This is a genomic window from Centipeda noxia ATCC 43541, assembly GCF_000160555.1.
Classification (GTDB): Bacteria; Bacillota; Negativicutes; order Selenomonadales; family Selenomonadaceae; genus Centipeda; species Centipeda noxia.
Window position 1 is genome coordinate 1 of record NZ_GG749279.1, and the last position, 57,671, is coordinate 57,671.

A 57,671-nucleotide genomic window follows, 5' to 3' on the forward strand; every position below is an offset into this window, starting at 1 on the left:
ACAAGCACTCATAATGCGGTGATGATGCCTGAACGGAACCACCTGTTCCCATTCCGAACACAGCAGTTAAGCGTTCAGAGGCCGAGGGTACTTCGCTGGAGACGGCGCGGGAGACTAGGTAGTTGCCGCTCAAGGGACTCGTGAATCGCGTGGTTCACGAGTTTCTTTATAAAATTTTATAATGGCGGCTTTGGTGAAGTGGTTAACACACTGGATTGTGGCTCCAGCATGCATGGGTTCGATCCCCATAAGTCGCCCCATTAGGGGTATAGCTCAATTGGTAGAGCAACGGTCTCCAAAACCGTAGGTTGTGAGTTCAAGTCTTACTGCCCCTGCCATTGAGATCAACCGTATCGAAAACGATACGGTCTTTTTGTGCCTGCTTATCTTCTTTTGCTTGTCAAATACGGTATAATGGTGTAGAATGACAAAAACATGATGAGCAATGTTTTGCTAAGGTTTTAAGGAGGAGATATATCCATGAAGAGATTCGTCCAGATGGCGCTTGTTCTATGCCTTACATTATTTGCTGTGCAGGCAGGTGCGTCCGCCTACTCTGATAAGGTGACGCTGCCGGAAGGTGCTGTCATCACGAATGTCAATCGTCTTGCCGTTGGGGCTCCTCTCTATGTTCAGGTCGAAGATACCGCGCCCTCACTTGAGATTCTGACACAGGTCGTTTCAGATGCGAGCCGTGTGACCCGAGCTAATATTGTGACCTATGATGCGGTTGCAAGCGGTATTCAGGCGAGCAAGGGGATCGATATCAAAGCTCTTCCGCGCCGTGAGGCAGCAAAGGAATTCAAGGATAATGTCGCATCGTTCGCAGATGCCTACATTATCTTGACGGTTGCAAACAACAGCCGTACGACGTTCTTTTTCGATGTTTATCGCGCGGGCTCAAATGAACTTCTTTATACCTACGAGATTCGTGCAAATAAGTCGGACGGAAATACGGTGGCAACGTTCTCAGCGCTCTCGGAGCAATTCTATAAGAGTTGGCAGCGTTCGGTGGAAGCTCAGAATAAGAGCAAATAATCAGCAAAACGGAGCTCTCACTATGTGGGGGCTCTTTTTGTATGCATGGAAGTGGAATTTATAGCATCTGCTCATAATAATTGTTGACAAAGACGGCGTGCTATAATAAGATAGACACGCTATCTTTTTGGAACGGGTATTTAGGGAGGCACATTTAATATATGACGACGAATGAAAAGCTGCGTAATATCGCAATTATTGCCCATGTTGATCACGGTAAGACCACATTGGTGGATGCGATGCTGCGTCAGAGCCATGTGTTCCGCTCGAATGAACAGGTCGGTGAGCGCGTGATGGACTCGGGTGATATCGAGCGTGAGCGCGGTATTACGATACTCTCGAAAAATACGGCAATTCTCTACGACGGGATCAAGATTAATATTGTGGATACGCCTGGGCATGCAGATTTTGGCGGTGAGGTGGAGCGTGTTCTCAATATGGTAGACGGCGTCCTCCTGCTCGTCGACGCATTTGAGGGGCCGATGCCCCAGACTAAGTACGTCCTGCGTAAGGCCCTTGAGCAGAAACTCAAGCCGATTGTGGTCATCAATAAAATCGACCGCCCCGATCAGCGCGTGGACGATGTCTATGATGAAGTCCTTGAACTCTTCATGGAGCTCGATGCAGACGACGATCAGCTCGATTTCCCTGTGATCTATGCAACAGCACGCGACGGTATTGCAAAGTTTGAGATGGAGGACCAGAACGACAATCTTGAGCCTCTGATGCAGACGATTGTCAAGGAAATTCCGGCGCCGCAGGGGGATCTGGATGGTCCTCTGCAGATGATGGTGACAACGCTGGAGGCAGACGACTATGTGGGGCGCGTGGCGATTGGCCGTATTATCCGCGGCTCTGTCCGCCCAAATCAGAATGTGGTCGTTATCAGCGGTGATCATGAGACAAAGGCAAAAGTCGGCAAGGTTTATGTCTATCAAGGTCTCAAGCGTGTCGATGCAGATGTGGCAGGCATGGGCGAGATTGTCGCTTTGACAGGCCTTGGCGATGTGAGTATCGGCTATACGGTAGCGGATGCGGAAAATCCGGAGGCGCTGCCGACGATTAATATCGATGAGCCGACGCTTTCCATGACATTCGGCGTCAATACGAGTCCCTTTGCAGGACGCGAGGGCCAGTTTGTGACATCGCGGCATCTGCGCGATCGCCTCTTCAAGGAGATTGAGACGAATGTGGCAATGCATGTCGAGGAGACGGACTCTGCGGATGTGTTCAAGGTTTCGGGACGCGGTGAGCTGCATCTCTCGATTTTGATTGAGCAGATGCGCCGCGAAGGATATGAGCTGCAGGTCGGAAAGCCGGAGGTTGTCTATAAGACGATCAATGGACAGAAGTGCGAGCCGATGGAGAATCTGACGGTCGAGGTGCCGCAGGAATACATGGGGGCTGTCATGGAGGCGCTCGGCACGCGTAAGGCGGAACTGTCGAATATGACGGAGCTCTCGGGTTATATTCGCATGGAGTTCTTCATTCCGGCCCGCGGGCTGATCGGGTTTCGCTCGGAGCTCCTCACGAGCACGAAGGGAAACGGCATCATGAATCATATCTTTCACGGATATGTGCCGTACAAGGGGGATATGAGCGGCCGTTCACACGGATCTCTGGTTGCGTTTGAGCAGGGCGAGACGACAGGCTACGGCATTTTCTCTCTGCAGGATCGCGGGACGATGTTTATCTCACCGGGGCAGCAGGTTTATGAGGGGATGATCGTAGGCGAAAACGCACGCGACATCGATATGGATATCAATCCGTGCAAGAAGAAGAACGTCACGAATATGCGTACGTCTGCTTCGGATGAAGCGATTCGCCTTACCCCGCCGCGCATTCTGAGCTTGGAGCAGGCGCTCGAGTACATCAATGACGATGAGTTGGTTGAAGTAACCCCGGAAAACATCCGCCTGCGCAAAGCGATTCTCGATCGTACGGCACGCGGGCGCGCGGCAAAAAATGCTCGAAAATAAGTCGAATTTCGAAGAAAATGCAGATATTTCTTGGAAAATAATAAGTTTAGCCGTGAAGCGCTTGCATTTCTGAAAGAAATATGATAGTATGTCTGCATTAGTAAAAATGAGGACCTGTCACTAATTTTTGATGACGGTAAATTTATGGAGGAAGGAAGAGGTAAATGGGTGCGAATTCATTCTTTTCACGCGTGAAGGATATGGTCTCACACGTGGTGGACTCATTTATACCGATTGCCGAGGAAGAGGAGTATGAAGCAGATCTGCACGAAGAACAGAATGCGCAGCAGGTAGCTGCGCGCACAGAACGTGCAGCAGTCTCCGAGCGCCGTGTCGCCAATGGCGGGACAGTAGCGTTCTCTGCACTTGGCTATGGCAGTTCTTTCTCGACGGTGCGTACGTCTTTAACCGGAGACGGCGGGACGCCGCTGACAGTTCATACGACAAAGGTCGCTGAACTCAAGGTTCGTATTCACCGCCCGCGCCGTTATGATGATGCGGCTCCAGCTGTTGTTCAGCTCAAGCGGGGGATTGCTGTCGCGGTCAACTTCGACTGCCTGAACGATGCAGAGCGGCGTCGTGTCTGTGATTTTCTGAACGGCGCCTGTTATGTGCTCCATGGAACGGCACGCGTGGTATCGAGTACGATCATCTTCTACGCACCGAAAGGTGTGGATGTGACTGAGACGATGGCTGCGGCAATTTAACTCTGTTCATTTCGACGTAAATCAGGAAATGGAGAGCCGATGTGCTCTCTATTTTTGTGCAATTTTTTTTGCGGGCATTGTTTTGTGTGTGTTCTTATGCTATAATATCCCGCAGTGTGAAAAAGCACGCGCTTCCGATAGCCGTTCTGTGCCGTGTTCTGCGGTGGTACGGCGGATGAGGAACGCGGAAGAACAACAGGAGGTATTTTCAATGGCAGTGATTTCTATGAAGCAGCTTCTGGAGGCAGGCGTCCATTTCGGACATCAGACGCGCCGCTGGAACCCGAAGATGGCGCGTTACATCTTCACGGAGCGCAACGGTATCTATATCATCGATCTGCAGAAGACGGTGCGCAAGGTGGACGAGGCGTATAACTTTCTCCGCAGCGTTGCGCAGGAAGGCAAGTCTGTTCTCTTCATCGGAACGAAGAAACAGGCGCAGGAGGCGATCCGCGAGGAGGCTCTGCGTGCAAATATGTTCTATGTCAATGAGCGCTGGCTCGGCGGCATGATGACGAACTTCCAGACGATTCAGCGCCGCATTCATCGCCTCAAGACGCTCGAGGAGATGGAGGAGAACGGGACATTCGACCTGCTGACGAAGAAAGAGGTGCAGGGGCTGCGCCACGAGAAGGAGAAACTCGAGCGCTATCTGGGCGGAATTAAGGATATGAACCGTCTGCCGGGCGCGCTCTTCGTCGTTGATCCGCGCAAGGAGCGCATTGCAGTTGCTGAGGCACGCAAACTGAACATCCCAATTGTTGCGATCGTCGATACGAACTGCGATCCGGATGAGATCGACTATGTGATTCCCGGAAATGACGATGCCATCCGTGCGGTAAAACTTCTTACAGGCTGCATGGCGGATGCTGTGCTCGAAGGCAGTCAGGGGGGAGCTTCGGAAGAAGCTGCCGCTGAGTAAAAGAATTTTTGAGGGGTAAGGGACTGTTATCCCTTGCCCTTTTTTCGTGAAAATATATCTTTGGGAGGAATGATCATGGCAATTACAGCTGCAATGGTAAAGGAACTGCGTGAGCGCACAGGCGCGGGGATGATGGACTGCAAGAAAGCACTTGCAGAAACCAACGGTGATATGAAGGCGGCAATCGACTATCTGCGTGAGAAGGGCATCGCAAAGGCGGAAAAAAAGGCAGGCCGCATCGCGGCTGAGGGTGCTGTGACGGCATATCTTTCTGCAGATGCAAAGGCTGGCGCTATCGTCGAGATCAACTGCGAGACGGATTTTGCTGCAGGAAACGAGCAGTTCCGCGCGCTGAGCGCAAAGATCGCAAAGCACATCGCTGAGACGAATCCTGTGGATCTGGATGCGCTGAATGCGAGCACGCTTGACGGCAAGGAGGTTGCCGCTCTCATTACAGAGGCGACTGCGACGATCGGCGAGAAGATTTCACTGCGCCGTTTTGCGCGCTATGAGGGGGCAGGGCGCGTTGCGACCTATATCCATATGGGCGGAAAGATCGGCGTCCTCGTGGAGCTCTCGGGCGGAGATGAACAGCTTGGCAAGGATATCGCGATGCAGATCGCGGCGGCAGCACCGATTGCGGTTGACCGCTCGGGCGTGACGGCAGATGATATCGAGCATGAGAAGGAAGTACTGCGCAAGCAGGCACTTGAAGAAGGTAAGCCCGAGAAGATCGTGGAGAAGATGGTCGAAGGGCGCATCAATAAGTTTTACGAAGAGGTCTGTCTGCTTGAGCAGAAGTTTGTAAAGGATCCTGAGCAGAAAGTTTCCGCCGTGCTCGGTTCGGTTGGGGTGAAGAGGTTTACGCGTTTCCAGCTGGGCGAGGGCATTGAGAAGAAGCAGGAAGATTTCGCTGCTGAGGTTGCCGCACAGATGCAGTAAGAACAGAAGAAGAAGGGGCTGTTATGCGGGGCATATTTTTGCCTCGCATAGCGCCCCTTTTTTGCAGACAGACAGCGTAAAGTATGCTATAATGGCGCAAAGAACAAACAGGAGGAGTCATCGTGGAAGCGAAATATCGCCGTGTCGTTTTGAAGCTCAGCGGAGAAGCTCTGGCGGGAGATCAGGGCTTTGGCATCAATCCCGCTGTTGTTGAGGATATTGCCACACAGATCAAGAGAGTGCGGGATCACGGGATTGATGTCGCGATCGTGGTCGGAGGCGGCAATATATGGCGCGGTCTTGCAGGAAGCGCCAAAGGAATGGATCGAACGACTGCGGATTATATGGGCATGATGGCAACGGTGATGAATGCGCTTGCACTGCAGGATGCACTGGAAAATCAGGATGTCGATACGCGCGTGCAGAGCGCGATCGAGATGCGTCAGGTTGCCGAACCTTATATTCGCCGCCGTGCAATCCGTCACATGGAGAAGGGGCGCGTTGTGATCTTTGGTGCGGGGACGGGCAATCCGTATTTCTCAACGGATACAACGGCAGCGCTCCGCGCGGCAGAGATTGAGGCGGATGTGATCCTCATGGCAAAGAAGGGAACAGACGGCATCTATGATGCCGATCCGAACAAGAACCCCGATGCAAAGCGTTTTGAAACGCTGAGTTATATTGATATCCTTCAGAAAGGACTTGCCGTTATGGACGCTACGGCGACAAGTCTCTGCATGGAAAACAAGATCCCAATTGTGGTGTTTAATATTGACGATCATGCGAATATTGCGCGTGCATCGTTCGGCGAACCGATTGGAACAACCGTAGGAGGCGAAGCAGTATGATCAAGGAGATTTTATCGAAACACGAAGAAAGCATGAACAAGGCGATTGACGTGCTTCGCCGGGAGTTCTCATCCCTGCGGGCGGGGCGTGCGACGCCGAACCTGCTGGATAAGGTGATGGTGCCGTACTATGGGACGCCGACGTCGGTGAACCAGCTGGCCAAGGTAACGGTGCCGGAACCTCATATGATCGTCATTACGCCATGGGAGAAAGAGATTCTGCACGATATTGAGATTGCAATCTCCAAGTCAGATCTCGGGCTCTCACCGAATTCGGACGGTACGGTGATTCGTCTGGCTGTTCCGCAGCCGACGCAGGAGCGCCGCAAGGAGCTCATTAAAACGGTCGGCAAGAAGACGGAGGAGGCAAAGGTTGCCCTGCGCAATATCCGCCGCGATGCAAATGAGGCAATCAAGAAGCTCGAAAAGGATAAGGAGATCAACGAGGATGAGTCCAAGCGCGGTCAGGACTCCGTGCAGAAGCTTGTTGATAAATTTGTGAAGCAGATGGAAGAAATGCGCGCATCAAAAGAAAAAGAGGTCATGGAGATTTGACGCCGGAACTCTTTTTAGCATATCCGTGGGATACTGCCAGGAATGCGCTTGAAGCGGAAGGGATCTCTTATGCGGCGGAGAAGACGCATTCTCCGCGCAATTTCTTTCCCGTTGACGAAGCAGAACTCTATGTTATCCGAATGCACCAGCACAGCGGAGAATGCACGGTTACGCTCGTATCCTCTCCGATGCGGAGTGCGTCGGTCGCCGCGTATGAAGAGGACTTTCCCGCTGAGCGGGCGTGACCCCTTTCGGTAAACGCCGGAGGGGTGTTTTGGTCGAATATCGGAGCGATGCCGGTGCAGAGGAGGACGGAAGGGATAACGATGTGGAGAAAGATATTTGGCGGCGGGAAGAACGCGTCTGTACTCTCTGAGAGGACGGATCCGTCTGACTTCATGCTTGACCGCACAAGTATGCCGCGCCATGTCGCTATCGTCATGGACGGGAATGGACGCTGGGCAAAGGCGCAGGGACGTTCGCGCTCGGCAGGCCATGAAGCCGGGGCACATACGCTCAAGCGTATTGTGCGCGCGGCTTCGGATATGGGGATTGAGGTCCTTACGGTCTATGCGTTTTCCACTGAAAATTGGAAGCGGCCGAAGATTGAGGTCGATTTCCTTCTGAACCTGTTTGATTCCTTCCTTACGAAGGAGATTGCGGAGATGCACGCGGAAAACGTGCGTATCAGCTTCATCGGGCGCCGTGATCGATTTACGGATCGTTTTCTGCGCCGCATGCAGGAAGCGGAAGAGCGTACGGCGGACAATACCGGCATTCATTTTAACTTGGCTGCGAATTACGGCAGTCAGGATGAGATCCTGCGCGCTGCGCGTACGCTTGCTGAACGCGCAGCGGCGGGGGAGATCACCGCTGAGGAAATCGACGAGGAGATTTTTTCCCATGCGCTTGATACGGCGGGAGATCCTCCTGTCGATCTCTTCATTCGTACGAGCGGCGATCTCAGGCTCAGCAATTTCCTTCTCTGGCAGTCTGCCTACGCGGAACTTTACTTTACCGATACGTATTGGCCGGACTTTACGCCGGAAGAATTTGCACGCGCCATTGAGGATTTTGCAGGACGGAGCCGCCGGTTCGGCGGGCTGTCTGCAGAAGGATAAATGGGAGGCTGTTTTTGATTACACGTATGATTTCCGGAATCGTCGGCATTGGCATCTCTGCATATGTCATTCAGCGGGGAGGAACGACGTTTTCCATTGCTGCGGCAGTGCTTGCTGTGCTTGCATGGTTTGAATTTACACGCGCCTTTTCGCGCCGCGGGGGAAATCCTGCACTTTTTTCAGGTTTGCTCGGCATCGGAGGAATGCTCTACGGTGCCTATACGGGGCAGCTGGATATGATCCTGCTGGCCGTTACGGCTTCTTCTCTGCTTGCGCTGCTGACGTCGGTTTTGCTTCGCGGCGACGTATCAGTGCCGGACGCGTGTATTTCCGTCGCCGGAATCTGTTACATCGGACTCCCGTTTGCCCACCTCATCATGCTGCGCTATCTTTCGGGCGGTACGTATGTGACGCCGATTGAGACGTTCGATCTTGGAACGGCAATGGTCTGGGTTATGTTTATTGGAACATGGGCAAGCGACAGCTTTGCATATTTTACAGGAAATACGGTCGGATCGCATAAGCTCGCGCCAGCGATCAGTCCGAACAAGACCATTGAGGGATTTTTCGGAGGGCTTATTGGTACGACAGTGACTGTTGCAGGTATTGGATACCTCCTGCATATGCCGCTGCCTCAGATGGCGGGCCTCGGAGCGGCAATCGCCGTGCTCGGTACGCTTGGCGATCTCGTGGAGTCCATGATGAAGCGCCATACGGGAATCAAGGATTCGGGGGCGATTATTCCAGGACACGGCGGCATCTGGGATCGCTTTGACAGCGTGCTTTTTACTGCGCCGCTTGTCTATTACTATACGATATATTTTGTACTTCGATAAAAAGGAGTTCGGATGCTAGAAAAAATTGTCGCGACAATATTTGTCTTTGGGCTGCTTGTCTTTGTACATGAGCTCGGGCATTTTATTACAGCAAAGCTGACCGGCATGCGCGTAGATGAATTCGCGATCGGCTTCGGACCGCGCCTCGTACGCTTTCGCTATGGGGAGACGGTCTATTCGATCCGTGTTGTTCCGCTTGGCGGGTTCAACGATATTGCGGGAATGACGCCGGATGACAACGATGCAGGCGAGCGCGGCTACTGCCGCAAACCGATTCTCTCGCGCATGATTGTGATCCTTGCGGGTTCAGCGATGAACTTTATCCTGCCGATTGTTCTCTTCTTCGGCATCTTTTTCTTTGCCGGCGTGCAGACGCCGAATCCGCAGCCGATTATCGGCACAGTGCTCGTGGGGAATCCTGCGGCAGAGGCAGGTCTCATGGCAAATGACCGTGTTATCGCCATCGATGGTCAGCCCGTTGAAACGTGGCAGGAAATGGTAGATGCCATCCGCTTAAACCACGGCAATGTCCCGATGACGATGCAGGTGGATCGTGCGGGAAAAGAACTCACGGTGAGCGTGATGCCGCACTACGATGCGGCGCAGCAGCGCGGCTATATCGGCATCGTGAATGCCTATGAGAGCAGTTATCCCGGCCTTTTCCAGTCGATCTCCATGGCACTTGAGCGGACGGGAATGATCATCATGATGATGTTCGACGCACTCTATCGTATCATTCTCGAACTCTCGGGATCGGAGCTCGCGGGACCAATCGGCGTTGCACAGATGGCAGGCGAGGTTGCAGAGATGGGGATTGTGCCGCTGCTGAACTTTGCAGCTCTCCTCAGTCTCAACCTTGCGATTATCAATCTGCTGCCCGTGCCGGCACTTGACGGAGGGCATTTCCTGACGCTCTGCGTCGAGGCCGTGCGCGGCAAGCCGCTGAGCCCCAAAGTCATGCATTATATCCAAAACGCGGGGGTTGGGCTGATCATTCTGCTCATGCTGCTCGCGATGAAGAATGACGTTGTCCGTATCTTTGCAGGAGGCTGACCCTCTCTATGCCAATTTATGAACGCCGCAAAACGCGGCAAATTCATATCGGAGCAATTCCCATCGGAGGCGGCGCGCCCATTTCCGTGCAGTCCATGTGCAATACAAAGACAACGGATACGGAGGCGACCGTACAGCAGATTCGTGAGCTCGCAGCGGCGGGATGCGATATCGTGCGTCTTGCGGTCCCCGATATGGAGGCGGCAAAGAATCTCGGCAATATCATTCGGCAGGTGAAAACACCCCTCGTTGCCGATATTCATTTTGATTATAAGCTCGCGCTTGAGGCAATGGCACAGGGGATTTCCGCTCTGCGCATCAACCCCGGGAACATCGGAGGAACGGAGCGTGTCAAAAAGGTCGTGGCGGCGGCACGCGAGGGCGGGATTCCCATCCGCATTGGCGTTAATGCAGGGTCGCTCGATCATAAGATCCTCACGAAATACGGCGGCATTACGGCGGAGGCGCTCGTCGCTTCCGCGATGGAGCACGTACGTGTGCTCGAAGAGCTGGATTTCTACGATATGAAAATCTCCCTCAAGGCGCACGACGTTCCGCTGACCCTTGCGGCATACCGTTTGATGAGCGAGCGGGTGGACTATCCGCTGCATCTCGGCATCACGGAGGCCGGCACAGCAGGAACTGGCATCATCAAGTCCTCGGTCGGCGTGGGTGCTCTGCTGGCCGAGGGCATCGGCGATACAATCCGGATCTCGCTGACGGGGGATCCTGTGGTCGAGGTACGTACGGCGAATGAGATTCTAAAGGCACTTGGCCTAAAGGAATACGGACCGACCCTCGTGGCATGTCCAACCTGCGGGCGTACGAGCATCAATCTCGTAGAGATTGCCGAGAAGGTTGAAGAGCGCCTGCGCAGCATGGAGGAGCCGATTGAAGTCGCTGTCATGGGCTGTGTCGTTAACGGCCCAGGCGAGGCACGCGGTGCGGATGTCGGCATTGCTGGCGGAAACGGCGAGGGGCTCATCTTCCGTAAGGGCGAGGTTGTCCGCAAGGTAAAGGAAGAAGATTTGCTTTCCGAACTGTTTCGGGAAATTGATGCGATATTGGAGGAACGCAAAACGTCATGAGAGCTACGAATCTGTATGCGCCCACACTCAGAAACACGCCCGCGGAGGCGGAGATCGCAAGCCATAGGCTCATGTATCGCGCGGGACTGATCCGCAAGTCTGCCGGCGGGATGTATACCTATCTCCCGCTCGCATGGCGTACGATCCGAAAGATCGAGGAGATCATCCGCGCGGAGATGGAGGCGGTCGGCGGACAGGAGATTATGATGCCGATTCTCCAGCCGTCCGAGCTTTGGGAGGAGAGCGGCCGCTGGGGCGCATACGGCGCCGAGATGATCCGCATCAAGGACCGCCATGACCGCGAGTTCTGCATGGGGCCGACTCATGAGGAGATGATTACGGCACTCGTGCGTGATGAACTGCGCTCGTATAAGCAGCTGCCGGTTTTGCTCTATCAGATTCAGGATAAATTCCGCGACGAGCGGCGTCCGCGTTTCGGCATCATGCGCAGCCGTGAGTTTATTATGCAGGATCTTTATTCCTTTGACGAAGATATTGAAGGAATGAACGAGTCCTACCGTAAGATGTATGCGGCGTATTCGAACATTTTTACGCGCTGCGGCCTCGATTTCCGTGTCGTGGAGGCAGACAGCGGCGCGATCGGCGGAGGGCGCTCCGAGGAGTTTACGGTGCTTGCGCCCGAGGGTGAGTCGCGCATCGCTTGCTGTGATGCATGCAGCTATGCGGCAAGTGATGAAAAAGCAGCGCTGCGCCCGATCAATGCGCCTGCAGAGACAGAGCTTCCGCTCGAGAAAGTGGCGACTCCCGGTACGCATACGATTGCGTTGCTTGCGGAATATCTGAAGATTCCCGTGGAAAAGACGATTAAGGCGGTCGCCTATCAGACAGAGGACGATTCGCTCATCCTCGCGTTCCTGCGCGGCGATCATGAGGTCAATGAGACCAAGCTTGCGAATGCCGTCCCGGGGGCGCGTGACCTGCGTATGGCGGACGAAGCTGCCATACGAGCGGCGGGCGGCTCTCCGGGCTTCATGAGCCCAATCGGCATACGGAAGGGGACACATATCGTGGTCGATGAGACGGCAATGCGCATGCACAATGCCGTCTCGGGGGCGAACGAAGCAGATTTCCACTTCCTAAATGTCAATCCGAAGCGTGACTTCGGCGAGGTGACGGTTGCAGATATCCGTCTCGTAGCGGAGGGCGATGAGTGCCCTGTCTGCGGAGGCGGGCATCTTCATATCAGCCGCGGCATCGAGGCGGGACAGATCTTTGCACTCGGTACGAAGTACAGCGAGGCGATGGATGCGACCTTTCTCGACGCTGCGGGCAAGGCGCAGCCGCTGCAGATGGGCTGCTATGGAATCGGTGTCGGACGCACAATGGCTGCGGCGATCGAGCAGAACCATGATGACAGCGGGATTATCTGGCCGCGCGCAATTGCGCCGTATGAGGTTGTGGTCGTTGCCGTCAATGCGAAGGTTCCTGAGCAGCTTGCCTATGCTGAGGAGGTCTATGAGGAACTCCGCGCGGCCGGGGTCGATGCGCTGCTCGATGATCGCCGCGAGCGCGCAGGCGTGAAGTTCAACGACTGCGATCTGATCGGTTACCCTGTGCGCATTGCAGTCGGGCCCAAGACGATCGAGAGCGGGAGCATTGAGGTCAAATTGCGCCGAACAGGTGAGCTTGTGAACTTTGCACGTGATACGTATCTGAAGGGCGTGCAGGATATGCTCGCGGCACTTTGACCGGATCGCGCATATTGAAAAGAATGCATGTTATTGCTATAATAAGACCGTAGATATAATCTGTATCAGCGTTGGAGGTGGTCACTATGTTTCGCCCATTGCCGTTTAATTTGAAAGAGAATGCCGAGAAAGGGCAGGAGATACTGGGGAAGGCGCTCGAATCCGTAATGGAGCATTCCTTCAATCCGCTCGACAAGGTCGGCGGCATGTTCTTCCCGTTCCGTGTCGATGTGGTCGACTGTGAGAACTGCTACGAGCTCTTTGCCGAACTTCCAGGGTTCTCGAAGGATGCCATCGAGGTTTCCTATAACGAGGACGGCCGCCTCAAGATCAAGGCAGAACGCGCGGCATCGGATTTTGCCGAGGCGAAGTTCCTCTGCCGCGAGCGCAAAGCGGGAACATTCGAGCGCTCATTTCTCATCGACGATGTGGATGAGTCGGGCGTATCTGTCTCCTATGATGCGGGGATTCTCCATGTGATTCTGCCGAAGCTTGCGGTGAAAAAATCTTGTCGGGTTTTTACGATTCAGTGAGAGAGATGTAGGGATATGTATGACGGGGAGGGCAATTTATGACGGAAGACCGTGATTGGGAGCTTTTTAAGCAGAAGCTCAAGGCGAAGACGGAGATTGATCTCGACCTTTACAAAGAGCCGCAGATGAAGCGCCGCATCAACAATCTGATCACGCGCGCGGGCTATAAGGGCTGCGTAGAATATTTCGATCATGTCTGCGAGGATAAGGATGATTTCGCGGCGTTCATTGAGTATCTGACGATCAATGTGTCGGAGTTCTTTCGTACGCCGGAGAAGTTCAGCAAACTTGAGACAGATGTTATCCCCGATCTTTTAAAGCGATCTTCCAAACTCAATATTTGGAGTGCGGGCTGTTCCATCGGGGCAGAGCCGTATTCCCTCGCCATTATCATGAAGGAGATGACGCCCGGAACGCGCCATCGTATTTTGGCATCCGATCTCGATGTTGAGATTCTGGCAAAGGCAAAGCGCGGCGTCTATACAGCGGATGAGATCAAAAGCATGGCGCCGGATCGCCGCCGCAAGTATTTCGAAGAAGACGGGGATCACTTCGCTGTAAAACCAGAGATCAAGAGTATGATCGAGTTCAAGCGGCACAATCTCCTGCAGGATAAGTTCGAGACGGGATTTGACTTGATCCTCTGCCGCAACGTTGTTATCTATTTCACAGACGAGGCAAAGGATCAGCTCTATCGACATTTCTTTGAGGCGCTGAAGCCCGGCGGTATCCTCTTTGTCGGCGCGACGGAGTCCATTCTGAACTTCCGCAAGATGGGGTATACGAGCTTTCAGCCGTTTTTCTATCAGCGGCCGCTTGAACCATGAGCGGAGCAGCGCTGCTCGCGCAGGAAGAGCGCTTGGCACTCCTCCTGCGCGAAATCAAGTGGGCGGAGGAAAAGACCGCCCTTTACCGCACGGCATTCGCGCGTGCAGGCGTCAGCCATGCATCTGTAACGTGCTTTTCCGATATGACGCGGCTGCCGTTTTTGGAGTACTCAGAGGAAGAGGGGGCAGATGCCCCTTTTTTCATGCTTACGCTTCCTCTGTCCGGTATCCTTCGCCTGAGTATTCTGCGGGATACGGCCCAATGCAGCGGGAGGATTCACTGTTATACGCAGGGAGATGTCGCACGGCAGGTGCGGACGGCGGCAGATATGCTCGCCGCGTGTGGGGTGAATCGTGCGAGTACCGCACTTCTCACAGGTGATTTTGATGACAGCCGGGTACTCGATCTGCAGTATGCACTCGAGACGATCGGGGCGACTGTCTTGCCGTGCGAGAGCGCAAACTGCACCGCCGCTGCGCAGTTGCTGCGGGCCGCAGTGCCCGATACCGTCATCGCATGGGAACATGATTTGCCCGCGCTTGCGGACGTTATGGGCGATCTTTGCACAAACCGCATCATTACGATCAGCACTCGTATCGCTGCAGGTAATTCTGCAAAAAAAATGGCAGAGAGAATGGGCAGACGGCACGCACATATCTTTACGCTGGCGCAAATGGGAGCATTGATCGGATACCGCTGTGCAGAGAATGAAGGGATTCATCTCGAGGAGCGCCTCTTTTTTGCCGAAGTTATTGATGCGGTGGGGGGCAGCTCGACAGCGGACGGCGCAGCAGGGGAGCTTGTGCTCACCACGATTGCAGCAGAGGCGATGCCTGTCCTTCGGTATCGTACCGGGCTGCATGTACGTCTTGCGCGTGGCGAATGCGCCTGCGGCAGCACGCAGCTGCGCATAGTAGAGGAGTGAAAACGTGGCAGATGATCAATTGATTGCAGCACTCGACGTGCATACGAGATCGGAGGCAGAGGTGCTCGTGCAGCGCCTTGGCGAGAGCGTCGGGTATTATAAAGTCGGTATGGAACTCTTCTATGCGCTCGGCGGAGATATGGTTTTATGGCTGAAGAATGAGGGGAAGAGAGTATTCCTCGATCTGAAGCTCCATGATATTCCCAATACGGTGGGAAACGGGCTCTGTTCGCTCCTGCGGCTCCGACCGGATATCCTAAATGTGCATACGGCAGGCGGACTGCGCATGATGAAGGCAGGTGCAGAAGCGCTGCATCGTGAGGCAGAGGCACAGGGCATCCCCTGCCCAAAGCTGATTGGCGTGACGGTGCTCACGAGCATGGATGCAGAGGATTGGCGCGGGCTCGGTCATACGGGGACAATTGCAGATGCGGTTCTCAGACGTGCGCAGCTCGCACAGGAGGCAGGCCTCGACGGTGTGGTCGCATCGCCCGCTGAGACACTGGAGATTCGGCGTACTTGCGGCGATGATTTTCTGATTGTGACGCCCGGAATCCGTCCCGCAGGTGTGGGCAATGATGATCAGCGGCGGGTGATGACGCCGGCCGGAGCAATTCGTGCGGGGGCTTCGCAGATTGTTGTCGGGCGTGCCATTTCAGGTGCGCCGGATCCGCGCGCGGCGGCAGAACTGATTTTGAAGGAGATGGAGGAAGCGTTATGACACAGGAGGAAGTGCGCGCACTGCTCGTTGAGACGGGTGCCATTATGGACGGGCATTTTTTGCTGACCTCTGGTCTGCACAGCCCGCATTACGTAGAGAAATTCAATGTGCTGCAGCATCCGCAGTATACGCAGCAGCTTTGTGAGGCGACGGCTGAGCGCTACAGGGATGCGGGCATTGAGACGGTAGTCGGCCCCGTGACGGGCGGCATTCTGCTTGCGCATGAGACGGGCAAGGCGCTTGGGACACGCGCGATTTTCACGGAGCGCGTGGACGGAAATATGACGTTTCGGCGCGGCTTTTCCCTGCGCCCGGGCGAGCGTGTGCTGATTGTCGAGGACATCGTGACGACGGGCGGCTCGATCAAGGAGGTCATCGAGGTCGTGAAGGAGGCGGGCGCGATTCCCGTTGCGGTCGCGATGCTCGTTGACCGCAGCGGCGGCAAGGCACAGTTCGGCGACGTTCCCGCATCGGCGCTCCTCACGATGGATGTCGAGACCTATACGCCCGAGGCATGTCCGCTCTGCGCCGCGGGCATTCCCATGACGAAGCGCGGACGCACGGGAAAGTAAGAGGCACGCTCGATGGCACAGGCTTTTACAGAGAAAATTGACGCAGTGCTTGCGGAGTCTTCTGTGCTCGATGAACTCCCTGCTGAAATCGAAGGCTTTGTCCTCTCAAAGGAGCGGCAGGTGAGCGAGGGACAGTACGATTTCTTTTGCTACGATCACGCGGCAAAGCACCGTGCCGTTGTCGGCTTTTATGACGCATCGACAGCCTCGTACAAGCTGCGCGTCGAGATCGGCGTTGTGAGCTTTGCCCTGGCGTCCTTTATCTATGGAGATTTTGTGACATTCGGACGCGAGCTGACACGCAATCTGCCGCGCGTGATGGCGGGGCTTCACGCGGATACACTCACGACACAGGAACTTCTGCCCGTGCGCGAAAGTCTCGAAAAATGGGCGTACGGGAAGGAGCTGCCGGAGGAAATTGAGGGCTATACGCTCTTTGTTCGTCCGTCTGCGCCTGCAGAGCTCACGAACGGTTCCTTCCTCATCATTGACTATGTGGATTTTTCGCGGAGAAATGACGTCGGCATCTATTACAACTGTTATCGCAATGAGTTCTTCGGCGAGTATCATGCGGCGGGGATGCCGTATGTGAGCTATTCGTTTGATGCAGAAAGTCTTGAGGAATTGGAGCAGCGGCTGAAGCTGCACCTCGTACGTTATCTGCGTGAGGCAAGCGCGCAGTCGGAGTTGGAAACGAACGGAAAGTGAGGGCGTTTTGCAGAGGGGCGAACTAGGCGCGCTGCGCGCTGATGTAATCAATCGAGCGTGTGGGGCGTTCGCGCATATAGACGAAGTTGCGGAGATCAATACAAAGAAGGTGCTGGACGCCATGCGTGCATGCCGTATCTCAGACGCCCATTTCAGCGTGAGCTTCGGCTATGCATACAGCGATCTCGGACGCGAGAAGCTCGATGAGCTTTATGCCCGCGTCTTTGGTGCGGAACGTGCACTCGTGCGGACACAGTTCGTCTCGGGGACACACGCACTCGCAGCGGTGCTGTTCGGCATCCTGCGCCCCGGCGATCAGCTCGTCTCGATCACGGGGGCGCCCTACGATACGATGCAGACGGTCATCGGCTGGGCACATGAAAGCGTCGGCTCGCTCAAAGAGTTTGGCGTGGGCTATGACGAACTGCCCATGCGGGACGGGCGTGTTGATCTGGATGGGATCGACCGCATTGTGACGGCACAGACAAAAATGGCTCTCGTTCAGCGTTCGCGTGGCTACAGCGAGCGCGAGCCGCTCAGTATCGAAGATATCCGCACGGTCAGCGCGCGCATCAAGGCGGCAAATCCGAACTGCATCGTATTCGTCGATAACTGCTACGGCGAATTCGTGGATCGGATGGAGCCGACGGAAGTCCCCACGGTTGATATCATCGCGGGTTCGCTGATCAAGAATCCGGGCGGCGGCCTTGCACCGACGGGCGGCTATATTGCGGGGCGCAGCGATCTTGTGGAGGCGGCCTCTTATCGTCTGACGGCTCCCGGCATGGGGGATGAACTTGGTGCGAGTCTCGTCTCGAACCGTCTCCTCTATCAGGGACTATTCCTTGCGCCTCATGTGGTGGCGCAGGCGCTCAAGGGAGTGGTGTTTGCTGCCGGGATCTTCGAGGGGATCGGGTGTCGTACGTTCCCGCGCTTTACGGATGTGCGCAGCGACATCATTCAGGCGATCGTGCTCGGAGATGCAGATCGTATGAAAGCATTTGCGCGTGCGATTCAGGCAATGTCGCCTGTGGATTCGTTTGCCGCGCCGGAGCCGTGGGATATGCCGGGCTATGCCGATCAGATCATCATGGCGGCGGGGACATTCGTGCAGGGGGCGTCGATCGAGCTGAGCGCGGACGGGCCGATGCGTGAGCCGTACTGCATCTATCTGCAGGGCGGGCTGACGTTCGAGCATGCGGCACTCGGTGTGATGGCTGCTGCGGAAGCAGTTCGATGATGGTTGCTTCGTGTGTTTGGTGCGTGTCCCTCGCGAACACTTAGCTGTACAAGTGATCCGTGCTTGTACGCTTATGCCGATGAATTTTAAACGCGCTTCACTTGAACGATAAAAATTGTCGGGGCGTGCCGCGCGCTACACTCATTTGCTTCACTAGAGGGCACTTAGGGACGATACATCTCTCATCATAGGATTGCTTCCTATTGGTGGGGGATTTTTATTTTACAAGCAAGTTCAGTTTTTCGGATATTTTTACAGATTTGTGGATATTCTTTTGCTGTTTCTTTTTGTATACTATAAATAATCAGACGAATAGAGGGCGAAAGGATTCGATGCTGTCCGAAATAAGATGTCATTTTGGAGGGGATTATATGAGCGTAGCGATTCACATCGAGAATGCCGTAAAAAAATACGGTGATCTCACGATCATTCCAGGGCTCACAGAACATATCCACAACGGTGAGTTCTTCACACTACTTGGCCCTTCGGGATGTGGAAAGACAACGCTCCTGCGCATGATTGCGGGGTTTAACAGCATTGAGGGCGGCGATATCCTATTCAACGACCGGCGTATCAACGACATCCCTGCACATAAGCGCAATATCGGCATGGTGTTCCAGAGCTACGCGATCTTCCCGCATCTGACGGTGCGTCAGAATGTGGAGTATGGACTCAAGCTGCGCGATGTGCCGAAATCGGAGATGAAGGAGAAAGTCGACCGCATTCTCGATGTCGTGCAGATTACGGACTATCAGGACCGGCTGCCCGAGCGCCTTTCGGGCGGACAGCAGCAGCGCGTTGCGCTCGCACGTGCAATTGTCATTCATCCGAGTGTGCTGCTGATGGATGAGCCTCTGTCAAATCTTGACGCAAAGCTGCGCGTCGAGATGCGCTCGGCTATCCGCGCCGTGCAGAAGAAGGTCGGCATTACGACGGTCTACGTTACGCATGATCAGGAGGAGGCACTTTCCATCTCTGATCGTATTGCGGTTATGAACAAAGGGGAGATTCAGCAGACTGCACGTCCTCAGACGATCTATGAGCGCCCTTGGAATATTTTCGTCTCGACGTTTATCGGACATTCGAACCTCTTCTTCGGGCGTGTGAAGAAATCCGACGATCAGGCGGGCGTTGTCTTTCGCGACGGTTTCGAGATGCCGATGGAGAACCTCAGTCCAGAGGCGGAGGACGGGATGGAGGTTGTGATCTCCGTGCGTCCGGAGGAGCTGTCTATACAGGAAGACGGCCTCCCGTGCAAAGTGCAGACAAAGGTGTTCCTCGGAAAATATATCAACTATAGTTTGGGGTTCTCTGACGATATGATTCTGCCGCATCAGGCGTCAATTGAGTTCTCACAGGACCTCGGCCACGCGACCCGGCAGCTCGAGGTCGGAGATACGGTTCGCCTGCGGCCCAATGCACGCAAGGTCAACATCTTCACTGCAGACGGCGCACGCAATATCCTGAAGGACGTGGTGCGTTATGAATAAAGTAAATTTACGCTGGGATTTTTGGACGGGCGTTACCATACTCTCCATCGTGGTATTCGGACTCTTCCTGATCTATCCACTCTTTTCGCTTTTTATTTCGGCATTTCAGGATGCCGTGACAGGGGCGTTCACCCTCGAGCATTTTACGCATTTCTTTGAGCGAAAATACTATTACCAGTCGATGATCAACAGCTTCAGCGTTACAGCGTGCGTAACGGTGCTCGCCATCGTGATCGGCACGGCGCTTGCTTACTTCATGACGCTGTACCGCGTGCGCTTTAAGAGCGCGCTTGAGATCTGCATCATCATTTCGCTGCTTTCGCCGCCCTTTATCGGTGCATATTCGTGGATCCTCATCGGCGGACGAAGCGGCATTCTCACCCAATGGCTGCAGGAGACATTTCAGTATGAGTTCCCGTCCATCTATGGTTTTACAGGCATCCTGCTCGTCCTGACGCTCAAGCTCTATCCGTTCATCTACCTCTATGCGGCGGGCGCGATGAAGAATATCGACGCGGCGCTGATTGAGGCGGCGGAGAGCCTCGGCTGCAGCGGAGTCCGCAAGGTAGTGACAGTCATCGTGCCGCTTATCACACCAACGATCCTTGCGGGCGCACTCATGGTGTTTATGAACGCGATGGCGGATTTTGGAACGCCGATGCTGATTGGCGAGGGGTTCAACGTCATGCCGGTCATGATCTACTCGGAGTTCATCAACGAGGTCGGCGATCAGGCGAATTTTGCGGCGGCAATGGCAGCGATTATGGTTGTCATCACCTCGACGATCTTTCTCCTGCAAAAGTATGTCGTGAGCCGCAAGTCGTTCACAATGAGTTCGCTTCGTCCTATTGAGGTGAAAGAGATGAAGGGCGCGGGAAATGTCCTTATGCACGCTCTCATCTATCTCCTTGTCGCCGTTTCTATGATCCCGCAGCTCGTCGTTATCTATACCTCGTTTCTGGAGACGCGGGGTGCGGTCTTTACCGGCGGTTATTCCTTCGATAGCTATACGACGATCTTCAGCAGTCTCGGTACGGCGATCTCGAATACCTATCTCTTCAGTACGACGGCGATTCTCGCCATTGTCTTCCTCGGAATGACGGTTGCCTACCTTACAACGCGGCGCAAAAGCATACTCACAGACATCATCGACACGCTGACGATGTTCCCGTATATCATCCCAGGCTCGGTGCTGGGCATCACGCTTCTCCTCGCGTTCAATGAGGAGCCGCTGCTCCTCTCGGGAACGGCGCTCATCATCATCATCTCGCTCATCATACGACGCCTGCCCTATACGCTGCGATCGAGCTCGGCGATTCTCTATCAGATCAGCCCGAGCATTGAGGAGGCGTCGATCAGTCTCGGTGCATCGCCGCTCAAGACCTTCTTCAAGGTGACGGCGATCATGATGCTCCCCGGCGTCATGAGCGGCGCGATCCTCTCGTGGATCACGGCGATCAATGAGCTCAGTTCCTCAGTCATCCTGTTTACGGGAGCAACGAAGACGATGTCGGTCGCGATCTATACGGAGGTTATCCGCGCCAGCTACGGTACAGCGGCCGCCCTTTCGACGATCCTCACACTCACGACAATCGCTGCGATGGTGATCTTCTTCAGGGTCTCGGGCAGCAAGGATGTAACGCTCTGATATTTCCCTCGGGTCCTCAGGCGAAAGCCTTTGTTATAGATAGCAATTCTGTCAAAGGAGGTTTTCTCATGAAGTTCAAGAAAACATTTGCCGTCCTTGCGGCATCTCTGCTGCTCGGCGGCGCGCTCGCCGGCTGCGGCGGAGGAGAGAAGAAGGCGGCGGAGGCGGATGACAATCAACTCGTCATCTACTGTCCGCATCCGCTGAGCTTTATCAATCCGCTCGTCGAGGAGTTTGAGAAACAGAGCGGTGTGAAGGTTGAGGTTATCGCGGCAGGCACGGGTGAGCTCCTCAAGCGCGTCGAGTCCGAAAAGGCGAATCCGCTCGGCGATATCTTCTGGGGCGGTTCGCTTAACACGATGAAGCCGAAGGCAGATCTCTTTGAGAACTACACTTCGGTGAACGAGGATCATATCCAGGCCGCGTTCAAGAATGTCGAGGGACCGATGACGCGCTTTACGGATATCCCGAGTGTCATCATGGTCAACACGAATCTCCTCGGCGATGTAAAAGTCGAGGGCTATGAGGACTTGCTGAACCCTGCGCTCAAAGGAAAGATCGCGTTTGCTGATCCGTCGAAATCCTCCTCGTCCTATGAGCATCTTATCAACATGCTCTATGCAATGGGGAACGGGGATCCTGACAAGGGCTGGGACTATGTGGAAAAATTCTGCCGCAATCTCGACGGCAAGCTGCTTTCCGGATCGTCTGCGGTCTATAAAGGCGTTGCAGACGGTGAGTATGCGGTTGGCCTGACCTTTGAGGAGGGCGGCGCAAAGTACGTTGCAGACGGTGCCCCAGTGAGACTTGTCTACATGAAGGAGGGCGTCATCTCCAAGCCGGACGGCATCTATATCATCAAGAACGCAAAGCATATGGCGAATGCGAAGAAGTTCATCGACTTCATCACGAGTAAGGAAGCACAGAGCATTATCACCTCCTCGCTCCATCGCCGCTCGGTGCGTGACGATGTAGATCCGCCGGTTGGTCTCCTGCCGAAGGATCAGATCAAGATCATCGACGATGAGGAGCAGGTAGTCGAGAAGAACAAGAAGGCATGGCTCGATAAGTTCAAGGATATCTTTACGAGTGTGCAGTAATATTTGTGCCGCGTAATGCAGGATACCGGAAGGAGAGAATCCTTCTGGTATTTTGTATGAATTGATATTCTGTTATAATAGAGTCGAAAGTCATCGAATTTCACGAAAAGGAGGCGCGTATGCGGCGGTTCCAAGACGAAGTGCGAAGCGCACTTATGAAGTATGCGCTTGTTCCGGGCTTTCTCATAACGTTGATCTGTATTCTGCTTGCGGGAATCTACTGGGATCGAAATGTGGCAGCACGCACAGAGGAGGAGGCACGGACCGCAGGCGACATCTTTACGGAGCTGACGCGGGACTATGAGGCGCGTGCAGCAGCGATTGCCAAGAACGGCATCGGAGGACTGCACGGGGGCGGAGAAGAACGCCGCATGTCCTTTGAGCGCATCTATGCGGAGCTGAATCTGCATGGTGCACTTCCGGACTTCTATCTGCTTGATGCAGAGCGCCGCATCCTCTTTCAGACGAAATCCGATGTTCCGGCATATCTCTCGCTGCCGCCGCTGCAATGGGGCGTGTTCTCGCGCATGAATGCGCGGACGGGCTGTATTGAGGAATTTGTTCCGCACAGTGATCGGGAGTGGGACTATATTGTCGGTCAGGCGATCCGCGCATCTTCGTCCGGCGCAGAGACCAGAACCACCCGGGAACAGACGGCGGAGGGCTACGCGGTCTTTGTAGTATCAATGCGTGAGCTCGAGAAACGCCTCCAGACGGGCGAGAAGATTCACTTTGTCATTGCTGACAGCGAGGGCCGTGCTCCGTTTTCTACAATGACGACCTTCCGCGACTCCGTATTTCATAAACTCGCGCCGGAGCTGACGGATGCGCATGGGCTCGTTGAGGTAGACGGGCAGCGCTTTTATGCAGCGCAGGAGCCCGTGCTTGACGGGAAATTCACAGTTTATGCACTCCTTCCTGTCGGCAGCCGTATCGCGCAGTTTGCAACCGGGGCGGTGATCCTCCTCGCTGTATTTCTGCTCATGATTCCTTTGATCTTCCTCAGTGTGCGGCGTGAGACGGCGGAGAAAACAAGGGCGATGGATGAACTCGTCGACGCCTTCCGTGCAGTTCGGCACGGGAACCTTGACCGCACGCTCACGATTCGTACAGGGAATGAGTTCGAGGAGATTGCGGGCGAATACAACCGTATGGTGCAGAGCCTCGTCCGTCTCATAAAGGAGAATGAAGCAGAGGCGCGCGCAGGGGTGATTTCCGAACTGCGGCAGCTTGAGTCGCAGTTCAATCCGCATTTTCTCTTCAACACGCTTGAGAATATTAAGTTCATGACGAAGCTTGAACCTGACGCAGCAGTGCGCATGATTACGGCGCTTTCGGCGCTCCTGCGCTACAGTATTGACAACCGCGTACAGCGCGTTCCGCTGGCGGAGGATATTCGCCATCTCGAAAATTACATTGAGATTCAGCGCCAGCGTTTCGGTGCGCGCTTGGATTACCGGCAGTGCATCGACGAGGAGGCAAAGAACTGCCTCGTTCCCAAGCTTTTGCTGCAGCCCGTCGTGGAGAATGCCGTTCACTATGGCGCGGATGCGGAGGGAAATATCCGCATTTGTACGCATGTTTCCATTGCGGACGATCAGCTGTGTATTGTCATCAAAGATGCAGGGCCCGGCATGGGGGCGGAGACGCTTTGCCATCTGCGCACCATGATGGAACGCAGGGAGAACAATTCTGTTCATACGGGAATCTATAATATTCACCGACGCATCCAGCTCCTCTATGGCAGCGCATACGGCGTGCAGATTTCAACGCCGAAGGGGGGCGGTACGCTCGTTGAAATGGTGCTTCCGGTGAAGCGCGGGAAGGGAGATGAGGATGATGCGGCGTATTCTCATCGTTGAGGACGAAGAGATCATTCGCCAGGGGCTTGTCTGTACGATCGACTGGCTCAGCATGGACTGCGTTGTCGTAGGCGATGCGCCCGACGGCAAGGCAGGGCTGGAACTTTTGCGCAGAGAACGCCCGGACATCCTGCTGACGGATATTCGGATGCCGCGCATGGATGGGATTGAGATGGCGGAGCATGCGCGTGCAGAGGGAATCCTGCCGCATCTTGTTTTCCTGACGAGCTACGCGGAGTTTGGATATGCGAAGAAAGCGATCGAACTGCGGGCAGTGGACTATCTGCTGAAGCCGGTGGATGAAAAGGAACTCGCCGCACTCATGCAGCGGCTTGCCGGTGAGGAGCAGGCGCGCGGGGCGGAGGAATCCCCGATGGATCGTATTGACTGGCGGCATTACTTTGAGGATGATGCGCTTAACCCCTATGTGCGGCATGCAATGGAGCGTATTCGGAGAGACTACCGCGAAAAGCTCAGCATCGAGCTCCTCGCCGAGGAGGCGGGTGTCAGCGCCAGTTATCTGAGTCGTAAATTCAAGGAAGCCGCCGGACAGACTTTCCTCGAACTTTTGACGCGGGAGCGCCTGCAGAGGGCAATGTCTCAGCTTGCCTCGGGCAAGTATCGTGTCTATGAGGTTGCCGAGGAAAATGGCTTCGGCGATTATAAAAATTTTTGTACGGCATTCAAAAAATACACGAAGAGTTCGCCGCGTGAGTTTATGCAAAATCCAAAAGGTATCGCGCAGCGGCGGGACGAAGAGTAAAAAAAGTCTCCTCAGGCAATCGCCTGGGGAGACTTTCGTTTGGGGAGAAAATTATGCCTCGGGGAACGCGACGACGAGGAACATTTTAAACGGTGTATCCTTTGCCGCGTAGACCGAGTGCGGATGCCGGGCGGGCATCACGATGCTTTCACCGGCCTTGAGCGCATAGGTCTTATCGTCAATGGTGATAACGCCCTCGCCTTCGAGCGCCGTCACAAGCGCGTCGCCTTTCGACTCATGCGTGCTGATGCCCTCGCCTTTGGCAAAGGCGAAGAGCGTGATGCCGAGTCCCTTGTTTTGGACGAGCGTTTTACTGACAACCTGTCCCTCTGCATAGGCAACTTGATCCTTGAGCAAAAGCGCCTGCTGATGCTGAATATTATTTAAAACAGCCATATTGCTTCCTCCTCTGTATATCTTTCTTCCTGCTCACAGGATACACGGAACATGACGGAAAAAATGTGACCGAAGCCACAATTCCGAGAAAAATGCTCGGGATTTAAAGAGATACAAAATTTTTTCTGGTTGTCAAATGTCCGTCGTTGTCCTATAATAACAGACAGAGTGTTCTGGGGAAATGATATATGAGAGTATTTCGGCAGAGGGCTGAGGAGGGGTAGATTATGGCGCTGGACCGCGATGGCGTTATTGCAAAAGTACGCAGGCTGACGGAGGTGCCGCCGACCTATGAAGGCCTAAAGGAAAAGGCAGAGGCATTCCTGCGTGCAGCCGGCACGGAGCAGGAAAAGTCGGCGTTTCGCTCCCTTATCGAGGAAATTAAGGTCGATGTGACGACGATCGACGAACTTATCCGCCTTACGGAATCGCCTGAGGGCATTGCCTTATTCGGCGAGAAGAAAGCGGAAAAGCTCAATACTATCGCAAAGGATGCGAAGCAGCAGGGGGAAGATACCTGCATCTGTCCCGCATGTCAGGCCTGTAAGGAAATCCTTGCAAATCAGGCGGCGATCGCCTCATAAATATCATGTACGGAAAGGAGCTGTTGCACGAATGTCTTCGTGTAACGGCTTTTTTGTTGAGAAGGTGAACATATGACCGTCGCGGATGTCTATATCAATATCCCGGTCAAAAGCATTGCGCGTGCGTTCACCTATGTGGTCCCTGCTGCACTGGCTCAGCTTGATGCGGGGTGGCGCGTATTCGTTCCGTTCGGCAATGTCCGCATCGAGGGCTTCGTTGTCGCCGTACGTCCCTATGATGCCGCACGCGACGGCGGGCACGCGCTGCGGGAGATCATTGAGGCGGTGGATGAAGAGGCGTGGTTTACGCCGGAACTGCTCGCCGCTGCGCAGGAGCTTGCAGACTTTTATCTCTGCTCAGCGGCGGAGATGATGCGTCTGTTTATGCCGGGCAAAAGCGGTCTGCGCATCTTCCCGGTCTATATGGCTGAGCCGGATGCAGATGAAGCGCATCCCTTGCTTGCAGATAGGAATGCGCGCGCCGTCTATGATCATCTGCGCGCAAGCAGCGGCCTGCGCATGGCGCAGCTGCGCGCCGCACTACCTGCCGCTCCGGTGGAGGAGAGCATTGAAAAACTCCTGCGCTACCATCTCCTGCGCAAAGAATACCACGCCGATAAACGCGATAAGGCGCGCTATGAGAAGTATTACACAGCAGGGGAGGTCACCGACGAAGCGTTGGCGACGCTCTCGCGCAGGCCCGCACAGGCGCGGGCACTCGCGCTTTTTCGGCAGACGCGGGAGCATACGCGCTCTGCGCTGAAAGAGGCGGGCGTTTCGCCTGCGACCATCAAGCATCTCGTCGATGCACGGATTCTGACCGAGCATTTGCGGCGCAGCACACGTGACAGTCACGGACCGGGCGCCGCGGCCGCCTGTGCGGATCCCTTGACGGCGGCGCAGACATCTGCTGTTGCGGAACTCCATACAGCGATTGCGCAAGGCGGATTTCAAGGCTGCCTGCTGCATGGCGTGACGGGCAGCGGTAAGACGCGCGTTTATATTGAGACGGCGCGTGCCGTGCGTGCCGCAGGACGACAGGTTGTTGTGCTCGTGCCTGAGATTGCTCTTACGGGGCAGCTCATTACAGCGTTTCAAGAGGTATTTGCGGGCGACATCGTCGTCCTGCACAGCCAGCTTTCGGTCGCCGAGCGCAATGACGCGATTTTCCGTGTGCGGCGCGGGGAGGCAGGGATCATCATCGGCGCGCGTTCCGCACTCTTCACTCCCGCGGGAAACATCGGGTGCATCATCCTTGACGAGGAACAGGATATGTCCTACAAGCAGGATGAATCGCCGCGCTATCATGCCCGTGTAGTCGCAGAGATTCTTGCACGCCGCTATGGGGCACTCCTCGTCCTCGGCAGCGCGACGCCGTCTCTTGAAAGCTATGCGCGGGCACAGGCCGGGGAGCTGATGTTGCTCACCCTGCCGGAGCGCATCGGGCGTCAGCCTCTGCCGCATGTGCGTGCCGTCGATATGCGCGAGGAACTGCGCCGCGGACGCCGCTCAATCGTCTCTGCAGCGCTGCAGGCGCTCCTGACGGAGACGCTTGCGCGTCGTGAACAGGCGATCATCATGCTGAATCGGCGCGGCTACTCCACCTTCATCATGTGCCGCTCCTGCGGTGCAGTTATGAATTGTAAGATCTGCGGCCTGCCGCTTGTATATCATGCGAACGGGTCGCTTATCTGCCATCACTGTGATCTGCACGCGGAAGTTCCGACGACCTGTCCCATATGCGGGAGCCGTTATATCAAATACTTTGGCTCGGGGACGGAAAAACTCGAGGAGGAGCTCAGAAACCTTTTCCCGCAGGCGCGCATTGTGCGCATGGACCGCGACACGACCGGGCGAAAGCTGGCGCATATGGAGATCCTCACACATTTTCGTCAGCGGACCTATGACATCCTCCTCGGTACGCAGATGGTGGCCAAGGGACATGATTTGCCCGGGGTGCAGACCGTCGGCATCATCAGCGCGGACGCAAGTCTCAATCTGCCGGATTTTCGTGCGGCGGAGCGCTGCTTTATGCTCATTACGCAGACAGCGGGACGGGCAGGGCGGCATGGTGCGCGCGGCGAGGTCGTTGTTCAGACCTACAACCCGGAACACTATGCTGTGCAGTGTGCAATGCGGCAGGATTACGAGGCATTTTATGCGCAGGAGATCGAACTGCGCCGCGAACTCTTCTATCCGCCGTTCAGCCGCCTCGTAAAGCTCCTCTTTCATGATCCGAGCCGCGCGCGTGCATGGAGTGAGGCGTCGTCATGCGCGGCATCCGTTCAGCAGGCATTTGAAAATCAGGCGGGCTGTATGGTGATCGGTCCCTCGCCTGCGCTGATTGAGCGGGAGCGGGACGAATATCGCTATGTCGTTCTCATCAAGACAGATCGCCTTGCGGATGTGCAGGCATTTTTGCGTGAACACGGGATGCATCTGCGCAATGACGCGGCAATCGATATTGATCCAATCACAATTTTTTGAAAAATAAGGAATAAAAACGGTTGAATATGATTGAAAATCCTGCTAATCTGGGATATGCGGGGAGACATGGGCAGTATGTTTTCGTGTTTCCTAAGACAATGGAGGAATGACATCCTATGGTGACGATACGCGGGCGGGCGAAAATCAATTTGACGCTTGATGTTCTGGGGCTTCGGGATGACGGATATCATGAAATCGCAACGGTGATGCAGTCGCTCGCTCTCGCAGATACGCTCACGCTGACGCGGGAGGAGAGCGGAATCGCTCTGACTGTGGATATGCCGGGACTTGAGACGGATGAGCGCAACCTCGCATGGCGTGCGGCCGCACTTGTCATAGAGCACTGCGGCATTCGCGGCGGCGTTCGCATTGATATTGTGAAGCGGATACCCGTTGCGGCGGGACTTGCGGGAGGAAGTGCCGATGCGGCGGCCGTCCTGCGCGGAATGAATGAGCTCTATGCGCTCGGATTGTCGGATGCGGAACTCTGTGCGTTAGGCGCGCAGATTGGGTCGGATATTCCATTTTCCCTTATGGGCGGTACTGTTTTCGCAACGGGACGCGGGGAAAATATGAAGCCGCTTGCCGATTTTCCAAAGATTCATGTGGTACTCGCAAAGCCGCCGGTTGATGTATCAACCCCGTGGGCGTATCGCGCCTACGACGCGCACCCGCCGGAGCAGCGTCCCGACAACAGCGCATTCTTGGAAGCATTGGCTGCAGGCGATATGACCGCGTGTATGCGGCTCGTCGGCAATGTGCTTGAGCCTGTGACCGAGCGGGCACATCCCATCGTCGGCGACTATCGGTCCCGTATGTATGCACACGGAGCTGCCTGTGCAATGATGTCCGGCAGCGGACCCACTGTATTCGGCCTCTTTACGGAGGAAGAGACGGCAGCGCATACTGCCGAGGAATTCCGCAGGGAGACAGGAGCCGCCGTATATCTGACGCAGACAGCGGGAAGATACGGAGTCTAGTCAGAAGAGCAAGAGAAGATATCATCCAAAACAGAGGGATTATTTATGCAAGGAAAACTATCGCCGGTTGTTGTAAACAGCTATCAGCCGCTTCGTGAAATTGTCTGTGAGGTACTTCGTGATGCAATTCGCGGCGGGATCCTCAAGCCGGGCGAGTGGCTGAAGGAAAACGATCTCGCAGATGAACTGCTGGTCAGCCGCACGCCTGTGCGCGAGGCGATCCGCAAGCTGGAGCAGGAGGGATATGTTGTCACCGTCCCGCGCCGCGGCGCCTATGTTGCCAGCGTATCCATCCGCGATATCAATGAGATCTTTGAGATTCGTGCAGCACTCGAGGCACTTGCCTGTGAACTTGCGGCAGAACGCATTACGGATGAGGAGCAGGAGCGTTTGGAACGCCTGCTCGTCGCCATCGGACGGGCGATCGAGGAGCACGATATGGAGCGTATTGTACGGACGGATATCGAGTTCCATGAGCTCCTGTACCAGGCAGCGCGCAACGAGCGCCTGCTCGCAATCATCGGCAACCTGCGCGAACAGCTCACGCGTTTCCGTACGATTTCGATGTCATATCCGGGACGCCTCAAGGCAACGCTCGAGGAACACCGCGCGATTGTCGATGCGATCGGCGCGGGCGATGCGCGGCATGCGCGCAAAGTGGGTGCAAAGCATATGGAAAATTCGGAACGGACACTCCTTTATGCCATTGAGGAACAGGAGAAGAAAACGGGCACGACGCTCGTCAAGCGAAAACATAAAAAGAGCAAAGAAGGAATGGAATAAGGCATTCTGGAGAACGGAGGAGCACGATGTTGGATTTCGTTACGGTCATATTGGCGGCGGGCAAGGGTACGCGCATGAAGTCAAAGCTGCCGAAGGTGCTGCACCGTGCAGCGGGGAAGGCCATGCTGCAGCATGTCATCGATGCGGCGGATGCGGCAGGCGCACGGCGCAATATCGTTGTTACGGGCTTTGGCGGCGAGACGGTTCGGGCGGCCATCGGTGACAGTGTCGAGTATGTGGAGCAGCGCGAGCAGCTCGGCACGGGACATGCGGTCCTCCAGACAAAGGAGCTGCTCGCAAAGGAGCGCGGTACAATCATGGTGCTCTGCGGCGATACCCCTCTTCTGACGGCAGAACTTTTGGCGCGCTTTCATGAGGAACATGTCCAGTCGGGAGCAAAGGCAACGGTGCTCACGGCGATCATGCCGAACGCAAAGGGCTACGGCCGCATTATCCGCCGCGAGAGCGGAGAGGTGCTCAAGATTGTTGAGCATAAGGACGCGACGGAGGAAGAACGCAAAATCCGCGAGGTCAATGCAGGCATTTACTGCTTTGATGCGCAGGCGCTGTTCTCGGCGCTTGCCAAGGTCACAAATGACAATGCACAGGGAGAATACTACCTGCCTGATGTACTCGGCATCCTGCACGATGCGGGGGAGAAGATCTGGGCGGTGGTTGCGGACAATTATGAAAGCACGCTCGGCATCAACTCACGCAGTCAGCTCGCCGTCGCTGAATGCATTCTGCGTCGGCGCAAGGTTGAGGAGCTTATGGCGGACGGCGTTACAATTATGGACCCGCACACGACATTTATCGATGCGGAAGTGCACGTGGGCATGGATACCGTCATCTACCCCTTTACCTTTCTGGAGGGAGTGACGGTGATCGGCGAGGATTGCTGCATTGGACCGCATGTGCGGTTCCAGAACACTGTGGTTGGGGATGGCGTCAAGGCGCACTATGTTTATGCTCATGACGCCGACGTGGAAAGCGGAACGGATCTCGGGCAGTTCAACCACATTCGGCCGGACAGCCATCTTGGCACGGGCGTTAAGCTCGGCAACTTTGTGGAGGTCAAGAACTCCGATATCGGTGCGGGATCGAAGCTGCCGCATCTCTCCTACATCGGGGACTGCGATATGGGAGAACATGTCAACATGGGCTGCGGCACGATCACGGTAAACTATGACGGGAGGAACAAATTCCGTACGGTCATCGGCGACAACGCCTTTGTCGGCTGCAACTCAAACCTTGTCGCGCCGGTTGCCCTGGGGGAGGATTCCTATGTCGCTGCAGGCTCGACGATCACGCGCGATGTCCCAGCCGGCACGCTTGCCGTTGCCCGCGCACGTCAGAAGGAGATCGAGGGATGGCGTGACAAGCGGAGATAAATTCCGTACTTTCGGCAGCCTTGAATATTGAAAAAGACGGGGGAACACCCTTCCAAAAATATACTGTGCGTGTTATACTATAAAAAGATTTGTGTATTCTATAAAAATAAAGGCACGTCCGGTTTTTAGGAGGAACAGAGAGATGAGTTTTCCGACCGACAATGTATGCATCCTGACGGGAAATGCAAATCCGCAGTTAGCGAAAGATATCGCTGAACGCATTGGCATCCCGCTCTGCGAGGCTTTCGTCGGACAGTTCAATAACGGAGAAATCCAAGTGATGATCGAAGAGAGCATCCGTGGAAAGGATATCTTCATCATCCAGTCAACCAGCTATCCCGTCAATGACAACCTTATGGAGCTGTTGATCCTCACAGATGCATGCAAGCGCGCGTCTGCACACAGCATCACGGCGGTTGTTCCGTATTATGCGTATGCTCGTCAGGACCGCAAGACGCGCGGGCGCGAGCCGATCTCGGCAAAACTCGTTGCCAATCTTATGACGACGGCAGGGGTGACCCGCGTTGTAACTGTAGACCTGCATGCAGGTCAGATTCAGGGATTTTTCGATATTCCGGTGGATCATCTCGCCGCAGCTCCCGTGCTCGCAGGATATTTCCGCGAGCAGGAGATCGAGGATCTCGTCGTTGTTTCGCCGGATCTCGGCGGGGTTACGCGCGCACGTATTATGGCAGACTTCCTTCATGCGCCGATCGCCATCATCGAAAAGCGCCGGCCTTGTCCCGGCTGTGCGGAGGTCATGAATCTCATCGGCGATGTCGAGGGGAAGACGGCACTGCTCATCGACGATATCGTCGATACGGCGGGGTCGCTTTGCGAGGGAGCAAAGGCGATTAAGCAGCGCGGAGCGAAGCGCGTACTTGCCGCATGCTCGCATGCGATCCTAAGTGATCCGGCAGTCGAACGTCTCAATGCATCGGTCATCGATCAGCTTGTGATCACGGACTCGATTCCTCTGCCGCCGGAGAAGCAGTCAGATAAACTCGTTACGCTCTCTCTTGCACAGTCGCTTGCCGATGTCATAGTCCGGATTCAAAGTCATCGTTCGGTGAGCCTGCTCTTTAACCATCATTAAGTATAAGTTCCCTGCAGAAAGAAAAAGGGGCGTTCAGCGCCCCTTTTTTGTACATCTGAAATTTAGGAGTATCGTATGCGTGTCATCATCATCGGGGCGGGGCCTGCAGGAATTTCTGCGGCGCTCTATGCCCGTCGCGGAGGTGCGGAGGTGACGGTGGCGGCGAAGGGGGCTGGCGCCCTTTCCGGAGCAGAATGGGTTGAAAATTACTACGGATTTGCCGAGCCTGTTTCCGGCGCGGAGCTTGAGCGGCAGGGGATAGCGGGAGCAAAACGACTGGGCGTCGGATTCGAAGAAGATGAAATCGTTGCCGTGCGGCCGATGGATACAGGGAGGGGCTTTCTCGTCGAAGGTGTTCGCCGATCCTATGAGGGGGACGCGGTTATTTTTGCGGCGGGGGCACGGCGCGGGACACTCTCTCTGCCGGGAATCAGGGAATTTGAGGGGCGCGGCGTCAGCTTCTGCGCGAGCTGTGACGCATTCTTTTACCGCGGGAAAAAAGTCGCCGTCATCGGTGCGGGAGCATATGCGCTCCACGAGGCTCGGATTCTATTGCCGCATGCCGCCCATGTATGTCTGTTGAGCAATGGTGTGCCGCCGGCCATTAAGATTCCGAATGAGATTGCTGCAGAGTCTCGGCGTATTGCACGTATCGAGGGGGAGCGCCGTGTCCGTCGGATCGTATTCGCGGACGGCACGGAGATGGAGGCGGACGGTGTCTTTATCGCGATCGGAACTCCAGGAGCCACGGAGCTCGCTCAAAAACTCGGCATATTGCTGAACGACGGGAAGATCGTTGTGGACGAACATATGGCAACCAATGTTCCCGGTGTTTATGCAGCTGGAGACTGCACGGGCGGCCTGCTGCAGATCGCAAAGGCGGTCTATGAGGGCGCCGAGGCAGGCCTTGCGGTGCTCCGTTATCTGCAGAATTAGCGGAGATCAAAGGGAAAGAGGGACGGATATGTCGGTGCATGCTTCGGAGGACTATCATTTTCGAGATTATATCGATTCCTTTGATCTGTGGCATCCACTGACAAATGCGCAGCAGGATGTTCTGCTCCGGAATACGCGCTTTATGCGCTTCAGAAAAGGCACTTCTGTTTACCGCGGCCCCCTCGGCAGTGCAGGGGTACTGCATATTATATCCGGCGTTTTGCGCGTATATATCCTTTCGGAGGAGGGGCGCGCGTTCACGCTTTGTTTTCTTCGTGCAGGGGATGCTGCACTGCTTACTGCTGCTGCTCTTTTTGACGGGAATTTATGCGACATCTCGATTGAGGCTGATGAGGATACCGGGCTGTTTTTTTCGGATACGATTGTGGTACGGCAAATATTAGGCGAGAATCTTCATGTGCGTGTCGCCGCATATGAGCGTTCCATGCAGCGGCTTTCAGAGATATTGGGGAAGTTTCATCAGGCGCTCTTCATCTCTGCGGACAGGAGGCTTGCGAGGTTTCTGCTTGCAGAATCTGAGCGGACAGGCGATGACGAGATCCGCCTGACACATGAGCAGACGGCACAGTCTCTCGGCACAGCGCGCGAAGTGGTCAGCCGGCTGATCCGCGAGTTCAGTCAGGAAGGCATGGTGGAGACCGCACGCGGGCGCATTCATATACTGGATCGTGCAGCACTGCAGTGCCGTGCCGATGCTTGAGTTTTATTGGAGAAGTTTATGCTGATCTACGTTCTGGCAGCAATTGTCGTTGTGCTGCTGCTGATCTTATTTCGTTATCTGCCGCGGCGCATCTTTCTTATTTTTGTCGCCTTGCTCGCCGTGCTTGGCGGCGTTGTCTTTCGGATGCAGACTGCGGAGAGGGCCGCGCCGCCGCTGACCCCGGAGGCCCGCGCCGTCATCATCCGTGATCAGGAGTCTTTCATGCCGTGGTGGGGAACCTATCAAAAGCAGATTGCGGAACTGGACCGCAATTGGTCGCGCTATCATCAGATTCTCTCCGACGCAAAGGAGGGGGCTGTCGGACTCTCGGTCACGTATGCGCGCCTTTCTGATCTTGAGCAGGAGATGCAGGAGCTGCGCAGCCGAATCGAGAAGAATGCTCCGCCAATCGAGCTGACAGACCGCATCTATGATCAGCTCGCGAGTATATTGAACAAAACGAATGAATATGCTGCAGCGGAGCAAAAGGCGATCACGCTGACGCGTGCCGCGGCAGATCCCGTGTCAATGAAGGAGCAGAAACCGGCCGAGCAGGCACGTCTGCTCGAACTTGTCATGCTTCGCGAATCTCCGGTCGCGCTCTTCATCGAGGATGAGGTCGACGCGATACGCGCCTATTTTGCACCGGTTTCAGCTGCAAGTGCCGGGGAAAAGAACGACGGGGCACAGGGTGAAAAACAACTCGACAAATAGCTGCTTTTAAGATATAATGCACATTGTGCCTTCACAGCGCGCTCGTAGTCCAGTGGATAGGACGTCAGCCTCCGGAGCTGAAAGCGTGGGTTCGACTCCCGCCGAGCGCACCATTTTTTGTATGTTTATCCTGCGGTTTTTCCGCAGGACTTTTTTATTATAGGCGTATTGAAAAAGGATTTTGACTGAATGCGAAGAATATTTACACCAAGGGTTTAATTGGTTTTCGTTAGGAGATGAATGAATGGCGCGAAAAGAGGTGCAGGCAACGGGGCGCCCGGTGCTCATGCGCAGCTTACATTTGAAAAAGGATGCTTTTCGGCAGTTTTTTTACGAGAGCTCGCTTCGCTTTGGACGTCAGATTGGCAGTGACATTGCGAAGCTGAAGGATGAGACGGCGTCCATCGTCAATAAGAAGTACATGTTCTCGCTGGGCATGGAGAAGGGCGGTGCGCAGAGTTTCCTGAAATGGATTGCGGACGAATTCAATGCGGAGGACGTCTCACATGAGCAGGAGGAGCGCCTGAGGCGCCTGGTGGCCGAGTATCCGAAGATCCGCTCCTATATTCGCATCGAGGCGGATCAGCTTGTCTTTGATCATGAACGATTTGCCGAGGATGTTGTGGCGGGACGCTTTAAGGAGACGATTTTCGGCATTAGCTTCGATATTCAGAGCATCATCGAGACGGCGATCAATACGGGTTCAGTTGCGCTGGATTTCTCCATTGAGCCCTTTAAAAGGGAGCTCCTGAACGTCGACCATGTGCGCGCTAATATTCAGCCCTATGCAGAGCGTATTTTGACAGATATGAGCCTTGGCCATTGGGATCTCTATGAGGAACTGACGGAGGAGGGCCGTGAGGACAGCGTCTGCCTTCGCTTGCCGTCGACAGATTTTCTTGTGGCGCGTCCGCCCCAGCTGGATGTTATCATGAACGGCACCTGTGCCATTGACTTCGGTACGCGCAGCACCGTGGTTGTCTGCCGCGACCGTGAAGCGCGCCTCCTGCGCATCGGCAAGGGGGACTATGAGAACGAGCCGACCGTCCAGGACTATGAGAATCCGACGGCGATCGAACTGATCGACATCGAGAAGTTTAAGCAGCTCTATCGCGCACGTGCAGGTCGGCCCTACACGGAATGGGCACAGGTGACGGCGTCTCATCAGGCAGCAGAAGCGATCTTTGAGCGGCAGTCTGCGGAGGGCATCGCCGTCTATTACTCGGTGTTCAGTGAGCTCAAGCGCTGGACGCGCGATACGGCGAACTCACCGATCCTGAAAGATCGACGCGGCTATATCCAGGAGGTCAAGCCGTATGCGGAGACGCAGCCCCTCGACGCGGGCGGATTTGATCCGATCGAGATCTATGCTTACTATCTCGGCCTTTACATCAACAATATGCATCGCAGTATCTACCTGGACTATATTCTTTCCTTCCCCGTGGGATATGAAAAGAGTGTTCGCGAGCATATTCGGCAGAGCTTTGAGCGCGGACTTCGGAAGAGCCTGCCGAAAGCGCTGCTCGATGATCCCGAGATGATGTGCCGTTTCCGCGTTTATGACGGGGCGAATGAGCCGGCGGCATATGCGGTCAGCGCGCTTGAGGCGTACAGACTTGAGCCGAAGCGCGTGGGCGAGGAGGTTGCCTACGGCGTATTCGATTTCGGCGGCGGAACGACGGATTTTGATTTCGGCGTGGAATATGTGCCGGAGAACGGGCGGCGAAAATTCATCATCGAGCAGTTTGGATTCGGCAGCGATATGTATCTCGGCGGTGAGAATATTCTCGAACTGCTCGCCTATGAGGTGTTCAAAGACAACCTCGCAGAGATGCGCCGCCATAAGATCACATTTGCCCTGCCGCCCGAGAGTGAGACATTTGCCGGGGCAGAGGCGCTTGTTCGTGAGACGCGCGACGCGGCATCTCATCTGAACAATAAGATCCTAGCCGAGCGTCTGCGCCCCTTTTGGGAGCGCGGTGCAGGCTATGCGGAGTTCGCGGCAGGAGACGCATTCGACACGAAGATTACGCTGTTCTCGTCAGAGAAGACGGGGAATGCGGGCAACCGTGCGGAACTCCGTCTGCATATCAATGTGCGTAAGCTCGAGCGCGCGCTGGAGGCGCGCATTCGCCGCGGCGTCGAGAACTTCTTCCAGGCAATGGCGGCTGCGTTTAAGGGGCGCGACGTTCGACAGGTGCATATCTTCCTTGCCGGCAACTCATGTAAGGCGCCGATCGTTCGCAAGCTGTTCAATGAGTATATCGCGCGTCAGATCGGAGCACCGCAGCAGACGGTAAAAAGCGGTCCTCCGCATAAATCTGAGCCTGCATGGAAGAAGGAGAAAGCCGACGCGGCAAAGGGAGCGCCGGCACAGCGAAAGGATGCGCCCTTCCTGCTCTACCTCCCGCTCGGCATGGAGGATGAGGACAGGGGGACGGAGAAGTCCCTTCTTGACGGATTTGACCGCCTGCGCACGGGGAAAACGGGAGTGGCATTTGGCCTTCTGCGCTGCCGCAAGGGAGGGAAAGATGTCAAGATCATCAATAAGAACGTGGATGAGCATGACGAGCTCCTGTTCCCATACTTCCTCGGCAGTCTCAATGAGCGCGGATGTTTTAAAGTAGATATTGATGCCCGTGTCGACTACGGCACATGGACCTACTTTACCTATGCGGATGAAGATGAATTTGAACTCTACTATACGCAGGAGCCGCGCGCGTTGAAGGGTCACATGAAGGCGGCGGAGGTGCATATGGTACGCTGCATGATTGACGATGCCGACGTAAGCGATGCCGACGAGGTCGGCGTCTACATTCGCAAGAAGTCGCCAAACACGATTGAATATACGGTTGCCTCGGAGCAGAGTCTCGCGGCGAGGGACGACAAGGGAACCATATACACCGTTCGTCTGAGCTAATCCACAGCACGCAGAAAGGAGCGCAGTGATGAAGCACCTGCCATTTAAGAACTATATGGAGGATGCCGTCGGATATATGTTGGAGCGACTGGCTCCGCAGTATCCCGACATCTGCATGTGCGATCGATGCTGCACAGATATGATGATGATTGCGCTGAACAACCTGCCGCCGCGCTATGTCTCCACACATAAAGGAGATGTTCTGAAGCGCGTGGAGGGCATGGAGCTCCAATACGAGGTAGAGGTGCTGACGGAGACGCTGCGCGCGATGCAGATTGTCGGCCGCAAGCCGCATCACGGACGAAACGAAGAGGGGATCTAGCCTCGGCACGGCCTTTCTTTCGTTTAGCCAAAACACGTGCAGAGATTTCCTGCGGGTGTTTTTATGACAGCAATCTCCTTGTTCTTGCGCACGCGCCCCTTTTTTGGTAGAATAAAGGAGAAATCAAAGGCGATCTGCGCGTCGGCGTCTCTGAAGAGATGCGGGCGCATTTCTTTTGCTGCCAGCATATGTATCGGAGAGAGGAAGCTGCTATGTTCGCAAGGATCAAACGTGATATCCGCGTTGTCTTTGAGCGAGACCCCGCGGCACAGAGCGTGATCGAGGTCATTCTCTGCTACGGCGGACTCCATGCCATCTGGCTGCATCGCCTGTCGCATGCGCTCTATGTGCGCGGGTGGGTCCTTCTCCCTCGGCTGATCTCCAATTTCGCGCGATTTCTGACAGGTATTGAGATTCATCCGGGCGCGACGATCGGCGAGGGATTCTTCATTGATCACGGCACAGGGATCGTTATCGGCGAGACGGCTGAAGTCGGCAGGAACGTTACGCTCTATCAGGGGGTGACGCTCGGCGGTACAGGGAAGGAGAAGGGGAAGCGCCATCCCACGCTCGGCAACAATGTCGTCGTTGCGTCCGGTGCAAAGGTGCTCGGTTCTTTTACCGTAGGAGATCATGCAAAGATTGGTGCGGGCTCCGTCGTACTCGGTCCTGTTCCTGCACACGCGACTGTGGTTGGCATCCCAGGGCGTATTGTTGTGATGAACGGACATCGTGTTCGAGCGGAAGCAGAGCGGCTTGAGGAACGGGAACTTCCGCTTGCATATGATGAGAGTGCAGAGGAGATTGCAAGCGAGTTGGATGTCGATCTTGATCACAATATGCTGCCTGACCCGGAGGCAGAGATGATTGAGGCGATGCGGCAGGAGATCGAGGCACTGAAGACGCGCCTGAGCAGTCTGGAAGAGCGAAAATAAGGGGAGATACGATGCTTACCGTCTATAATACAATGACGCGAAAAAAGGAAGAGTTCCATCCGCTGCGCACAGGCGAGGTCAGTATATACTGCTGCGGCGTGACGCCGTACAACGATCCGCATATCGGCAATGCGCGTCCTTTTGTTACATGGGATGTTATCCGCCGATTTCTTTCACGCAAGGGCTATCGCGTCCGCTACATTCAGAACTTTACGGATGTGGATGACAAGATCATCAACGCCGCGAACCGCGAGGGGGTGACATGGAAGGAGATTTCCGACCGTTACATCGCGGCGTATTTCAAGGCGATGGACGCCCTCAATGTACGCCGTGCCGATGTCTTTCCGCGTGTCTCCGAGACCATGGCGGAGATCATCCGCATGATCGAGACGCTGATTGAGCGCGGCTTTGCCTATGTAACTGGGGCAGGCGATGTCTACTACCGTGTGGAGGCGTTTGCACATTACGGCCGTCTCAGCGGGCGCAGCCTTGAAGATATGGAGGCCGGTGCGCGCGTCGAGGTCAACGAGACGAAGGAACATCCGATGGATTTTGCGCTGTGGAAAGCGGCAAAGCCGGGCGAACCCTCATGGGACAGCCCTTGGGGGAAAGGGCGCCCCGGCTGGCATATTGAGTGTTCGGCAATGTCCGTGAAGTACCTCGGTGAGGTGTTTGACTTTCACGGCGGCGGCAACGATCTGATCTTCCCGCATCATGAGAATGAGATCGCGCAGGCAGAACCCTGCATCGACGGCGATGAGAAATTTGCGCGGTATTGGCTGCACAATGGATTTATCACGATTGACAACGAGAAGATGTCAAAGTCGAAGAATAATTTCTTTACGGTGAAGGATATTCTGAAGGAGTTTCCGGGCGAAGTCATTCGTTTCTTCATTCTCCAAACGCATTACCGCAGTCCGCTCGATTTCAGCGACGAGCGTCTGCATGAGGCACAGGCGGCGCTTGATCGTCTGCACAATGTACATGATGTGATTGTGGAGTTCTCCAGTCGGGAGGGGACGGCAGACACAGCAGCAGAGCTTGCGGCACAGGCAGAGACGTTCCTGCATGATTTCGATGCCGCGATGGACGACGACTTTAATACAGCGCTGGCCATCAGTCAGATGTTCGGGCTCGCGAAGGAGATCAATCGCTATCATCAAGAGGTGGAGCGAGGGACTTCATTTGATGCCGCAAACTTTAAGAAAGCTGCGGATGCATTTTATACAATGGCGGAGATCATCGGCATCTTTGAGCAGGAGGAGATGGTTGCGGACGACGGCCTTGCCGATGCCTTGATGGATATCATCATCGGCATCCGACAGGAGGCACGCGCCGCAAAAAACTGGGCGGTTGCGGATAAGATCCGCGATGGGCTGAAGAATGCCGGCGTCGTGATCGAGGACACACCGACGGGCGTACGCTGGAAGAGGACTTGAGCAGCGCATGAAATTTGAACGGTTTCAGCGGCTTGTACGCATGATGTTCCTGCCGGATGAGGACGGCAATATCCGCACGCGTTACGAGAATGTGGATATGCAGAATGTGCATCCTCTTGTGCTCGCCTATGTGGGCGATGCCTATTTTCATCTCTATGTGCGGATGCGCCTTCTTTCCTATGAGCAGGCGAGGGTACAGGCGCTCCATTCATTCAGTGCACAGATTGTTTCGGCGCTCTGGCAGGCGCGCGCCTACCGCGGCATTGCACCCATGCTAACAGAGAAGGAGCAGACGATCTATCGGCGGGCACGCAATACGAAGAGCCATGCGCCGCGCAGTGCATCTGTTGCGGATTATCACGCGAGTACGGGCTTTGAGGCACTGCTCGGGAGCCTCTATATTCAAGAAAAGGACGAGCGCCTTGCGGAAATCGCTGAGGCGGCATTTCAGATCATCGCCAAAGAAATGATGGAAAATATTCAGCGGGAGCAAAACAATGGAAATTAAACTGATCTCGAAGACCCCCAACTATCTGAAAACTTGCTGGACGGCGGCGCGGACCTGCTACAGCGCAGATTCGCCGATTGAGCTGCTCGCGCAGGAGAAAACGGAGGAAGAGATGCTGCGTCTATTGGACCGCATTATGACAAGCAAGCATCTCTCCGTGGTAGAGCATTGCTCCATGACATTTGCTGTTAAGAATGTCTCGCGTACACTGCTCGCACAATACAGCCGTCACCGCATCGGCGTTTCGCTGAGCGTGCAGAGCCAGCGCTATGTCTCCGAGCAGTCAGCGAAGCAGGCGGACGGCCTCTTTGGGCATGTCGTTCCGCAGACGGTAGCAGACAATGAGGCGGCGTATGGACGCTATATGGCATGCATGCGCGAGATTCAAAAGGCCTATGACGATCTGTTGGCGCTGGGCGTGACCAAACAAGATGCGCGCTTTGTCCTGCCGGGCGGTGCGTGTACGAATTTTGTCACGACGCTCAATCTGCGCTCCTTTATGGATGTCTATGAGAAGCGCGTCACAACGCCCGGCGCACAGTGGGAGATTAAAGAGATGATGTTGCGGATGCGCGATCTGATTGTCGCTGAGGAGCCGTGGCTGGAACGCTTTATTCCGCGCGGATAATGGAGCGTCGAATGAAGCATACGGAACAACACCAGCGCGGCACGCGCCCTGTAGAGCACCGCTCCGACATTCTTGCCGGCCGCCACGCAGTCATGGAGGCGATGAAGGCGGGGCGCGGGATCAACCGCATTCTGCTCGCTGACGGGCTTCACGGCAGCGGCGTGCGGGAGCTGCGCGACCTTGCGCGAGAGTATGGGGTTGCGACAGATGTCGTCAGCCGCTCGAAGCTGGATGCTGCGGTGCCTGAGGGTGTACGCCATCAGGGCGTGATTGCCTATGCTGCCCCTGTTTCCTATGTTTCTGTTGAGGAGATTATTGCAGCAGCACGTGCCCGCGGCGAGGATCCTCTTCTGCTCCTCCTTGACGGCATTGAGGACCCGCAGAACCTCGGAGCACTGCTCCGCACAGCAGATGCGGCGGGGGTACATGGGATTCTTCTGCCGCGCCGTCACAGCGTCCCTCTGACCGAGACCGTGGCACGCGTCTCGGCAGGCGCGCTTGAATATGTTCCTGTCGCCCGCATCGGCAATATTGCGCAGACCATGCGCGCGCTCAAGGAGCAGGGCTTTTGGATTGCGGGTGCGGATATGGACGGAACAGAGACCTATGATCGTGCGAATCTCACCGGCGCACTCGTACTCGTCATCGGCAGCGAGGGGCGCGGTATGAGTCGGCTTACACGAGAGATCTGCGATTTCACCGTACGCCTGCCGATGTGTGGGAAAATCAACTCGCTCAACGCCTCGGCCGCTGGTGCCATTCTCATGTACGAGGCGCAGCGGCAGCGCAGGGCAAAGGCTGTGGTGCCGCATGGCTAGGCAGAGGAAGTCGGAATATTATCTCGTTGACGGCTACAATGTCATCAATGCATGGCCCGAACTTATGCGCCTGCGCGGCAATCTCAACGAGGCACGCGATGTCCTTGTCCATATCCTTACGGAGTACGGCACATTCGAGAACTATGAGATGACTGTGGTGTTCGATGCGTTCTTTACCGAGGAAGAGGAGCATGAACTGCAGATCAGTGACCGCATGAAGGTTATCTACACGGGGGCGGGAGAGACAGCAGACAGCTGCATTGAGCGCCTGGCCTACACAGCAGTGCGTGCGGGGCGTGAGGTGTATGTCGTCACCTCGGATGGTGCGGAACAGAGCGTCATCCTTGGCGCGGGTGCGTATCGTATTACCTCCCCCGAGCTGCGCCGCTCGGTGAAAAAGGCAAAGAAGCTGATGAAAGCAGAGTATATGAACCCGCACAGCCGGCCGCTTGCACGCATCGAAGTCCATGAGCGTCTCGACTACGATACACGCGCGCGTCTTGAAGAACTGCGGCGCAGAAAATAAGCACAAAAAAATCTTTGAACTGCTGTTCAAAGATTTTTTGTATGCCGATATACTACCATCGCTTTGTCTTGCGCCAGAACGAGGGGCGCAGGAGAATCAGCAGCGTAAATATCTCGAGGCGTCCGAGGAGCATGGAGCAACAAAGTACTGCTTTTACAAAATCAGAAAGCGGTGCATAAGTTGAGGTTGCATTCACAATACCGAATGCCGGGCCGATATTGCCGAGCGTACTGACCGCAACGGCGATTGCATCAAAGGGAAGCAGACCGTCCATTGTGAGCAGGAATGCAGTTATGAAGATGATCGTGAGATAGAGAAAGAAGAAGGAACCCACGCGCAGGAGCATTGCACCGTCAACGTGGGTGCCGCCGAGCGAGATATCAACGACGCGGTGCGGATTCAGCTTTTGCAGGATGACAGCACGCGCGTTGCGCACAAGGAGAACGATACGCGCTACCTTGATGCCGCTCGCGGTCGAACCGGCACATCCTCCGATGATCATGAGCAGGAGCAGGAGAAGTTTTGAGAATGTTGGCCAGGTCTCGAAATCCGCTGATACAAACCCTGTCGTCGAAAGAGATGTCACTTGAAAGACGGCGACGCGCGCTGCCATGAAAGTATCCATGCCCATCTCTATGATGAGGTTCAGAGCGATGAGGAGCATTGCGATGAGCGCAATACCGAGATAGGTGCGGAACTCCGTATTGCGCAGGATGACGGATGGCCCTTTGACCCAAGCGCGGTAGTAGAGTGAAAAGCTCCCCCCCGCAAGGAACATAAAGAGTGCGGTCCACAGCTCGAATGGAAGATTGTGGAAGTGCATGGTACTGTCGTCGTAAGTTGAGAAACCGCATGTCCCAATCGTGGACATCGCGTGTGTAACGGCAATGCTGAAATCCACTCCGCAGAGCATAAAAACAACGGTTGTGACCGCCGTGAAGAGAAGATAAATCTTAAAGAGCGCCATCGTCATATCGCGCAGGCGCGGCATGACGCGCTCCATTGTCGGCCCCATGCCCTCGGCATTGTACATATAGATCGTGCTTGCGCCGGACTGCGGGAGAAGCGCAATAAAGATAACGATGATGCCGAGGCCGCCGATCCATGCCGTCATCATACGCCAGAAGAGAACGCTGTACGGAAGGGTGCCGAGCGAAGAAAAAACCGTTGCGCCCGTGCCGGTAAATCCTGAGATGCTTTCGAAGAGCGCATCGAGAAAATTGAGATAATGACCGAGCAGATAGGGGAGCATTCCAAGAAATGTCCCTGTGAACCATCCGAATGCTGTGATGGCGATGCCCTCGCGTGCCGTCAGTTCCTCTGCAGGGCGGCCGAAGCGACGAAAGCCAAGGCCGAAGAATGCGCTGATGAGCATAGACAGCATGAAGGCCTCTCGGCTTGGCTCATCATTGACGATGGCGAGAACGAGCGGAATCATAAGCGCTCCTGCCATTGCAAAAGAGAGTCGCGAGAGAATGTAGTTGATGGTGTAGATATTCATAACGTCTACCAGTTATGTCCCGTCTCTTCGAGGAGCGAGCCAATGAAGAGGAAAAATGCAAAGATCTCAATACGCCCGAGAATCATGAGCAGCGCGCAGATAAACTTTGTCCAGGAAGGCAGCACCGCAGCCGTATTCAAATCTGCAAGCGAAGCGACGCCGCCTGTGGTCGTCAGGCAGGAGACCGTCAGCGTAATCGTCTTGATGGGGCTGAGTCCTGCAAGGGCAATGAGGAGAGTACCCGCTGAAAAAACTGCGGCAAAGAGAAATGCAAGTACGAGAATCCGTCCCGCAGAATGCAGGGGAACAACCTCTCCTCCTTGGTGCACGGCGATTACCATTCGCGGGTGCAGCGTGCGCAGAAGCTCTGTCCATGCCAAAGAGATCAGTACCAGCACGCGCGATATCCGGAAACCACCTGCTGCTGAGCCCATGCACCCTCCAATTATGGCAAGGACGATGAGCAGCAGTTCAGAACCGTTGTGAAAAGGAATCTCCTCCTGCAGCATCAGGCCGTTCGTTGAGAGAAAAGAGATGGCATAGAAATATCCGTAGCCGATCGCACTTGCGAGACTTTGTGTGCCGTGCAATATGGGGGGCACACAAAGCAGCGTTCCGGCACCGATGAAAAGAGCAAAAAATGCCCGCAGTTCCATATGACGAACGATCTCTGTACCGGAGCGGCGATGCAGCATTTGCCAGATTGTGAGCAGCGGAAGCGCCGAGAGCAGGGACACCAGGCCGCCGCCGAATATCAGCCCCGGTGTCGGAGGCAGTCCCGCGGTCATTGGACCCGCACCTGACGAAACCGTAAAGAGTGCCAGGATAAGTGCTGGAAATATTTCATCGCCTGCCATAAGATAGATACAGACTGCGACAAGAGTGATGGCAATGTAGAGTATTGTCATCTCCCGCATGGGACGTGTCATGCGGTTCCAGAGCGGGCTGAACAGGCGCTCCTGCTGTACGGCGAAATCGACGCCGAAGCATCCCCCAACCACCGGAAGCACCGTCACAAGAATGACGATGAAGAGCAGCCCCCCGAACCAGCTCATGAGCGCCCGCCAAAGAATCAGAGAAGGAGGAAGTCCCCCGCCGAGTGCCGTCATGCCCGTTGTCGTAAGTGAGGATATGGAGTCGAAGAATGTATCGATTGGAGAGAGATGAAGTCCTGCGAGATGGAACGGCAGCATACCAAGCACTGCAAGCAGAAACCATACGACGAGAAGAAACAGCATTCCCTCCTGCACCGAGAGCTGCCGCATATGACTGCGGCCCATATTGCCGAAGACCATGCCGAGTATTGCGCTCAATACGGCAAGCGCAAGAAAAGAACCTGCTGCAGGATCACCGAAAGCAAAGCCATAGGCAAACGGGATGAGATACAGTGGCGCAAAGACATATGCTGTGCGCCCCATAAGCACCCAGAATAAATCAAAACGCATCAGTCATCTCCAAAATAAGCAAGTGCCTTTTTTGCGAAACTCTTGAGGACAAAGAGGATCACGCGATCCCCCGGCATAAGCTCCGTCATACCGTTTGGGATAGCGGCCTCCTCACTGCGCACATAGGCGCAGACAAGACATTCGCGCGGGAGATTCGCGTCCATCAGTTTCTTCCCGACGACCGAAGCGCCGGGACTGACAATCACCTCGAGCGCTTCCGCACGCGCCCCCTCGAGGAGCGTTACGCGCGTCACATCGCCGCCGCGTGCATAGGCAAGTACCTCGCTTGCTGAGAGCAAACGCGCCGAGAGCGCGATATTGACGCCGACCTTCTCCATAAGGTCGATATACTCGTTGCGGTCGACACGCACGACTGTCTTAATTTTATTGTCTGAGAGGTGGCGCGCAAGGAGCGCCAGCATAAGATTCAGCTTGTCATCCTCCGTCAGGCAGACGATGACATCCGCCTCCGCAACGCCCTCCTCCGTCAGCAGATCAATATCTGTACCGTCTCCGCAGATTGCAAGGCCCGATGTCAGCTTCTCCGCGAGCAGTTCGCAGCGCTCACGATTGCGGTCGATGACCTTTACCTGCACGGCCTGGCGCTCAAGCATCAATGCAAGCGCGCGGCCCGTCCGTCCTGCACCGATGATGGCGGCACGCGTCAGTTTATGTGTGTCGCTCGGCACGAGACTCTGGCTGAACTCCTCGATGCGGTCGGGAAGACCGATGAAGTAGGCATTGTCACCCGGGAGAAATACGTCATCGCCGTGCGGGATAATCATACGATGATCGCGAAAGATCAACCCTGCGAGTACCCCGTGCGGGAGCTGCAGCTCCTTGAGTGGTTTGCGCGCGATGGCAGAGCGGCGGCGGATGCGCGTCTCAAAAAGGCGCACCTTTCCCTGTGCGAAATCCTCTACGTTGAGCGCAGCGGGCGTCATTAGAATACGATTGATTTCATTTGCCGTGATGAGTTCCGGGTTGAGGACGAGATCAATATCGAAATTTTCTTTAAGATATCTTCCGGCATCCACGGTGAAATTCATATCGCGAATGCGGGCGATTGTATGCGCAATCCCATGTTTTTTCGCAAGCACACAGGCGACAATATTTACCTCGTCGCTCTCCGTCACCGCGATGAGAATGTTCGCGCTCCTGATGTCAGGATCGTTCATTGTGAGCGGGCTTGCGATATTCTCCGCAATGGTCAGCACATCGAGTGTCGTCTTCGCCGCCTCAAGCTGACTCTCTTCGCCGTCGACTACAACGACATCCATACCCTCCTCTGAGAGGAGCGATGCAATGCTGTAGCCCAGCCGCCCTGCTCCTGCAACCACAATACGCACAATGAATCCCTCCTGTGCACCACTTAAGTAAATATAAAGAAGTATACCATATATTCTTGGCAAGTTAAACTCATATTGAAGCAGGGAGAGGAAATGGATTGAGAGAAGATATTATTATGATATAATTAAAAAGCGGATTTTTCTGACTGATGTAGTTTAGCAGATGCGGAAAAAAGTTGTTGAAATGGTCTTGAAGTTGGAGAACTTCGCGCAACCTCCTGTGCCCCCATCATTAGGTTGTATTGATCTATCTGGACTAATATGTGGAACAATTACTGCTAGTGGAAGGTTCGTATGTTGGATGAAGAGCTTGCGGAACTTAAAGATACGATCACTTACGACATGAAAAAACAGTGCATAGGAAATCACTATTTTAAATGAGTCTGGGAACCTTCCCTAAAGAAGTTAATTGTATGTGCGTGAACTGAGGTGTAAAATAGAAAAAGAGACGATTCAATTCTCATGGAAAAATAGTGAGTGCGAAGATGAAGTGAACAGAATAATAAATATTAAAGCGAGGCATAAAAACTTCGCTAGATCAAGTTCGTGGGAGTGGGCATCAAGAAAAAACACATATGTAGCATATAATCGCTATGATACATCGCAAAAGAGGTCTTTTATATCCACTTTTGCCATCGCGTTCCTATGCGGACGCGCGGATTGAAACATTGAATTTTGTCATGCAAATGGTTGGTCGTGTAAATCGCGTTCCTATGCGGACGCGCGGATTGAAACATCTTCGGCAACGTGTTCGGCTGGGTACATCGGATCGCGTTCCTATGCGGACGCGCGGATTGAAACCCATCCTGCGCGTCGTAGCTGCGCGTCTGGATGCATCGCGTTCCTATGCGGACGCGCGGATTGAAACATCAATCGTGATGAGCACGAGCGCTACATCATGTATCGCGTTCCTATGCGGACGCGCGGATTGAAACGTATCTCCTCCATGCCCGTGAACTGGTCGAGCTCATCGCGTTCCTATGCGGACGCGCGGATTGAAACAACAAAGTTGCAGATGCAGCACAATACAGTGGATATCGCGTTCCTATGCGGACGCGCGGATTGAAACGCCGTCGAACTGCTCCTCCCAGACGATTTGCTGCATCGCGTTCCTATGCGGACGCGCGGATTGAAACTTATGCCCCTTTGTCAACGTACTGGACGCACGCTATCGCGTTCCTATGCGGACGCGCGGATTGAAACCAGTATTTCGGAATGATTACGGTCGTGACCGACATCGCGTTCCTATGCGGACGCGCGGATTGAAACTCCTTGCGGAGCGCGTGGATTAAAGCATAATAAAGTATGAAAAATGGCGCTGCCGGTGACGAGCAGCGCCATTTTTGTAGGAATCGAAATTTTGTGTTAGACTATGCCCATAGAAATTGTGATGGGGGTGATGATGTGCTCTGCTTTCAGGGAATATACGCGGATTACGGAACGGGAGACGATGCTGTGCATGCGCTTGCAGATGCCTCGCTTTCTGCGGGGCGCGGGGAAGTGCTCGCGCTGATCGGTCCCTCGGGCTGCGGAAAGTCGACGCTGCTGCGCGTTGGGGCGGGGCTTTTGCGTCCCAAGGCGGGAACGGTGCTTGCTGATGGTATTCCCATAGATCAGCGCACATTGCGTATCGGATTTCTGCCGCAGAATTATGGTTTGCTTGCATGGAAAACGGTGCGTGAGAATATCTTGCTCAGCACTGAGGTCAAAGGGGAATGGAACGAAGAGCGGGCGTCGGTATTCGAGGAGCTTGTCAAAGATCTTGGGCTGACTTCTCTTTTGAATCGATATCCGCACGAACTCTCAGGCGGACAGCAGCAGCGCGTGGGCCTGGCACGCGTATTTCTCCTTGCGCCGGATCTGCTGCTGATGGATGAGCCGTTCTCTGCGCTCGACGTGATTACGCGCGAGTCGATGCAGGCGGTCTTTCTCGCACTTTGGAAGAAGCGCTCTGTGACAACGCTGCTCGTGACGCATTACGTGGAGGAGGCGCTGACGCTTGCAGGACGCATTGCCGTTATGACGGGAACGCCCGGGCATGTGGCCGAGATTATTGATAACCCGTTTGCGGGAAATCTTGCACAGCGCAGTACGCCGGAGTTCTTTGCGATGGGGCAGCGGCTGCGTGCGAGGATTGCGGGAGCAGGTGTGTGATGGAGAAAATCTCGCTGCGTATGTTTGCGTTTGGGATATTCATATGTCTTGCCGTTTGGGCAGGTGCTGCTCAACTTCTTCAAATACCTGTGGTTCCTTCGCCTGAATTGGTACTGATCCGGCTCGCGCAGAAATTCCTGGATACGATTGCCGTTCACGCAGGATATAGTCTTATGCGGATTATGGTCGGGCTCTTTGCTGCTGTTGTCGCAGGCTATCCGATCGGTGTTCTGATGGGGTATTTCCCGCGTGTGAACCGTCTGCTTGCGCCGATTCTCTACCTGAGCTATCCCATTCCAAAGATTGCGCTTTTGCCCGTTGTCATGCTCCTTTTCGGTGTAGGAGAGACGAGCAAGCTTCTCTTGGTTTTCCTGATCATCGTGTTTCAGGTTGTTGTGGCTGTGCGCGATGCGATTGCCGCAATTCCGTCGGAGACTTACTTCCCGCTGCGTGTACTGGGGGCTTCCTTTACACAGCTGGTACGCCACATCATCCTTCCCGCTTCGCTGCCGAAGTTCATCACAGCGGTACGTGTGGCAATGGCGACGGCGATCTCCGTGCTGTTTTTCACGGAGACATTCGGTACGCAGTACGGCATCGGCTACTACATCATGGACGCATGGCTGCGTGTGAACTACCTCGATATGTACGCGGGCATTGTCGTTCTCAGCATGATGGGGTTTCTGTTCTTTGTTCTGCTCGATTTTGCAGAGCGGCGGCTGTGCGCGTGGAATCGGCAATAAATACGAAAAGAGCGACCGCAGTGAGTGCAGTCGCTCTTTAGCATATATTCTCAGCGGATCAGAACAAAGCCGGACGCATGTACCCAATGAATGCTGCCGGTTCGGTCCCATTCAATGACGGCACTCTCAAAGCAAATGAAATAGACATCCGTTTCATAATCCATAATCGGGAGGGTTTTGTGTTCCTTCCCATATTCGGCTAAGGCAGTGCCATAGGGACTCAGATCAATGCGCACCTCGGCTCCGTCTTCTCGTTGGAGAGTCAAGAATCCATCGTTGTTGATATTGTGCGTATCAAAAGGTATGAGCCTTTGGTAGCCTGCAACAGAGTGTTCCTGAGAGCTCTTCGCATAGAAAGAAAATGTCTCTTTGTGCGTATTGAAATTGGCGGCGAGCACCTGTGCGGCAAGCGGAGAGGCATCCTCACCAATGTAGCGCGCAATGTCGGCAATCTCCGCAATGGTCTTGCGCGGGAGATCATCTCTCTTTATCACCTGACCCTCCTGCAGGAGATTATTCTCCGTAAGGATCTGCGTGAGCCGCACCTCCTGATTGCGGAGCGGAACGTCGATAACGTTCAGGGGCGTGAGGGAGAAGATGAGCGCGAGAATGGCAGCGCAGAGGTAGACTTGCCGCGGTTTCTTTTTGAGAAATGCAACGACGAGCGCGTAGATGCCGCAGAACGTGCAGATCATTGAGACGTAGCGTGCTGTGGTCAGACCGTACGCTTCATAGCGCAGGTATACACCGTAGAGCTGTACGGCAAGAATGGGGAGAAAGAGGAGAAGCCCCCACTTCAAAAAGCGGTTAAAGAGGGGAAGGCGTTTTTGTTCAGCCAGTGTTCCAAAGAAAAATGCAAAGCCCAAGAGTGCAAATGAAGCAAACCAATTCATCGTTCCGACAGGCATTTCGCCCGCAAGGATGATCTTGCCCACGTAGATATAGAGGACGAGGAGCAGCACGGCATAGACGGGGAAAAAGAGATAGAGGAGCAGTTTTTGCACGGCGATGGAGTGTTCATAGTGCTCGCCTGCTCTTGGGAGTGCACCGAGGAATGCGCCCAATCCCCAGACACCGTATGCAATCAATCCTGCGAAGAGGTAGGTCGTCTCCGGCAGCCAGCCATCGGCGTCGGTGATGATCAGCGCCCAGAATGCTGCAACGCAGAGCATCAGGCCGAGAAAGAGCAGGATACTCGTCGCAATGGAAAAGACTGCAGCAAAGAGGAGAGCAGGAAGTCCCGGTGCACGGTTTGTATGCTCGAGGAAAAAGAGTGCAAGAAAACTCAGTGCGAGATATACACCGAGTGTCCCCATGATCAGATGACGGCTCGGCGTTTCGATGCCATACCAAAAATATGCGAATATCAGGAATAGAACGGCGGAGCAGGCAGCCGTCACAATCGGCGCCTTTTTTACGGAAAAAGCATCACGCAGGAGACTGCCCGCCGCTGCCGCAAGCCACGCGGCGATGACTGCGGGCAGCAGCTGCGTCAGGCGGTCGAACAGCACAGAGTTCTCGAACCCAAATGAGGGGATATCATAGCCGGGGCGCATGAGGATCGCACCCGCAGCGATGAAAAAACCGACCGCCTGCCAGAACACCGCAACGGGAAAACGGCGGACGAGTTCATGCGTTCGTCCCTTCAGCTGCAGCATACGAACGGAAATATTCATTATACTCCCTCCTTTGATATCCATTCTATCGTTGCGGTGATTTCCAGTCAATGAATGCAGCATTAAGCCCGTGAATACATGCGGTCAATACCTTTACAACGACCTTCGAAAAATGGTAATATGGGCGCGTGGTTTTTTCGCATGGACGATCTGTTCGGCATTCTTTTATGAAAAAGGTGGTACGCAAAGATGAACGAACTTCTCTATAAAATCCCCGCCAATACACCGCGTGAGGAGATCATTCGGCAGCTCAAGGCACATCCGGAGGTGCGCTTCGTTTCGCTCGTGGGCATTGATATGGCGGGCAACGATACGGATGAGAAGATCCCTGTGCGGATTTTTATTGAGGATATCGAAAAATTTTATAACGGAACCGCCGTACAGACAGACGGTTCCTCCGTGGTCCTGCCGAAGATCGCAACAATCAACAATGCGAAGGTTGATCTTCCGATCGATCCTGCAGTCAACTGGTTTGTGGACTACGATCCCGAGAGCTCGGACGAGGAGACGGGGCTGCCCGTCGGGACGCTGCGCATTCCCTCCTTTATCATTCACGAGGAAAAACGTGTCGATTCGCGTGCAGCACTTGTGGATACGCTCGCCTATGTCAAGCGTGAACTCCTCGCCTTCTTCCGTGCCAATCCGGACATCTCCGGCGCGCCAAGCCTCAACGGGAAGAACATTGAGGATATCGTCTTTACCTCGGCGACAGAGCTCGAGTTCTGGGTCAAGACGCCGCTTGATGACAACGCGTCCATCGAGGAGATGTCGGCCTCACAGGTGATGAACGAGCAGTATTGGGAGCGGACGCACGGGGCTGTGCGCACGGCGCTCGAGGACTGCCTTATCCAGCTTGACAAATATGGTTTCCACATGGAGATGGGGCATAAGGAAGTCGGCGGACTGAAGGCACAAATCGATGAGAATGGCTGCATGACGCATGTCTGCGAACAGATCGAGATCGATTGGCAGTTCGACAACGCTGTGCAGGCGGCGGACAATGAGCTTTTCGTTCGCACCTTTGTACGTGAGATTTTCCGCCTCTATGGACTGGAGGTCAATTTCAAGGCGAAACCGCTCATCGGTCTTGCAGGCAACGGCGAGCATACGCATCTCAGCCTCGCAGCAGTCACGAAGGACGGCAAGCGCCACAGCCTTTTTGCAGCGGATGATCAGAATGCGGATTATATGAATGCCGTCGGCTACGGTGCTCTGATGGGTCTCCTGAAGAACTACGAGGCGGTCAGCCCCTTCGTCTCCGCGACGAACGATGCGTTCAACCGTCTCAAGCCCGGCTTCGAGGCGCCGGTCTGCGTCGTTACCTCGTTTGGTGCGACGCCTGCGATTCCTTCGCGCAACCGCACCGTACTTGTCAGTCTCATCCGCGACCTCAAAAGTCCCCTTGCAACGCGTTTTGAGCTCCGTGCGACCAATCCGTATTCGAATACCTATCTCGTTCTTGCTGCCGCATATCTTGCCATCCTCGATGGGATCAAGCATACAGCGGGGCGTACGACGACGGAACTCCTCGGCGAACTCTCAAAGCAGCCGGGGGAGAAGGGATTCTATCTCGAAACCGATCGTGCCTATCGGAGTGAGGAGGACGTATTCGAGCACTATACGGCGGACGAGCGCGATGCACGCTTCGGCAAACCGCCCGCAACAGTTTGGGAGAATATGCTCGGATTCGAACTCTACCCGGAGAAAGTAGCGGTACTTACAGCGGGCAACACTCTTCGGCCGCAGATCATCGAGTCGTTCCGTACGGGCGCTCTTTTACGCTGGAAGATTGAGCTCATCAGCCGCATCATTCCGGAGAACCGCGAGATCGTCCGCCGCATGGCGGAGATCAAGAGTGACTTCGTCACGGATCAGGATGCCTATATGTGGAATAAGATTCACGATCTGCGCATCTATCTCGCAAAGGATACGATTGACGATAAGGCACTCTTTACACTACTCATCAAGGCGCTCAATGAGGGGGACTATCCGACGGCGTCTGCGCTCCAGATCGAAATGTATGCGAAGATAGAGGAGCTCAAGGGCCTTTACGAATGCTATAAAAAGAATATGATCTAAATGCGGGGAGTTCTGTCATAAACTGGCAGAGCTCCTTTTAAGAGAAAAAAGTCAAAAAATCAAAATAGTATTTGACTTTTTGACTTTATCTGTTATAATGGGAGCATGAAGACAAAAATAAATGGTGGAGGGACACATTATGGAACAGGATAAATACACAGCGCGGACGCTGGCGGCGCTCCAATCGGCGCAGCAGATTGCAGCCATGCGCTATCATCAGGAAATTACTTCGGCACATGTGCTGCTCGCACTTGCGAAGGAGCCGGAAGGGCTGCTTGCAACCATCTTTGCTGTCTGCGGCGTTGATCTGCCGATGCTGAAGGCGCGGTTGGAGAAAGAGATCGCCCGTATTCCAAGCGTGCGCGGCACGAACCGCCTCGGCATGGGGATGGACATGGTGCGTGTACTCGGGCGCGCCGAGGAACTGGCGAAGTCCATGAAGGATGAGTACGTATCGACAGAGCATCTTTTACTTGCGATCATCACGGACGGAAGTGATGAGGTGCAGACCATTGCGCGTGAGTTTGGTCTGACGAAGAGTGCTGTACAGGAGGCAATTCAGAAGAACCGCAAGCAAAATGTCACGAGCGATAACCCGGAGGAGGGGTATCAGTCGCTTGAGAAATATGGACGCGATCTGACAGCGGCGGCACGCGCGAATAAGCTCGATCCTGTGATCGGTCGCGATGAGGAGATTCGCCGCTCGATTGAGATCCTTTCGCGTCGTACGAAGAACAATCCCGTGCTCATCGGTGAGCCGGGCGTCGGCAAGACGGCGATCGTCGAGGGCCTTGCTCGCCGCATCGTGGCAGGGGATGTACCCGAGTCGCTGAAGAACAAGACACTCTACTCGCTTGACATGGGGGCGCTTGTCGCGGGAGCGAAGTTCCGCGGCGAGTTTGAGGAACGTCTCAAGGGTGTGCTCAACGAGATTGCAAAATCCGAGGGGCAGATCCTGCTCTTTATTGACGAGGTGCATACTGTTGTTGGCGCAGGAGCTGCCGAGGGCGCCATGGATGCAGGAAATCTTTTAAAACCCCTACTTGCGCGCGGCGAACTGCGCTGCATCGGCGCGACAACGCTGAACGAATACCGTAAGTACATTGAGAAGGACACGGCACTCGAGCGCCGCTTCCAGCCGGTCATGGTCGGTGAGCCGAGCGTAGAGGATACGATCTCTATTCTGCGCGGACTCAAGGATCGCTACGAGGTACACCACGGCGTGCGCATCCGCGATGCCGCTCTCGTCGCGGCGGCGACGCTTTCCGATCGTTATATCTCGGATCGGTTCCTGCCGGACAAGGCAATTGATCTCGTCGATGAGGCGGCGGCAAAGCTGCGCACGGAGATTGAGTCCATGCCTGCGCCGCTGGATGAGATCCGGCGCAAGATTCTCCAGCTCGATATCGAGGAGGAGGCGCTGAAGAAAGAGACCGACGAAGCATCGAAGGAGAAGCTTGCCGCTCTCGTTGCAGAGAAGGAAGAACTGCATACAGAAGAGCAAAAGCTCCAGGAGAAGTGGGAGAGTGAGACACAGGCCATCCTGCGCGTGCGCGCTATCAAGAAGGAGATGGACGAGGTGCGCGGAGAGATGGAGGCTGCGGAGCGTTCCCAGAATCTCGCGCGTGCATCTGAGCTGAAATACGGGAAGATGCCCGAGCTTGAGAAGAAACTCGCAGAAGAGGAGGCGGCAATTGCCGCCAAGGCGGACGGCGAGCAAATGCTCAAAGAGGAGGTCGGTGAGGAGGACATTGCGCGTGTCGTCAGCCGCTGGACGGGAATTCCTGTGACGAAGATGATGACAGGTGAGCGTGAGAAGCTGCTCCGCCTTGAGGAAGTGCTGCATGAGCGCGTCGTCGGTCAGGACGAGGCGGTGACCGCCGTCAGTGAGGCAATCCTGCGCGCACGTGCGGGCATCAAGGATCCGAACCGGCCGATCGGCTCGTTTATTTTCCTTGGCCCCACGGGCGTCGGAAAAACGGAGCTTGCAAAAACACTTGCGGAAACTCTCTTTGACGATGAGCGGAGCATGATCCGCATCGATATGAGTGAGTATATGGAAAAGCACAGTGTTTCGCGTCTCATCGGAGCGCCTCCGGGCTACGTCGGATACGATGAGGGGGGACAGCTGACGGAAGCGGTGCGCCGTCGTCCGTACAGCGTCATCCTGCTTGATGAGATCGAGAAGGCACATCGCGACGTGTTCAATGTCCTGCTCCAGATTCTCGATGACGGGCGTCTGACGGACGGCAAGGGGCGCGTCGTGAATTTCAAGAACACCGTCATCATCATGACGAGCAATCTCGGATCGCACGAAATCCTAAGCAAAAAATATGAGGAGGCCGTGCAGGCGGTACGAGGGCTGCTCAAAGAATACTTCCGTCCCGAGTTCTTGAACCGCGTGGATGATACAATTGTATTCAAGGGCCTCAGCAAGGACGACGTGAAACATATCGCGGCCATTATGCTTGCTGCGCTCGGAAAGCGCCTCGAGCGTCAGACAGATATCGAGCTTACATGGAATGACGATGCGATCGCGGCACTTGCAGAGGAGGGCTTCGACCCGGACTTCGGCGCGCGCCCGCTCCGTCGACTGCTCACGCACACGGTGGAAACAGAGCTCTCGAAGAAGATCATCGCGGGCAATGTCCGCGGCGGCGATGTGGTAGAGCTCGGCTTCGACGGGAAGAATTTTACGTTTAAGACACTGTAATGTTTTGGGGGCTGCTCTTTTTTCGGAGCAGCCCCTTTTTCGTACCAAAGGTTACAGCCTTTCTTCACCGACTTGCGTTATAATCGCTGTAAAGAGATGACAAAGAGCAATTTACATAAAAGGAGCTTTGACGATGGAAAAGATACTCGACCTGAAAAAGACGGTCGCTGAGCTGGTGGAGGAGAATCCCGAGGTTAAGGATATCATGGCGGAGATCGGGTTCAAGGAGATTACAAATCCCGTCGCGCTGAACGTGATGGGGCGCATCATGACGATCCCGCGCGGTGCAGCAGTGAAGGGGATCGACCTCGCGAAGGTCATCGCAGCGTTCGAGGGGCGCGGATACACCGTTATCAGTGAGGATACGCAGTCGCGGCAGGGACGCCTGCGCGGATTCATTGAGCGCCTGTCGAGTGGCGAAGAGCTGGAATCCGTTCGAAAGGACTTCGTGAAGGAGTTCGCCCACGTCGAGGCGCAAGAGATCATGGAGGCGGAGCAGACTCTCATCAAGGGGGGGATGCCGATCACCGAGGTCCAACGCCTGTGCGATGTGCACTCAGCACTCTTTCACGGGGCGGTGGATGCGCCTCCGGGCGCGCTCTCGCACGATGAGATTCATGCGCAGGCTGCATCCGTTGAT

The 57,671-nt window shown here is 55.0% G+C and carries 51 protein-coding genes, 3 tRNA genes, 1 rRNA gene and 1 CRISPR repeat array (1 of these 56 running past the window's edge); of the genes, 50 read left to right on the forward strand and 5 right to left on the reverse strand.

From position 1 onward, the window contains the following. Nucleotides 1-14 precede the first annotated feature (14 nt). From rrf to HMPREF7545_RS01575, 27 genes are all read left to right on the forward strand, one after another. Nucleotides 15-131, forward strand: a 5S ribosomal RNA gene (rrf, locus tag HMPREF7545_RS01440). Between the two features lie 53 nt (nucleotides 132-184). Beyond that, nucleotides 185-260 (forward strand) — tRNA-His (locus HMPREF7545_RS01445). 2 nt (nucleotides 261-262) lie between these two features. Continuing rightward, nucleotides 263-338, forward strand: a tRNA-Trp gene (locus tag HMPREF7545_RS01450). A gap of 142 nt (nucleotides 339-480) precedes the next feature. Continuing rightward, complete coding sequence (locus tag HMPREF7545_RS01455) at nucleotides 481-1,038, forward strand: hypothetical protein (protein WP_006693885.1); 558 nt, start codon at nucleotides 481-483, stop codon at nucleotides 1,036-1,038. Between the two features lie 161 nt (nucleotides 1,039-1,199). Next, nucleotides 1,200-3,017 (forward strand): translational GTPase TypA, encoded by a 1,818-nt coding sequence (gene typA, locus HMPREF7545_RS01460; RefSeq protein WP_006693886.1) that lies wholly within the window; start codon nucleotides 1,200-1,202, stop codon nucleotides 3,015-3,017. 164 nt (nucleotides 3,018-3,181) lie between these two features. Beyond that, complete coding sequence (locus HMPREF7545_RS01465; RefSeq protein ID WP_006693887.1) at nucleotides 3,182-3,724, forward strand: cell division protein SepF; 543 nt, start codon at nucleotides 3,182-3,184, stop codon at nucleotides 3,722-3,724. A 211-nt stretch (nucleotides 3,725-3,935) separates the two neighbouring features. Next, nucleotides 3,936-4,646 carry a 30S ribosomal protein S2 gene (gene rpsB, locus HMPREF7545_RS01470; protein ID WP_006696419.1) on the forward strand — a complete coding sequence of 237 codons (711 nt, stop codon included), beginning with the start codon at nucleotides 3,936-3,938 and terminating at the stop codon, nucleotides 4,644-4,646. A gap of 75 nt (nucleotides 4,647-4,721) precedes the next feature. Continuing rightward, entirely contained in the window at nucleotides 4,722-5,588 is an 867-nt protein-coding gene (gene tsf / locus HMPREF7545_RS01475; protein WP_006696418.1) for a translation elongation factor Ts, read from the forward strand. A gap of 122 nt (nucleotides 5,589-5,710) precedes the next feature. After that, nucleotides 5,711-6,436, forward strand: coding sequence for a UMP kinase (gene pyrH / locus HMPREF7545_RS01480; RefSeq protein ID WP_006693890.1), 726 nt, complete (start codon nucleotides 5,711-5,713; stop codon nucleotides 6,434-6,436). After that, nucleotides 6,433-6,990, forward strand: a complete 558-nt coding sequence (frr, locus tag HMPREF7545_RS01485) for a ribosome recycling factor (protein ID WP_006693891.1) — start codon at nucleotides 6,433-6,435, stop codon at nucleotides 6,988-6,990. Before pyrH ends, frr begins: the two co-directional genes overlap by 4 nt. A 326-nt stretch (nucleotides 6,991-7,316) precedes the next feature. Then, on the forward strand, nucleotides 7,317-8,111 hold the full coding sequence (uppS, locus tag HMPREF7545_RS01495; protein ID WP_040571110.1) for an undecaprenyl pyrophosphate synthase: 795 nt from the start codon (nucleotides 7,317-7,319) through the stop codon (nucleotides 8,109-8,111). A 14-nt stretch (nucleotides 8,112-8,125) separates the two neighbouring features. Then, nucleotides 8,126-8,947, forward strand: a complete 822-nt coding sequence (locus HMPREF7545_RS01500) for a phosphatidate cytidylyltransferase (protein ID WP_040571111.1) — start codon at nucleotides 8,126-8,128, stop codon at nucleotides 8,945-8,947. A gap of 12 nt (nucleotides 8,948-8,959) precedes the next feature. Continuing rightward, nucleotides 8,960-10,000, forward strand: a complete 1,041-nt coding sequence (gene rseP / locus HMPREF7545_RS01505; protein WP_006693895.1) for an RIP metalloprotease RseP — start codon at nucleotides 8,960-8,962, stop codon at nucleotides 9,998-10,000. An 8-nt stretch (nucleotides 10,001-10,008) separates the two neighbouring features. Beyond that, a complete protein-coding gene (gene ispG, locus HMPREF7545_RS01510) occupies nucleotides 10,009-11,088 on the forward strand; it encodes a flavodoxin-dependent (E)-4-hydroxy-3-methylbut-2-enyl-diphosphate synthase (RefSeq protein WP_006693896.1) in 1,080 nt (359 codons plus the stop codon). Beyond that, a complete protein-coding gene (locus HMPREF7545_RS01515; protein ID WP_006693897.1) occupies nucleotides 11,085-12,797 on the forward strand; it encodes a proline--tRNA ligase in 1,713 nt (570 codons plus the stop codon). The genes ispG and HMPREF7545_RS01515 overlap by 4 nt, the downstream gene beginning before the upstream one ends. An 86-nt stretch (nucleotides 12,798-12,883) precedes the next feature. Then, the gene (locus HMPREF7545_RS01520; RefSeq protein ID WP_006693898.1) at nucleotides 12,884-13,330 is read left to right on the forward strand and encodes an Hsp20 family protein; all 447 of its coding nucleotides are present in this window, start codon (nucleotides 12,884-12,886) and stop codon (nucleotides 13,328-13,330) included. A gap of 38 nt (nucleotides 13,331-13,368) precedes the next feature. Then, nucleotides 13,369-14,157 carry a CheR family methyltransferase gene (locus HMPREF7545_RS01525; RefSeq protein ID WP_006693899.1) on the forward strand — a complete coding sequence of 263 codons (789 nt, stop codon included), beginning with the start codon at nucleotides 13,369-13,371 and terminating at the stop codon, nucleotides 14,155-14,157. Continuing rightward, nucleotides 14,154-15,083 (forward strand): phenylacetate--CoA ligase family protein, encoded by a 930-nt coding sequence (locus tag HMPREF7545_RS01530; RefSeq protein ID WP_006693900.1) that lies wholly within the window; start codon nucleotides 14,154-14,156, stop codon nucleotides 15,081-15,083. The genes HMPREF7545_RS01525 and HMPREF7545_RS01530 overlap by 4 nt, the downstream gene beginning before the upstream one ends. A 4-nt stretch (nucleotides 15,084-15,087) precedes the next feature. Continuing rightward, a complete protein-coding gene (gene pyrF / locus HMPREF7545_RS01535; protein ID WP_006693901.1) occupies nucleotides 15,088-15,804 on the forward strand; it encodes an orotidine-5'-phosphate decarboxylase in 717 nt (238 codons plus the stop codon). Further along, nucleotides 15,801-16,376, forward strand: coding sequence for an orotate phosphoribosyltransferase (pyrE, locus tag HMPREF7545_RS01540; protein ID WP_006693902.1), 576 nt, complete (start codon nucleotides 15,801-15,803; stop codon nucleotides 16,374-16,376). The genes pyrF and pyrE overlap by 4 nt, the downstream gene beginning before the upstream one ends. Nucleotides 16,377-16,388: 12 nt before the next feature. Beyond that, entirely contained in the window at nucleotides 16,389-17,084 is a 696-nt protein-coding gene (locus HMPREF7545_RS01545; protein ID WP_006693903.1) for a hypothetical protein, read from the forward strand. A 7-nt stretch (nucleotides 17,085-17,091) separates the two neighbouring features. Beyond that, nucleotides 17,092-18,324, forward strand: a complete 1,233-nt coding sequence (locus HMPREF7545_RS01550) for a methionine gamma-lyase family protein (RefSeq protein WP_006693904.1) — start codon at nucleotides 17,092-17,094, stop codon at nucleotides 18,322-18,324. Nucleotides 18,325-18,695: 371 nt separating this feature from the next. Then, on the forward strand, nucleotides 18,696-19,814 hold the full coding sequence (locus HMPREF7545_RS01555) for an ABC transporter ATP-binding protein (RefSeq protein ID WP_006693905.1): 1,119 nt from the start codon (nucleotides 18,696-18,698) through the stop codon (nucleotides 19,812-19,814). Further along, nucleotides 19,807-21,462 carry an ABC transporter permease gene (locus HMPREF7545_RS01560; RefSeq protein ID WP_006693906.1) on the forward strand — a complete coding sequence of 552 codons (1,656 nt, stop codon included), beginning with the start codon at nucleotides 19,807-19,809 and terminating at the stop codon, nucleotides 21,460-21,462. The genes HMPREF7545_RS01555 and HMPREF7545_RS01560 overlap by 8 nt, the downstream gene beginning before the upstream one ends. A 68-nt stretch (nucleotides 21,463-21,530) precedes the next feature. Continuing rightward, on the forward strand, nucleotides 21,531-22,562 hold the full coding sequence (locus HMPREF7545_RS01565) for an ABC transporter substrate-binding protein (RefSeq protein WP_006693907.1): 1,032 nt from the start codon (nucleotides 21,531-21,533) through the stop codon (nucleotides 22,560-22,562). A 119-nt stretch (nucleotides 22,563-22,681) separates the two neighbouring features. Further along, nucleotides 22,682-24,424 (forward strand): sensor histidine kinase, encoded by a 1,743-nt coding sequence (locus HMPREF7545_RS01570; RefSeq protein ID WP_006693908.1) that lies wholly within the window; start codon nucleotides 22,682-22,684, stop codon nucleotides 24,422-24,424. After that, a complete protein-coding gene (locus tag HMPREF7545_RS01575) occupies nucleotides 24,402-25,187 on the forward strand; it encodes a response regulator transcription factor (protein WP_040571175.1) in 786 nt (261 codons plus the stop codon). The genes HMPREF7545_RS01570 and HMPREF7545_RS01575 overlap by 23 nt, the downstream gene beginning before the upstream one ends. A 51-nt stretch (nucleotides 25,188-25,238) precedes the next feature. Here HMPREF7545_RS01575 and HMPREF7545_RS01580 read toward each other — a convergent pair whose 3' ends face one another. Next, nucleotides 25,239-25,583 carry a cupin domain-containing protein gene (locus HMPREF7545_RS01580; protein WP_006693910.1) on the reverse strand — a complete coding sequence of 115 codons (345 nt, stop codon included), beginning with the start codon at nucleotides 25,581-25,583 and terminating at the stop codon, nucleotides 25,239-25,241. Nucleotides 25,584-25,810: 227 nt separating this feature from the next. Between HMPREF7545_RS01580 and HMPREF7545_RS01585 the strand changes: the two genes are divergently transcribed. The 18 genes from HMPREF7545_RS01585 to HMPREF7545_RS01670 all read left to right on the forward strand — a co-directional run bounded on the left by HMPREF7545_RS01585 (nucleotide 25,811) and on the right by HMPREF7545_RS01670 (nucleotide 43,371). After that, nucleotides 25,811-26,167, forward strand: coding sequence for a hypothetical protein (locus HMPREF7545_RS01585; protein WP_006693911.1), 357 nt, complete (start codon nucleotides 25,811-25,813; stop codon nucleotides 26,165-26,167). A 72-nt stretch (nucleotides 26,168-26,239) separates the two neighbouring features. Further along, nucleotides 26,240-28,654: a replication restart helicase PriA gene (priA, locus tag HMPREF7545_RS01590; RefSeq protein WP_006693912.1), complete on the forward strand. Its 2,415-nt coding sequence runs from the start codon at nucleotides 26,240-26,242 to the stop codon at nucleotides 28,652-28,654. A 116-nt stretch (nucleotides 28,655-28,770) separates the two neighbouring features. Then, nucleotides 28,771-29,634 carry a 4-(cytidine 5'-diphospho)-2-C-methyl-D-erythritol kinase gene (gene ispE, locus HMPREF7545_RS01595; protein WP_006693913.1) on the forward strand — a complete coding sequence of 288 codons (864 nt, stop codon included), beginning with the start codon at nucleotides 28,771-28,773 and terminating at the stop codon, nucleotides 29,632-29,634. Between the two features lie 45 nt (nucleotides 29,635-29,679). Continuing rightward, nucleotides 29,680-30,417 (forward strand): GntR family transcriptional regulator, encoded by a 738-nt coding sequence (locus HMPREF7545_RS01600; protein WP_006693914.1) that lies wholly within the window; start codon nucleotides 29,680-29,682, stop codon nucleotides 30,415-30,417. A 26-nt stretch (nucleotides 30,418-30,443) separates the two neighbouring features. After that, a complete protein-coding gene (glmU, locus tag HMPREF7545_RS01605) occupies nucleotides 30,444-31,808 on the forward strand; it encodes a bifunctional UDP-N-acetylglucosamine diphosphorylase/glucosamine-1-phosphate N-acetyltransferase GlmU (RefSeq protein WP_006693915.1) in 1,365 nt (454 codons plus the stop codon). A 142-nt stretch (nucleotides 31,809-31,950) separates the two neighbouring features. Continuing rightward, nucleotides 31,951-32,904 (forward strand): ribose-phosphate diphosphokinase, encoded by a 954-nt coding sequence (locus HMPREF7545_RS01610; protein WP_006693916.1) that lies wholly within the window; start codon nucleotides 31,951-31,953, stop codon nucleotides 32,902-32,904. A gap of 75 nt (nucleotides 32,905-32,979) precedes the next feature. Next, entirely contained in the window at nucleotides 32,980-33,840 is an 861-nt protein-coding gene (locus HMPREF7545_RS01615) for an NAD(P)/FAD-dependent oxidoreductase (protein ID WP_006693917.1), read from the forward strand. Between the two features lie 28 nt (nucleotides 33,841-33,868). Further along, complete coding sequence (locus tag HMPREF7545_RS01620) at nucleotides 33,869-34,561, forward strand: Crp/Fnr family transcriptional regulator (protein WP_006693918.1); 693 nt, start codon at nucleotides 33,869-33,871, stop codon at nucleotides 34,559-34,561. A gap of 18 nt (nucleotides 34,562-34,579) precedes the next feature. Then, entirely contained in the window at nucleotides 34,580-35,275 is a 696-nt protein-coding gene (locus HMPREF7545_RS01625) for a hypothetical protein (RefSeq protein WP_006693919.1), read from the forward strand. A 38-nt stretch (nucleotides 35,276-35,313) separates the two neighbouring features. Next, nucleotides 35,314-35,388, forward strand: a tRNA-Arg gene (locus HMPREF7545_RS01630). Nucleotides 35,389-35,519: 131 nt separating this feature from the next. Continuing rightward, nucleotides 35,520-38,195 (forward strand): acetate and sugar kinases/Hsc70/actin family protein, encoded by a 2,676-nt coding sequence (locus HMPREF7545_RS01635; RefSeq protein WP_006693920.1) that lies wholly within the window; start codon nucleotides 35,520-35,522, stop codon nucleotides 38,193-38,195. 28 nt (nucleotides 38,196-38,223) lie between these two features. Further along, complete coding sequence (locus HMPREF7545_RS01640; protein ID WP_006693921.1) at nucleotides 38,224-38,517, forward strand: late competence development ComFB family protein; 294 nt, start codon at nucleotides 38,224-38,226, stop codon at nucleotides 38,515-38,517. 212 nt (nucleotides 38,518-38,729) lie between these two features. Then, nucleotides 38,730-39,452 carry a serine O-acetyltransferase gene (gene cysE / locus HMPREF7545_RS01645; RefSeq protein ID WP_006696397.1) on the forward strand — a complete coding sequence of 241 codons (723 nt, stop codon included), beginning with the start codon at nucleotides 38,730-38,732 and terminating at the stop codon, nucleotides 39,450-39,452. A gap of 11 nt (nucleotides 39,453-39,463) precedes the next feature. Continuing rightward, nucleotides 39,464-40,891, forward strand: a complete 1,428-nt coding sequence (gene cysS / locus HMPREF7545_RS01650) for a cysteine--tRNA ligase (protein ID WP_006693924.1) — start codon at nucleotides 39,464-39,466, stop codon at nucleotides 40,889-40,891. Between the two features lie 7 nt (nucleotides 40,892-40,898). After that, nucleotides 40,899-41,399 carry a Mini-ribonuclease 3 gene (locus tag HMPREF7545_RS01655; protein ID WP_006693925.1) on the forward strand — a complete coding sequence of 167 codons (501 nt, stop codon included), beginning with the start codon at nucleotides 40,899-40,901 and terminating at the stop codon, nucleotides 41,397-41,399. Beyond that, nucleotides 41,389-42,027 (forward strand): FAD-dependent thymidylate synthase, encoded by a 639-nt coding sequence (gene thyX, locus HMPREF7545_RS01660; RefSeq protein ID WP_006693926.1) that lies wholly within the window; start codon nucleotides 41,389-41,391, stop codon nucleotides 42,025-42,027. Before HMPREF7545_RS01655 ends, thyX begins: the two co-directional genes overlap by 11 nt. Before the next feature lie 11 nt (nucleotides 42,028-42,038). Beyond that, nucleotides 42,039-42,845, forward strand: a complete 807-nt coding sequence (rlmB, locus tag HMPREF7545_RS01665) for a 23S rRNA (guanosine(2251)-2'-O)-methyltransferase RlmB (protein ID WP_155812199.1) — start codon at nucleotides 42,039-42,041, stop codon at nucleotides 42,843-42,845. Then, nucleotides 42,838-43,371, forward strand: a complete 534-nt coding sequence (locus tag HMPREF7545_RS01670; RefSeq protein WP_006693928.1) for an NYN domain-containing protein — start codon at nucleotides 42,838-42,840, stop codon at nucleotides 43,369-43,371. The genes rlmB and HMPREF7545_RS01670 overlap by 8 nt, the downstream gene beginning before the upstream one ends. Nucleotides 43,372-43,423: 52 nt before the next feature. Here HMPREF7545_RS01670 and HMPREF7545_RS01675 read toward each other — a convergent pair whose 3' ends face one another. The 3 genes from HMPREF7545_RS01675 to trkA are packed head-to-tail and all read right to left on the reverse strand — an operon-like array spanning nucleotide 43,424 to nucleotide 47,666. Then, nucleotides 43,424-44,872 (reverse strand): TrkH family potassium uptake protein, encoded by a 1,449-nt coding sequence (locus HMPREF7545_RS01675; protein ID WP_006693929.1) that lies wholly within the window; start codon nucleotides 44,870-44,872, stop codon nucleotides 43,424-43,426. Nucleotides 44,873-44,877: 5 nt separating this feature from the next. Then, nucleotides 44,878-46,317 (reverse strand): TrkH family potassium uptake protein, encoded by a 1,440-nt coding sequence (locus HMPREF7545_RS01680; protein ID WP_006693930.1) that lies wholly within the window; start codon nucleotides 46,315-46,317, stop codon nucleotides 44,878-44,880. Beyond that, nucleotides 46,317-47,666, reverse strand: a complete 1,350-nt coding sequence (gene trkA / locus HMPREF7545_RS01685; protein ID WP_040571112.1) for a Trk system potassium transporter TrkA — start codon at nucleotides 47,664-47,666, stop codon at nucleotides 46,317-46,319. Before trkA ends, HMPREF7545_RS01680 begins: the two co-directional genes overlap by 1 nt. 634 nt (nucleotides 47,667-48,300) lie before the next feature. Then, nucleotides 48,301-48,935: a CRISPR direct-repeat array (repeat unit 33 nt; unit sequence ATCGCGTTCCTATGCGGACGCGCGGATTGAAAC). Between the two features lie 135 nt (nucleotides 48,936-49,070). On the opposite strand from trkA, the gene HMPREF7545_RS01690 reads away from it, so the two are divergent. Both HMPREF7545_RS01690 and HMPREF7545_RS01695 read left to right on the forward strand, forming a co-directional pair. Then, nucleotides 49,071-49,820 carry an ABC transporter ATP-binding protein gene (locus tag HMPREF7545_RS01690; RefSeq protein WP_040571113.1) on the forward strand — a complete coding sequence of 250 codons (750 nt, stop codon included), beginning with the start codon at nucleotides 49,071-49,073 and terminating at the stop codon, nucleotides 49,818-49,820. After that, complete coding sequence (locus tag HMPREF7545_RS01695; protein WP_006693935.1) at nucleotides 49,820-50,563, forward strand: ABC transporter permease; 744 nt, start codon at nucleotides 49,820-49,822, stop codon at nucleotides 50,561-50,563. Before HMPREF7545_RS01690 ends, HMPREF7545_RS01695 begins: the two co-directional genes overlap by 1 nt. A gap of 50 nt (nucleotides 50,564-50,613) precedes the next feature. Here the strand turns inward: HMPREF7545_RS01695 and HMPREF7545_RS01700 are convergent, their stop codons facing one another. Further along, complete coding sequence (locus tag HMPREF7545_RS01700; RefSeq protein WP_040571115.1) at nucleotides 50,614-52,239, reverse strand: DUF4153 domain-containing protein; 1,626 nt, start codon at nucleotides 52,237-52,239, stop codon at nucleotides 50,614-50,616. A 189-nt stretch (nucleotides 52,240-52,428) separates the two neighbouring features. Here HMPREF7545_RS01700 and HMPREF7545_RS01705 point away from each other — a divergent pair, with 189 nt between their 5' ends. From HMPREF7545_RS01705 to HMPREF7545_RS01715, 3 genes are all read left to right on the forward strand, one after another. Next, complete coding sequence (locus tag HMPREF7545_RS01705) at nucleotides 52,429-54,318, forward strand: glutamine synthetase (RefSeq protein WP_006693937.1); 1,890 nt, start codon at nucleotides 52,429-52,431, stop codon at nucleotides 54,316-54,318. Between the two features lie 139 nt (nucleotides 54,319-54,457). Then, nucleotides 54,458-57,031 carry an ATP-dependent chaperone ClpB gene (gene clpB / locus HMPREF7545_RS01710; RefSeq protein ID WP_040571116.1) on the forward strand — a complete coding sequence of 858 codons (2,574 nt, stop codon included), beginning with the start codon at nucleotides 54,458-54,460 and terminating at the stop codon, nucleotides 57,029-57,031. 133 nt (nucleotides 57,032-57,164) lie between these two features. Further along, nucleotides 57,165-57,671: the 5' end (the start) of a DUF438 domain-containing protein gene (locus tag HMPREF7545_RS01715; RefSeq protein ID WP_006693939.1), read on the forward strand. 936 nt of this gene lie beyond the right edge of the window; the window shows 507 of its 1,443 coding nt (coding positions 1-507); it begins with the start codon at nucleotides 57,165-57,167; its stop codon lies off the right edge, out of view.

Excerpts from the sequence above, each read along its gene's own strand:
- HMPREF7545_RS01455 (WP_006693885.1), top strand. The coding sequence starts at position 481 with ATGAAGAGATTCGTCCAGATGGCGCTTGTTCTATGCCTTACATTATTT.
- typA (WP_006693886.1), top strand. The coding sequence starts at position 1,200 with ATGACGACGAATGAAAAGCTGCGTAATATCGCAATTATTGCCCATGTT.
- HMPREF7545_RS01465 (WP_006693887.1), top strand. The coding sequence starts at position 3,182 with ATGGGTGCGAATTCATTCTTTTCACGCGTGAAGGATATGGTCTCACAC.
- rpsB (WP_006696419.1), top strand. The coding sequence starts at position 3,936 with ATGGCAGTGATTTCTATGAAGCAGCTTCTGGAGGCAGGCGTCCATTTC.
- tsf (WP_006696418.1), top strand. The coding sequence starts at position 4,722 with ATGGCAATTACAGCTGCAATGGTAAAGGAACTGCGTGAGCGCACAGGC.
- frr (WP_006693891.1), top strand. The coding sequence starts at position 6,433 with ATGATCAAGGAGATTTTATCGAAACACGAAGAAAGCATGAACAAGGCG.
- uppS (WP_040571110.1), top strand. The coding sequence starts at position 7,317 with ATGTGGAGAAAGATATTTGGCGGCGGGAAGAACGCGTCTGTACTCTCT.
- rseP (WP_006693895.1), top strand. The coding sequence starts at position 8,960 with ATGCTAGAAAAAATTGTCGCGACAATATTTGTCTTTGGGCTGCTTGTC.
- ispG (WP_006693896.1), top strand. The coding sequence starts at position 10,009 with ATGCCAATTTATGAACGCCGCAAAACGCGGCAAATTCATATCGGAGCA.
- HMPREF7545_RS01515 (WP_006693897.1), top strand. The coding sequence starts at position 11,085 with ATGAGAGCTACGAATCTGTATGCGCCCACACTCAGAAACACGCCCGCG.
- HMPREF7545_RS01520 (WP_006693898.1), top strand. The coding sequence starts at position 12,884 with ATGTTTCGCCCATTGCCGTTTAATTTGAAAGAGAATGCCGAGAAAGGG.
- HMPREF7545_RS01525 (WP_006693899.1), top strand. The coding sequence starts at position 13,369 with ATGACGGAAGACCGTGATTGGGAGCTTTTTAAGCAGAAGCTCAAGGCG.
- HMPREF7545_RS01530 (WP_006693900.1), top strand. The coding sequence starts at position 14,154 with ATGAGCGGAGCAGCGCTGCTCGCGCAGGAAGAGCGCTTGGCACTCCTC.
- pyrE (WP_006693902.1), top strand. The coding sequence starts at position 15,801 with ATGACACAGGAGGAAGTGCGCGCACTGCTCGTTGAGACGGGTGCCATT.
- HMPREF7545_RS01545 (WP_006693903.1), top strand. The coding sequence starts at position 16,389 with ATGGCACAGGCTTTTACAGAGAAAATTGACGCAGTGCTTGCGGAGTCT.
- HMPREF7545_RS01555 (WP_006693905.1), top strand. The coding sequence starts at position 18,696 with ATGAGCGTAGCGATTCACATCGAGAATGCCGTAAAAAAATACGGTGAT.
- HMPREF7545_RS01560 (WP_006693906.1), top strand. The coding sequence starts at position 19,807 with ATGAATAAAGTAAATTTACGCTGGGATTTTTGGACGGGCGTTACCATA.
- HMPREF7545_RS01565 (WP_006693907.1), top strand. The coding sequence starts at position 21,531 with ATGAAGTTCAAGAAAACATTTGCCGTCCTTGCGGCATCTCTGCTGCTC.
- HMPREF7545_RS01570 (WP_006693908.1), top strand. The coding sequence starts at position 22,682 with ATGCGGCGGTTCCAAGACGAAGTGCGAAGCGCACTTATGAAGTATGCG.
- HMPREF7545_RS01575 (WP_040571175.1), top strand. The coding sequence starts at position 24,402 with ATGCGGCGTATTCTCATCGTTGAGGACGAAGAGATCATTCGCCAGGGG.
- HMPREF7545_RS01580 (WP_006693910.1), bottom strand. The coding sequence starts at position 25,583 with ATGGCTGTTTTAAATAATATTCAGCATCAGCAGGCGCTTTTGCTCAAG.
- HMPREF7545_RS01585 (WP_006693911.1), top strand. The coding sequence starts at position 25,811 with ATGGCGCTGGACCGCGATGGCGTTATTGCAAAAGTACGCAGGCTGACG.
- priA (WP_006693912.1), top strand. The coding sequence starts at position 26,240 with ATGACCGTCGCGGATGTCTATATCAATATCCCGGTCAAAAGCATTGCG.
- ispE (WP_006693913.1), top strand. The coding sequence starts at position 28,771 with ATGGTGACGATACGCGGGCGGGCGAAAATCAATTTGACGCTTGATGTT.
- HMPREF7545_RS01600 (WP_006693914.1), top strand. The coding sequence starts at position 29,680 with ATGCAAGGAAAACTATCGCCGGTTGTTGTAAACAGCTATCAGCCGCTT.
- glmU (WP_006693915.1), top strand. The coding sequence starts at position 30,444 with ATGTTGGATTTCGTTACGGTCATATTGGCGGCGGGCAAGGGTACGCGC.
- HMPREF7545_RS01610 (WP_006693916.1), top strand. The coding sequence starts at position 31,951 with ATGAGTTTTCCGACCGACAATGTATGCATCCTGACGGGAAATGCAAAT.
- HMPREF7545_RS01615 (WP_006693917.1), top strand. The coding sequence starts at position 32,980 with ATGCGTGTCATCATCATCGGGGCGGGGCCTGCAGGAATTTCTGCGGCG.
- HMPREF7545_RS01620 (WP_006693918.1), top strand. The coding sequence starts at position 33,869 with ATGTCGGTGCATGCTTCGGAGGACTATCATTTTCGAGATTATATCGAT.
- HMPREF7545_RS01625 (WP_006693919.1), top strand. The coding sequence starts at position 34,580 with ATGCTGATCTACGTTCTGGCAGCAATTGTCGTTGTGCTGCTGCTGATC.
- HMPREF7545_RS01635 (WP_006693920.1), top strand. The coding sequence starts at position 35,520 with ATGGCGCGAAAAGAGGTGCAGGCAACGGGGCGCCCGGTGCTCATGCGC.
- HMPREF7545_RS01640 (WP_006693921.1), top strand. The coding sequence starts at position 38,224 with ATGAAGCACCTGCCATTTAAGAACTATATGGAGGATGCCGTCGGATAT.
- cysE (WP_006696397.1), top strand. The coding sequence starts at position 38,730 with ATGTTCGCAAGGATCAAACGTGATATCCGCGTTGTCTTTGAGCGAGAC.
- cysS (WP_006693924.1), top strand. The coding sequence starts at position 39,464 with ATGCTTACCGTCTATAATACAATGACGCGAAAAAAGGAAGAGTTCCAT.
- HMPREF7545_RS01655 (WP_006693925.1), top strand. The coding sequence starts at position 40,899 with ATGAAATTTGAACGGTTTCAGCGGCTTGTACGCATGATGTTCCTGCCG.
- thyX (WP_006693926.1), top strand. The coding sequence starts at position 41,389 with ATGGAAATTAAACTGATCTCGAAGACCCCCAACTATCTGAAAACTTGC.
- rlmB (WP_155812199.1), top strand. The coding sequence starts at position 42,039 with ATGAAGCATACGGAACAACACCAGCGCGGCACGCGCCCTGTAGAGCAC.
- HMPREF7545_RS01670 (WP_006693928.1), top strand. The coding sequence starts at position 42,838 with ATGGCTAGGCAGAGGAAGTCGGAATATTATCTCGTTGACGGCTACAAT.
- HMPREF7545_RS01675 (WP_006693929.1), bottom strand. The coding sequence starts at position 44,872 with ATGAATATCTACACCATCAACTACATTCTCTCGCGACTCTCTTTTGCA.
- HMPREF7545_RS01680 (WP_006693930.1), bottom strand. The coding sequence starts at position 46,317 with ATGCGTTTTGATTTATTCTGGGTGCTTATGGGGCGCACAGCATATGTC.
- HMPREF7545_RS01695 (WP_006693935.1), top strand. The coding sequence starts at position 49,820 with ATGGAGAAAATCTCGCTGCGTATGTTTGCGTTTGGGATATTCATATGT.
- HMPREF7545_RS01700 (WP_040571115.1), bottom strand. The coding sequence starts at position 52,239 with ATGAATATTTCCGTTCGTATGCTGCAGCTGAAGGGACGAACGCATGAA.
- HMPREF7545_RS01705 (WP_006693937.1), top strand. The coding sequence starts at position 52,429 with ATGAACGAACTTCTCTATAAAATCCCCGCCAATACACCGCGTGAGGAG.
- clpB (WP_040571116.1), top strand. The coding sequence starts at position 54,458 with ATGGAACAGGATAAATACACAGCGCGGACGCTGGCGGCGCTCCAATCG.